Source organism: Dyella soli, from assembly GCF_054482295.1.
This window is the reverse complement of sequence record NZ_JBTFFU010000001.1, coordinates 168149-225819: the sequence shown is the minus strand read 5'-3', so window position 1 is coordinate 225819 and position 57671 is coordinate 168149. Positions and strand designations below refer to the sequence as shown.

General features: G+C 62.8%; 48 protein-coding genes (2 of these 48 running past the window's edge). 30 read left to right on the top strand and 18 right to left on the bottom strand.

The genetic code is table 11. The features are described from left to right. Window positions 1-856: the 3' portion of a DUF1501 domain-containing protein gene (locus ACXU4B_RS01080; protein WP_131406938.1), read on the top strand. 347 nt of this gene lie to the left of the window's left edge; only the last 856 of its 1203 coding nucleotides appear in the window; its start codon lies off the left edge, out of view; it ends in the stop codon at window positions 854-856. Window positions 857-897: 41 nt separating this feature from the next. On the opposite strand, the gene ACXU4B_RS01075 is transcribed toward ACXU4B_RS01080, so the two are convergent. The 6 genes from ACXU4B_RS01075 to ACXU4B_RS01050 form a co-directional block, all read right to left on the bottom strand. Next, window positions 898-1815 (bottom strand): sensor domain-containing protein, encoded by a 918-nt coding sequence (locus ACXU4B_RS01075; protein WP_131406936.1) that lies wholly within the window; start codon window positions 1813-1815, stop codon window positions 898-900. Continuing rightward, window positions 1815-2177, bottom strand: coding sequence for a PadR family transcriptional regulator (locus ACXU4B_RS01070; RefSeq protein WP_131406934.1), 363 nt, complete (start codon window positions 2175-2177; stop codon window positions 1815-1817). Before ACXU4B_RS01070 ends, ACXU4B_RS01075 begins: the two co-directional genes overlap by 1 nt. A gap of 334 nt (window positions 2178-2511) precedes the next feature. After that, window positions 2512-2910 carry an organic hydroperoxide resistance protein gene (locus ACXU4B_RS01065; RefSeq protein ID WP_338069367.1) on the bottom strand — a complete coding sequence of 133 codons (399 nt, stop codon included), beginning with the start codon at window positions 2908-2910 and terminating at the stop codon, window positions 2512-2514. Window positions 2911-3243: 333 nt separating this feature from the next. Next, window positions 3244-3558 (bottom strand): cupin domain-containing protein, encoded by a 315-nt coding sequence (locus ACXU4B_RS01060; protein ID WP_165583116.1) that lies wholly within the window; start codon window positions 3556-3558, stop codon window positions 3244-3246. A 107-nt stretch (window positions 3559-3665) separates the two neighbouring features. Then, the gene (gene wrbA / locus ACXU4B_RS01055) at window positions 3666-4277 is read right to left on the bottom strand and encodes an NAD(P)H:quinone oxidoreductase (protein ID WP_165583115.1); all 612 of its coding nucleotides are present in this window, start codon (window positions 4275-4277) and stop codon (window positions 3666-3668) included. Between the two features lie 1169 nt (window positions 4278-5446). Beyond that, window positions 5447-6409: a GlxA family transcriptional regulator gene (locus ACXU4B_RS01050; protein ID WP_131406926.1), complete on the bottom strand. Its 963-nt coding sequence runs from the start codon at window positions 6407-6409 to the stop codon at window positions 5447-5449. Window positions 6410-6673: 264 nt separating this feature from the next. Between ACXU4B_RS01050 and ACXU4B_RS01045 the strand changes: the two genes are divergently transcribed. From ACXU4B_RS01045 to ACXU4B_RS01035, 3 genes are all read left to right on the top strand, one after another. Then, on the top strand, window positions 6674-7432 hold the full coding sequence (locus ACXU4B_RS01045) for an alpha/beta fold hydrolase (protein WP_131406924.1): 759 nt from the start codon (window positions 6674-6676) through the stop codon (window positions 7430-7432). Between the two features lie 465 nt (window positions 7433-7897). Beyond that, window positions 7898-8458 (top strand): cytochrome P460 family protein, encoded by a 561-nt coding sequence (locus ACXU4B_RS01040; protein WP_131406922.1) that lies wholly within the window; start codon window positions 7898-7900, stop codon window positions 8456-8458. Between the two features lie 583 nt (window positions 8459-9041). Next, entirely contained in the window at window positions 9042-9200 is a 159-nt protein-coding gene (locus tag ACXU4B_RS01035; protein ID WP_165583114.1) for a hypothetical protein, read from the top strand. Window positions 9201-9478: 278 nt separating this feature from the next. Here the strand turns inward: ACXU4B_RS01035 and ACXU4B_RS01030 are convergent, their stop codons facing one another. The 3 genes from ACXU4B_RS01030 to ACXU4B_RS01020 form a co-directional block, all read right to left on the bottom strand. Beyond that, window positions 9479-10885 (bottom strand): aldehyde dehydrogenase family protein, encoded by a 1407-nt coding sequence (locus tag ACXU4B_RS01030; RefSeq protein WP_131406920.1) that lies wholly within the window; start codon window positions 10883-10885, stop codon window positions 9479-9481. Further along, window positions 10882-11913 (bottom strand): alcohol dehydrogenase, encoded by a 1032-nt coding sequence (locus tag ACXU4B_RS01025; protein ID WP_131406916.1) that lies wholly within the window; start codon window positions 11911-11913, stop codon window positions 10882-10884. The genes ACXU4B_RS01030 and ACXU4B_RS01025 overlap by 4 nt, the downstream gene beginning before the upstream one ends. A 77-nt stretch (window positions 11914-11990) precedes the next feature. Beyond that, entirely contained in the window at window positions 11991-12710 is a 720-nt protein-coding gene (locus ACXU4B_RS01020; protein WP_131406914.1) for a hypothetical protein, read from the bottom strand. Between the two features lie 609 nt (window positions 12711-13319). On the opposite strand from ACXU4B_RS01020, the gene ACXU4B_RS01015 reads away from it, so the two are divergent. From ACXU4B_RS01015 to ACXU4B_RS00995, 5 genes are all read left to right on the top strand, one after another. After that, window positions 13320-15317 (top strand): FUSC family protein, encoded by a 1998-nt coding sequence (locus ACXU4B_RS01015; protein ID WP_131406912.1) that lies wholly within the window; start codon window positions 13320-13322, stop codon window positions 15315-15317. Then, on the top strand, window positions 15314-15514 hold the full coding sequence (locus ACXU4B_RS01010) for a DUF1656 domain-containing protein (protein WP_131406909.1): 201 nt from the start codon (window positions 15314-15316) through the stop codon (window positions 15512-15514). Before ACXU4B_RS01015 ends, ACXU4B_RS01010 begins: the two co-directional genes overlap by 4 nt. 27 nt (window positions 15515-15541) lie before the next feature. Further along, on the top strand, window positions 15542-16423 hold the full coding sequence (locus ACXU4B_RS01005) for an efflux RND transporter periplasmic adaptor subunit (RefSeq protein WP_131406906.1): 882 nt from the start codon (window positions 15542-15544) through the stop codon (window positions 16421-16423). Further along, window positions 16420-17832 carry an efflux transporter outer membrane subunit gene (locus tag ACXU4B_RS01000; protein ID WP_131406904.1) on the top strand — a complete coding sequence of 471 codons (1413 nt, stop codon included), beginning with the start codon at window positions 16420-16422 and terminating at the stop codon, window positions 17830-17832. The genes ACXU4B_RS01005 and ACXU4B_RS01000 overlap by 4 nt, the downstream gene beginning before the upstream one ends. Window positions 17833-18180: 348 nt before the next feature. Beyond that, complete coding sequence (locus ACXU4B_RS00995) at window positions 18181-19200, top strand: GlxA family transcriptional regulator (protein WP_131406902.1); 1020 nt, start codon at window positions 18181-18183, stop codon at window positions 19198-19200. Window positions 19201-19484: 284 nt separating this feature from the next. On the opposite strand, the gene ACXU4B_RS00990 is transcribed toward ACXU4B_RS00995, so the two are convergent. After that, window positions 19485-20366: a TetR/AcrR family transcriptional regulator gene (locus ACXU4B_RS00990; RefSeq protein ID WP_205746488.1), complete on the bottom strand. Its 882-nt coding sequence runs from the start codon at window positions 20364-20366 to the stop codon at window positions 19485-19487. A 137-nt stretch (window positions 20367-20503) separates the two neighbouring features. Here ACXU4B_RS00990 and ACXU4B_RS00985 point away from each other — a divergent pair, with 137 nt between their 5' ends. From ACXU4B_RS00985 to ACXU4B_RS00925, 13 genes are all read left to right on the top strand, one after another. Further along, window positions 20504-21685, top strand: a complete 1182-nt coding sequence (locus ACXU4B_RS00985) for an OmpP1/FadL family transporter (RefSeq protein ID WP_131406900.1) — start codon at window positions 20504-20506, stop codon at window positions 21683-21685. A 28-nt stretch (window positions 21686-21713) separates the two neighbouring features. After that, on the top strand, window positions 21714-22838 hold the full coding sequence (locus ACXU4B_RS00980; RefSeq protein WP_458910822.1) for a VOC family protein: 1125 nt from the start codon (window positions 21714-21716) through the stop codon (window positions 22836-22838). A gap of 12 nt (window positions 22839-22850) precedes the next feature. Next, entirely contained in the window at window positions 22851-23816 is a 966-nt protein-coding gene (locus ACXU4B_RS00975; RefSeq protein ID WP_131406896.1) for a fumarylacetoacetate hydrolase family protein, read from the top strand. A gap of 17 nt (window positions 23817-23833) precedes the next feature. Continuing rightward, window positions 23834-25759: an acyl-CoA synthetase gene (locus ACXU4B_RS00970; RefSeq protein WP_131406894.1), complete on the top strand. Its 1926-nt coding sequence runs from the start codon at window positions 23834-23836 to the stop codon at window positions 25757-25759. Next, on the top strand, window positions 25756-27444 hold the full coding sequence (locus ACXU4B_RS00965) for a bifunctional 3-(3-hydroxy-phenyl)propionate/3-hydroxycinnamic acid hydroxylase (protein WP_131406892.1): 1689 nt from the start codon (window positions 25756-25758) through the stop codon (window positions 27442-27444). Before ACXU4B_RS00970 ends, ACXU4B_RS00965 begins: the two co-directional genes overlap by 4 nt. A gap of 52 nt (window positions 27445-27496) precedes the next feature. Next, window positions 27497-28180 carry a nucleotidyltransferase family protein gene (locus ACXU4B_RS00960; RefSeq protein WP_131406890.1) on the top strand — a complete coding sequence of 228 codons (684 nt, stop codon included), beginning with the start codon at window positions 27497-27499 and terminating at the stop codon, window positions 28178-28180. Between the two features lies 1 nt (window position 28181). Next, a complete protein-coding gene (locus tag ACXU4B_RS00955) occupies window positions 28182-28481 on the top strand; it encodes a hypothetical protein (protein WP_131406888.1) in 300 nt (99 codons plus the stop codon). A 285-nt stretch (window positions 28482-28766) separates the two neighbouring features. Beyond that, complete coding sequence (locus tag ACXU4B_RS00950) at window positions 28767-31664, top strand: AAA family ATPase (protein ID WP_131406886.1); 2898 nt, start codon at window positions 28767-28769, stop codon at window positions 31662-31664. Window positions 31665-31846: 182 nt separating this feature from the next. Then, window positions 31847-32062: a hypothetical protein gene (locus tag ACXU4B_RS00945; RefSeq protein ID WP_131406884.1), complete on the top strand. Its 216-nt coding sequence runs from the start codon at window positions 31847-31849 to the stop codon at window positions 32060-32062. Window positions 32063-32161: 99 nt separating this feature from the next. Then, on the top strand, window positions 32162-33679 hold the full coding sequence (locus tag ACXU4B_RS00940; protein ID WP_131406882.1) for an efflux transporter outer membrane subunit: 1518 nt from the start codon (window positions 32162-32164) through the stop codon (window positions 33677-33679). 70 nt (window positions 33680-33749) lie between these two features. Next, window positions 33750-34817, top strand: coding sequence for an efflux RND transporter periplasmic adaptor subunit (locus tag ACXU4B_RS00935; RefSeq protein ID WP_458910870.1), 1068 nt, complete (start codon window positions 33750-33752; stop codon window positions 34815-34817). After that, the gene (locus ACXU4B_RS00930; RefSeq protein WP_131406878.1) at window positions 34814-37909 is read left to right on the top strand and encodes an efflux RND transporter permease subunit; all 3096 of its coding nucleotides are present in this window, start codon (window positions 34814-34816) and stop codon (window positions 37907-37909) included. The genes ACXU4B_RS00935 and ACXU4B_RS00930 overlap by 4 nt, the downstream gene beginning before the upstream one ends. Window positions 37910-38114: 205 nt before the next feature. Next, window positions 38115-39668: a cation:proton antiporter gene (locus ACXU4B_RS00925; protein ID WP_131406876.1), complete on the top strand. Its 1554-nt coding sequence runs from the start codon at window positions 38115-38117 to the stop codon at window positions 39666-39668. A 452-nt stretch (window positions 39669-40120) separates the two neighbouring features. On the opposite strand, the gene ACXU4B_RS00920 is transcribed toward ACXU4B_RS00925, so the two are convergent. After that, on the bottom strand, window positions 40121-40759 hold the full coding sequence (locus tag ACXU4B_RS00920) for a TetR/AcrR family transcriptional regulator (RefSeq protein WP_131406874.1): 639 nt from the start codon (window positions 40757-40759) through the stop codon (window positions 40121-40123). 80 nt (window positions 40760-40839) lie between these two features. On the opposite strand from ACXU4B_RS00920, the gene ACXU4B_RS00915 reads away from it, so the two are divergent. The 3 genes from ACXU4B_RS00915 (at window position 40840) to ACXU4B_RS00905 (ending at window position 42119) form a co-directional block, all read left to right on the top strand. Next, window positions 40840-41214: a Rossmann-fold NAD(P)-binding domain-containing protein gene (locus tag ACXU4B_RS00915; protein ID WP_131406872.1), complete on the top strand. Its 375-nt coding sequence runs from the start codon at window positions 40840-40842 to the stop codon at window positions 41212-41214. A 74-nt stretch (window positions 41215-41288) separates the two neighbouring features. After that, window positions 41289-41762 (top strand): hypothetical protein, encoded by a 474-nt coding sequence (locus ACXU4B_RS00910; protein WP_131406870.1) that lies wholly within the window; start codon window positions 41289-41291, stop codon window positions 41760-41762. Window positions 41763-41831: 69 nt separating this feature from the next. Beyond that, on the top strand, window positions 41832-42119 hold the full coding sequence (locus ACXU4B_RS00905) for a DUF1330 domain-containing protein (protein WP_131406868.1): 288 nt from the start codon (window positions 41832-41834) through the stop codon (window positions 42117-42119). 165 nt (window positions 42120-42284) lie between these two features. On the opposite strand, the gene ACXU4B_RS00900 is transcribed toward ACXU4B_RS00905, so the two are convergent. After that, window positions 42285-43223, bottom strand: a complete 939-nt coding sequence (locus tag ACXU4B_RS00900; RefSeq protein WP_131406866.1) for a LysR family transcriptional regulator — start codon at window positions 43221-43223, stop codon at window positions 42285-42287. A gap of 231 nt (window positions 43224-43454) precedes the next feature. On the opposite strand from ACXU4B_RS00900, the gene ACXU4B_RS00895 reads away from it, so the two are divergent. The 3 genes from ACXU4B_RS00895 to ACXU4B_RS00885 all read left to right on the top strand — a co-directional run bounded on the left by ACXU4B_RS00895 (window position 43455) and on the right by ACXU4B_RS00885 (window position 47593). Further along, entirely contained in the window at window positions 43455-44837 is a 1383-nt protein-coding gene (locus ACXU4B_RS00895; protein WP_131406864.1) for an MATE family efflux transporter, read from the top strand. 278 nt (window positions 44838-45115) lie between these two features. Then, window positions 45116-45982, top strand: a complete 867-nt coding sequence (locus ACXU4B_RS00890; protein ID WP_165583112.1) for an SDR family oxidoreductase — start codon at window positions 45116-45118, stop codon at window positions 45980-45982. 711 nt (window positions 45983-46693) lie between these two features. After that, a complete protein-coding gene (locus tag ACXU4B_RS00885) occupies window positions 46694-47593 on the top strand; it encodes an MBL fold metallo-hydrolase (RefSeq protein ID WP_131406860.1) in 900 nt (299 codons plus the stop codon). Between the two features lie 212 nt (window positions 47594-47805). On the opposite strand, the gene ACXU4B_RS00880 is transcribed toward ACXU4B_RS00885, so the two are convergent. Further along, a complete protein-coding gene (locus tag ACXU4B_RS00880; protein ID WP_131406858.1) occupies window positions 47806-48603 on the bottom strand; it encodes an SDR family NAD(P)-dependent oxidoreductase in 798 nt (265 codons plus the stop codon). Window positions 48604-48647: 44 nt separating this feature from the next. Next, on the bottom strand, window positions 48648-49742 hold the full coding sequence (locus tag ACXU4B_RS00875; protein ID WP_131406856.1) for an alkene reductase: 1095 nt from the start codon (window positions 49740-49742) through the stop codon (window positions 48648-48650). 96 nt (window positions 49743-49838) lie between these two features. Here ACXU4B_RS00875 and ACXU4B_RS00870 point away from each other — a divergent pair, with 96 nt between their 5' ends. Then, the gene (locus ACXU4B_RS00870) at window positions 49839-50735 is read left to right on the top strand and encodes a LysR family transcriptional regulator (protein ID WP_131406854.1); all 897 of its coding nucleotides are present in this window, start codon (window positions 49839-49841) and stop codon (window positions 50733-50735) included. A gap of 88 nt (window positions 50736-50823) precedes the next feature. Here the strand turns inward: ACXU4B_RS00870 and ACXU4B_RS00865 are convergent, their stop codons facing one another. The 3 genes from ACXU4B_RS00865 to ACXU4B_RS00855 are packed head-to-tail and all read right to left on the bottom strand — an operon-like array spanning window position 50824 to window position 56608. Beyond that, on the bottom strand, window positions 50824-52308 hold the full coding sequence (locus tag ACXU4B_RS00865; RefSeq protein ID WP_165583111.1) for an efflux transporter outer membrane subunit: 1485 nt from the start codon (window positions 52306-52308) through the stop codon (window positions 50824-50826). After that, a complete protein-coding gene (locus ACXU4B_RS00860) occupies window positions 52305-55475 on the bottom strand; it encodes an efflux RND transporter permease subunit (protein ID WP_131406850.1) in 3171 nt (1056 codons plus the stop codon). The genes ACXU4B_RS00865 and ACXU4B_RS00860 overlap by 4 nt, the downstream gene beginning before the upstream one ends. Further along, window positions 55472-56608 carry an efflux RND transporter periplasmic adaptor subunit gene (locus ACXU4B_RS00855; RefSeq protein ID WP_240733977.1) on the bottom strand — a complete coding sequence of 379 codons (1137 nt, stop codon included), beginning with the start codon at window positions 56606-56608 and terminating at the stop codon, window positions 55472-55474. The genes ACXU4B_RS00860 and ACXU4B_RS00855 overlap by 4 nt, the downstream gene beginning before the upstream one ends. Before the next feature lie 161 nt (window positions 56609-56769). Between ACXU4B_RS00855 and ACXU4B_RS00850 the strand changes: the two genes are divergently transcribed. After that, window positions 56770-57378 (top strand): TetR/AcrR family transcriptional regulator, encoded by a 609-nt coding sequence (locus ACXU4B_RS00850; RefSeq protein ID WP_131406846.1) that lies wholly within the window; start codon window positions 56770-56772, stop codon window positions 57376-57378. A gap of 22 nt (window positions 57379-57400) precedes the next feature. On the opposite strand, the gene ACXU4B_RS00845 is transcribed toward ACXU4B_RS00850, so the two are convergent. Continuing rightward, a protein-coding gene (locus tag ACXU4B_RS00845) for a LysR family transcriptional regulator (protein ID WP_131406844.1) crosses the window boundary here: on the bottom strand, window positions 57401-57671 show its final stretch. Its footprint extends 635 nt past the window's final position; only the last 271 of its 906 coding nucleotides appear in the window; the start codon falls outside the window, past its right edge — the gene reads right to left on this strand; it ends in the stop codon at window positions 57401-57403.

Genomic DNA, 57671 nt, shown 5'->3' with positions numbered 1-57671 from the left:
GTCGCGCAGCCATTTCGAAACACAGGACAACATCGAATCGGGCGAACCCAGCAGCCAGCGCAGCGACTTCCGCTCCGGCTTCATGGCGCGCCTGTCAGGCCTCATGACCAGCGTGCCGTCCATTGCCTTCACCGATGCCCTGCCCCTCGCCTTCCAGGGCGGCAAGCGCGACATTCCCAATATTTCCTTGCGCGGCAATATCCGGCCGGTGTTCGACGGTCGGCAGGCGGGCATCCTCGCCAGCATGTATCGCGATACCTCGATCGCCTCGGCGGCCGCCGATGGCCTCGAACTGCGGCAGCATGTGTCCACGGAGCTGCAGGACGAAATGAGCAAGGCCAACCGCGGCGCACCCAATGCCAAGAACTTCGCCGACGAAGCCCGGCGCATGGCCACCATGATGCGCGAACAGTACCGGCTCGGTTTCGTGGACGTGGGCGGCTGGGACACCCACGTCAACCAGGGCAGCACGACCGGGCCGCTGGCCGGCAACCTGACCAACCTCGGCAAGGGACTGGCCGCCTACGCCGATGCGCTGGGCGACGAATGGAACAACACGACGGTGGTGGTGATGTCCGAGTTCGGACGCACCTTCCGCGAAAACGGCAACAAGGGGACCGACCACGGCCACGGCACGGTGCACTGGGTGCTGGGCGGCAAGGTCAATGGCGGGCGCATGGCCGGCCCGCAGGTTGCGGTCAACGCCCAAAGCCTGCTGCAGAATCGCGACTACCCGGTGCTCACCAACTACCGCGACATGCTGGGCGGCCTGCTTGGCCGCCTGTGGGGCCTGTCGGGCAGCCAGCTGCAGACCGTGTTTCCCGGCGCCAAACCGGTGGACCTGCAGCTGGTGTGACCGGGTGCGGGGGCGACCACGCGCCGCCCGCACCGTTGCCCTTACACCTGCGGCTGCGCCGAGCGCACCAGCAGGCCCTTGGCGATGGTGCCGTGCATCGTGCCCAGGCCGCGCACCACGTGCAGCGTGGCGAACAGCAGCAGCACGCCCAGCAGGCAAAGCACGGCCACGCCCCACCAGCTGGTCTGCGGGCACAGCCATTCCGGAATCCCGCAGGTCCACAGGATCACGTCGGCGTCGCTGAGGATCTTCAACACCGGCGAACCGATGAAGGACAGCGAAATGCTCACCATCGTCACGGTGATGACGAAGTAGATAATGCCCAGCGGCAGCATCAGCATCATGTAGAGCAGCGTGGTCCAGGTCCGGCCGTCGGTGAAGATGGCTGCCACGCGCTGCCTGAAGGACAGGCCCGCCTGTGCCGGGTACGGCGGCCGACGCGGCATGCGCACGCCCAGCATGGTTTCCACGATGCGACCCTCCAGCAGCGAGAGTGCGCGCACGGTGCCGAGGAACAGCACGACGAACGGAATGCCGATGATCAGCACCGACAGGCCCATCGACAGCGAGATGCCGGTCACAGCCCAGACGAAGTAGAAGATGCCGGTGGCGAGTGCGAGCAGCATGTAGAACATGGCGCCCCAGGTGCGCGAATCGGCGGCCACGCCAAAGAAGCGGCCCAGTGCGGACGGGCGCCTTGGCACCGGCGGCGGGCGCAGCGCCCGCTGGATCTTTATTTCCTGGTCCCGATAGATGTCCGCCACTTCTTCCGGCGCACCGTAGGTGCCCACCACGTGCGCCAGCATGTCGGCCTCGCTGCGTTGTGGCTGCTCGGCCAACTCGGCGCGCAGGTGTTCCTCGGCGTCATACAGTGCATCCTGGACCAGGGCCGGGTCGGCACCACGCAAGGCTGCGCGTAGTTGCTCGAGGTACTCGGCGATCGTGCGTGGCGCATTCATTACACCCCTCCTTGCAAAACGGCATCGACGGAATCGCGCGTGGCGCTCCAGGCATCCACCCAGTCACGCAGTACGTCGCGCCCCGGCCTGGTAATGCGGTAATAGCGGCGCGGCGGACCGCTGACGGACGGCTCCACTTCGCTGGCGAGCAGCCCGGCCGCCTCAAGATTGCGCAGCACGGGATACAGCGCACTCTGCTTGCCGGCCAGCACGCCCTCTCCCACCTCTTCCAGCCGCTTGGCGATCTGGTAGCCGTACATCGGCTGCCGCGACTGCCCGAGCACGGCCAGCAGCACCAGCGACACGGTGCCTGCGGAGAGTTCCTTCTGGAATTTCTTCAGATGGCCAGCGTTGTCTTCCACATCCCACCCGCACTGCTGCTTACCATGGACTACACCATAGTGCGGAGTTAACACTAGTACATGGGCCTGAAGTCATGCCCTGGGCCACCCGTGTGCTGGGCATGACACCAATGTGTGTACCGGTTGTCCAAACATGGGTGTCGGCAGCCCCGGCCGGCCAACAGACGTGCGGCGACTGGGTACTCAGGGGACCCATTGGCGAGCAGCGGGGCGGGAGCCCAGCCTGGCTCCGCCTGCCGGAATGTCGGCCCGCCCGGAAATGACACCTGCCCCAACGCTTTTCGATGATGACCGGCTCGCCGCTCCTGGCACCAACAACGCTTAGTCGGTCGACTCAGACGAGGTTGATCGAGACGTCAATGTTGCCGCGCGTCGCCTTGGAATAGATGCAAGTCTGGTGCGTGTCGTCGACCAAAGCCTGCGCAACCTCGCGTCCGATGCCCGGCAGGCTGACGTTGAGTCGGACCTGGATAAAGTAGGCTCCGTCGGCGTTGCACAAGTCGACTTCGGCATCGACGGCCAGGTCCTCCGGCAAGGCAAGTTTCCTCTTTTTAGCCTCAAGCGCCATCGCACTGATGAAACAGCCCGACCAACCAGCAGCGAAAAGCTGTTCCGGATTAGTACCGTTACCGTGACCACCTGGTCGCGAGAGCTTGACATCTAACCGCCCATCCGAGCTGCGCGATGCACCATCCCGACCGCCCATGGTGTAGGCCTTGGCGGTATACAGCACAGCGAATTCCTTCGGATTTCTCATACACAAACCTCAGCAGAAACTTCAAAAATGGATTCACGCGCACCGCAGCCCTGAGTGGAAAGGAGGCCGCCAGACGCCGGTGGTCCTGGGGGAATGCCGAAATAGACAGTGGCGCCCACCCGCGTCCATGTGGGGCGAAAGTGGGACTAGCGAATTCCTGTGGTCCAGCAGGCACCATTCCACACCGCGGTCGAACCGTTCACCGCACGCTGTACGCGAGCACCGTGGTTCTCTGCGCCCAATCCGCATAACGTTGTTCCACCACCCTATTCTTCGGGAGGAGCATGCCGCGCAGGCGTCCGCTTGCCGCTATGCCTTCAAAATTACGTCGCCGCGATGCGGTGAGAAAAACAGCGAATCTTCGAGTGCATATGCATCGTGTTGTTCGCCGGGTCCCATCTTCAGATAGTCGCCCGCGGATAGCTCGATGTGTCCAAATCGAATGCGACCGGAGAGCACTAGAATCTGCTCAGCCCCTTCGTGGTCGTGAAGCGGAAAGGTTGCGCCGGCCTTGAATTCGAAGAAGTCAGCGCTTTCGCCACCGTCCGCGTAAACAGTGCAGCACCGAATACCGGGAAGTCCCGTTTCGACAAACTCGCGGGATGCCTTGGTGAGGTGGATCATGGGGAGTCTCCTGTGGGTGATTGAGCGCTGACTGCAGCGGCAACGAAGACGAGACTTCGCGGATCTGGCACTGCCGAATCGGTTCGACAGCGCCATCACCTTCACTTCTAGCTCGATTTGCCGCGTACCAGGGCCGCGGTTACTTCCGCGATGTGACGTCCCTGGAAGTGCGCGCCATCCAGTTCGTTCTTACTTGGCTTCCGCGATCCGTCTGGACCAGTGATCGTGGCAGCGCCATAGGGCGCGCCACCGGTAACTTCATCCATGCTGACCAGGCCCGGAAATGCGTAAGGCAAACCGACCGTGATCATCCCGTGGTGCATCATTCCCGTAAGCACGGAGAATAGGGTGGTCTCTGCACCGCCGTGCTGACTAGCCGTTGACGTAAACGCGCCACCCACTTTGCCGACCAGTTTACCCTGAGCCCAAAGTCCACCGGTCTGATCAAGGAAGTTGGCCATCTGCCCGGACATCCGTCCGAAGCGAGTCGGCGTGCCTATGATGATGGCGTCGTACTCGGCAAGCTCGTCTGGTGCGGCGATTTCCGCCGGCTGATCGAGCTTCGCACCAATCTGCCTGGCCACGTCATCGGACATTGATTCCGGAACTCGCTTGATTGTCACTTTGGCACCCGCAGAGCGGGCGCCATTCGCCACGGCGTCGGCCATCGCTTCAATGTGCCCATGGGTTGAATAGTAGAGAACTAGAATCTTTGTCACGGAATGTGTCTTCCTGCGCGGATGAGGAGTGGATGGATCCGGTTGCCCATTCGGGGAGCCGAGCTTGAGCAGCCAATGAAGTAGCCTTCGTTTCATGCCTTTTCTCGTTGCACCATCTGCGTTGCCGATGTTTCAACCCGTCCGGTGCTGTCAATTTCACTACGCGACCAACCAGACTCATGCGGCCAGGAACTTGTCGCTCATACAAGCAAGCCATTTTCCAAAGACCGGCGACGCGCAGCCGATGACAGTCATGTAGCCGTCTTGACGATCAAACCTTTGACCGAGGAGGACAGCTACTGGCCACCGCCACGCTCTGGTTACATCAAGCCTGAAATTTATTCCTGAGCAACATGCCGATAAATGGGACCCGATGTATTTCAGTTGATACATGGCGTAATGAATTAGGCACCGTCAATGCCGCGGCATGCTTCTCGAAAGCCCTGAGCCGCGCTTTCGGAACAAAGAGCCTGCGCAGGCGCAGCCTTGAACTTCCTCTTGCGCCATCCGCAATGCCTTCGCTCCACTCCGACGTATTGGCGATCCAAGTCAGAGCATCCGCCTTCGCCTCACATGATGGGCATCCATTCTTGTGAAAGTACTCATCTCATATCGATGAGTCCTCCCGGCCACCCACGATCCCCGGCGTCCGGACGCTGCCGTGAATGACTCGACCGGCCTATCCACGATGGCCATCGGTTCGCAATTGGCCACATAGCGATATGACGGCAACGAGTTGTCATCCCAGGGGATGGGCCAGGCCCAACGTTCGGCGCCCTACTGCGTGACGCCAGGTCCCTCACGAACGGCAATGCGGAAGGTCAACGATTAGCCCGGCTGTCGCCTGCGGCTTCTCTTCCGTGTTCCAATGCCCGCCGTTCGGAATGATCACGTCTACATAGTTATCGGCTGCGAAACGCATGACAGCGGCGATCATCGGGCCGAATGTGGCTTCGCCACCGATCGCCGATACCGGCATCAGCAGCCGGCCACAAGCGACACGCAGAAGATGCTAAGAACAAGCTGACGTTTCGCGCTGTGGGGGGAGCGCTTCAACTGACTTCAAGTGATCCCGCCCTGCTTGTTTCGCTCTTTCAATCCTGGCCGTCATGAAAAATCTGGTGTTTTTCCCCTGATGCTGTTCCACGCCGTCGAAATCGCGCCGAGGGTCATTCACGGGGCCTGAGTTCGCGTATCCCCTTCCCCAGCCGCCGACGCAGCAGCGTACGCAGGGTTACCCCGTCGCCGTAACCCACTTGCTCGGCAATCTGCTCGACACTGAACTTGCTGGTCATCAGCAAATGGACAGCACGCTCAATCCGCAGATCCTGGATAAATTCGACAGGCGTCTTGCCTAGCACATCACCGAGACGCCGCGACAACGTGCGCTTGCTTGTCCCAAGCGCTTCGGCAACCGAATCCAGGGTGATCGTTTCGTGCAGGCGTTCGCGCACCAGGCGATCGAAACGCTCGACTAGCGGATCGGAGTGCGCGAGGTGATCAGATATGACGTAGCCCGATTGGGACAGCCGGGCGTCAAATACAAGATATTTCGCGACCAGTCCCGCTAGCTCCGGGCTATTTCCACGAATCAGCCATAGCACAAGATCGAGATGACTGAGCGCAGCCCCTGCCGTCACCATGGCGCCACTGGGAACGACGATGCGATGCGCATTCAGTTGTACATCGGGATAGCGCTGCCGGAAGAGCGGGGACAACCACCACGTGGTGGTCGCCTCACTACCCGCGAGCAAACCACTCTCGGCCAACACGAACGTCCCGGTACAAGCTGCAGCCAGTCGTGCACCGGTGCCATGCCACGTACGCAAGGCGCCCAGAGCATCAATCACGTCTGCTCGCCCTAGCGCTGGAAGCAGCGTCTCGGCGGTCATGTCTGCGAGCGCTGGCACGATGACGCAATCGGGGTTGGTCGTATCCGCGATCATTCTTACCGGCACCTGCAACCCAAGCGCGGTATGTACGGGTGACCGGACGCCAACGAGCGTAACTTCAAAACCCGGAGTTGAAATGCCGGTCCACTGCGCGAGACGATTGGCCATCGCCAGAGCGTCGAGCACCGTTGCAAGACCGGTGTCGAACACGCCCTCAAGTACAAGCACCGAGATCTTCATGGCTCGATCGATATCAAAGGTGTCAATCGCAGCAGTATCGGCGTGAGCTTCTTCGTTTGTAAAGTGATACCCACGGTGCAGTCCTCACCGGCTTTGACTCAAATATTCCTTGGAAATTGCTGCACGAACGTACGGCCGCCGTGTAGCACCCCAAGCTTATGCCGGACAAGCCAACTCACAAGTAGCCACTTCGATGCCCGAGTCATATTCAGACGGCGCCATCGGCGACGGTGGTTACACATTCCAATCACTCTGGAGATTCAGATGCACGCACTGCGAAATACGATTGCCGCTGCTGTCACGCTTGCCATGGGTGTGACGATGGCCAACGCCGAGTCGGCGGCGCCGGTAAAAAACATTGTCATTGTTCATGGCGCCCTGGCGGATGGTTCGGGCTGGCGGGCTGTGTACGACATCCTGACCAAAGACGGCTTCCACGTGACGATCGTGCAGGAACCGCTCACGAGTCTTGCCGATGATGTGGCGGCGACCACGCGCATCGTCGACCAGCAGGATGGGCCCGTGGTGCTTGTCGGTCATAGCTACGGCGGCTCCGTCATTACCGAGGCGGGCGTCGATTCGAAGGTCAGTTCGCTTGTCTATGTGGCCGCACTTCAACCCGATGCAGGTGAAGCCAGCGGGCAATTGCTGCAGAAGTTTGCGGCACCTAACGGTGCAATGCGGTCGACGTCAGACAAATACTTCTTCATCCCCGCTGAAAAATTCCGCCAAACATATGCTGCGGACGTTCCGGAGGCAGAGGCTCAGTTCCTTTCAAATTCGGAGCAGCAACTCGCTCAGAAAGCGTTGGGAGCACCGATTTCAGCGGCGGCATGGCGAACCAAGCCAAGCTTCGCGATCCTTACCACCCAGGATCACGTGGTCAGCCCCGAATTACAGCGGTGGATGTATCAGCGTTCGGGCTCCAAGATCACCGAAGTTGGCGCAAGTCACGCTGTCTTTATCTCTCAGCCGGCCAAGGTGGCACATGTCATCGAGGCTGCCGCAAAGCAGGCTGGTTGACTGACGAATTCCGCAATGGGGCGCGCCTGCATTGAATCGGTGGTACGTCGCCTAGAAAGGCGCGCCCCTTGTGGAATACCACAACATGTCGTTTGGTGATCAGCAGTAGGCGACGCACCGAGGCCAGGATAGCAAGGACAGCCCGACTGCGAACGGCACACTGGACGCGCGCCGAGAGCGGTCAAGGCCTATGGGAAGAAAACCTGCATTGAAAGGGCCAAGAACTATCGGCCGCGACCAGGCACATGGCGCTGGCAGGGGTCAAAAATCGCGATGCGTACAAATTCTTATTTTACGCCCGCAACAGGCTCGCCCTTAAACTCTCCAAACGGTCTATTTCGAGCCAGGGCAGTAGCGCATACGCTGCGACTGATGTGGGTGCTTCACCTCCATGGCTAGACGGTCTGGCACTCGCCCAAGTGACGCAGCGGCAGAACGCTCGTCCACAACAGCCGAGGGTCGACCATGAAGAACAACAGCAAACTCTTGATTGCCATCGTCGCCGCAACCCTTGTATCGCTTGGAGGCGCGGCCTTGGCCCTTTCCGGGCAAGACAAGTACGAACTGAAAGTGCCAAACGGACTCGCCTTCTCCGAGTTCAGGGGATATGAGGGCTGGCAACTTATCTCTGTCAGTGAGAACGGAGGAGTTTACGCCGCGATACTAGGCAACCCGACGATCATTGACGCCTTTCGGTCCGGCATTCCAGGCAACGGCAAGCCATTTCCGGATGGATCGAGAATGGCAAAGATTCACTGGATACCGAAGAAGCTTGAGACCTTCCCGGCTGCGACCGTGCCCGCCACACAGCATGACGTGGATTTCATGGTCAAGGACAGCAAGCGGTTCGCTGATAGCGGCGGATGGGGATACGCCGTATTCGAATACGACGCCGCATCCGATAAATTCGCACCCGGTACCGAGGCTAGCAAACCGCCCCAAGCCCATGATGCCAAGTGTGGATTTGCCTGTCACACGATCGTCAAGGACAGAGATTACGTCTTCACCGATTACCGGCATCGGTAGCGTTCGCGCTAGCTTCCGGAAACGTGCGCCAACGCCACCGGTGATGGCCTCTGCTCCGGAAGCCCGGCCAGCTTGGTCACCGTCATTCCAAGGTGGTGTCGGTCGCGGACACCGCCCCATGAAATGCGTACTGCCTGTCGAGTCCGGGCTGTTTGGAGAGTGGGCGCTGCGGCGCTAAGCGATCGCCCGGACGCAGGCGGCCATCCGCGATGGCACGCTGCAGGAATCACAGCACACCAAGAAGCGAGGGCCGGGGCCGCTCAGCGCTTCGCGCCAGTCTGGTGTGCCTGCTGGCTCTTGTATGGACCTTGTCCGAGGCATTTTGACGCCGGTGTATGGCTCTTGTCGGCAACTAGAATGTGCCCGCCCCATCCAAGCAATCCATGCACCGCGCCCCATGCCATCCCCACACGGACCCAGCGCCATCCTCCCCTTGCGGCCTAGATCGGCCATTCAGTCGAGTCGTTGGGGACGCGCGATCGCGTACGCACCGTGCGTCGGTTCGACCAGCTCCCACACACCAGAAATCTCCTACTTCTAGCATCCCTGTGTCGCGCGGGGACCACCTTGACTTCATGTGCGTATGAAAAAGTTCAAACCGATCAAATTCACCGGAACGACGCTCGCGGTGATCCTGTTGTCACTTCTCTGCATCGCCATCTACGGCGCCATGGGGTTCGGATTGGCATCTCAAATTGGCAAACCTCCTGGGGTCGCACAGGGCGTAACTGCGGATGATTGACGACCCGGGCAATCTCAAAGCAGTTCGACTCTGAGTCACTGGTCGGTCGAGGGAAGCCGTGCTCCATCCTGCCCGCGATGACACGGGATGATCGTCGCGCTCCGATTTGCCACGGGGAGCTCAGCATCGAGATCCTCACGAAGTCCATCGACTACACTCTCCTCAAGAGCAGCTGCGGCTGAATTCGCAGATCCGCAGCTGCGAACCCACCCTGCCTACGACAGGCTCAGCTTCGTAGAGCCCTTCGAACCATTGGCCCGCTGGCGAGTTGCAGGGTGTCATGCAGCGGGATAATCAAACCACATGGAAAGAGCCTCGACCTTGGATCTGTCATAGGGCGGGAAGAGGTGATCGATGGCCACGCCATCAGGCGCGATCAGCATCGACTTTGCGTGCGTCAGCGCTTTAAAGCCATATCGGCCGTAATAGTGACCCATGCCCGCCGGCCCGACGCCGCCAAACGGCATGCTTTCGATGAAAAGGTGAATGTTCACCTGGTTCACCGCGCCGCCCCCGTACGAGAGGTTACCGATGAACCGATCAATATGGTCCTGTTGCGCGCTGAAGATGAAGGCCGCCAAAGGTGCTGGCTTGTCGGCGATCCTCGCCAGGGCTTCGTCGAGATTCGTGTAGGTGAGGATCGGCAGGATGGGACCAAAGATTTCGTCATCCATGATCTCATCATCCCAAGTGATGGGGTACAAGATTGTCGGCGCGACATAGCGAGCCTCGGGATCGGCATCGCCGCCGGCCACCACTTTAGATTGATCGATGAGTGCGTGGAGTCGTTGCGCCTCCCGGGTGCCGACGATGCGGGAATAGTCCGGATTGTTCTTGGGGTCCTTCCCGAACATCTCCACGAGGGCGCGCTTAGCTTCGGCCACGAACTCTTTCGCCACCGACTCATGGACATAGGCGTATCCCGGTGACGTGCACCATTGGCCGCCCCACGCCATGGCTCCCCAGACGATCTTTCTTGCGGCGTCGGCGATATTGCCTGTTCCGTCCACGATCGCAGGGTTCTGTCCACCCAGCTCGAGCAGTACCGGCGTCAGATGCTCTGCCGCTGCCTTTGCGACGATCTTGCCTACCTTGGTGCTGCCAGTGAAGAAGATGAAGTCGAATGGCAATTGGAGGAGGCTGGTATTGGCCTCGCGGCCACCGGCAATCACTGCGACAGACTGTTCTTCGAAATAGCGAGGGATTAGCCGGAGCAGGACCTCCGACGTGCGTATGAGGGCGTTGCTCAGTTTCAGGATGCAGGTGTTGCCAGCGGTGAGTGCAGCGATGGCAGGCCGAAGTAGCAGTGTCAGCGGACCGTTGAACGGGCCGATGATGAGGGCGACGCCGTAGGGGTCGCGATATATCACTGCGCGATGCCCGGTCGCAGCCAGTGGTTTCGGAACTGGCGCCTCGACCGGCTTCATCCACTCGTCGAGCTGGCTGCGCTGGATGGCGACTTCACCTATCGCGCTCTGTGTCTCGAGGACGTATTCCTGGGGGGCTGTCTTGAAATCAGACTTCACCGCATCCTGCAGTTCGGCCTCATTCTCCCCGACCATCCGCTCCATGCGCGCGAGCTGGTCAAGCCGCCATTCGCGGGTACGAGTTACCCCAGTCCGGAAAAGCGCTTTTTGGGCCCTGAAAATGGGTTCATATGGATTGGAAGAGAGGGTACTAGTCATGTCCATGCTCCCATCGTGAGGACTATGCGAAAGCGCGCGTCCCCTTTCATCATGCGGTCATAGGCCTCCTGAGCGCGTTCGAGCGGCATGGTCTCGATCATGGGCGCCACGGGAGTGAGGGCGCTGAATTTCAACGTTGCATCGGCGGTCGATGGCAGTCCCGTCAGTGAGCCGCTTACCGTCACGCCCCTGAAGATCAGGTCCGTCGCGGATACCTCGATGTTGTCGTCTCCGACTCCCAAGGCGATGACAGTGCCGCCACGCTTCATTCCGCCAAGGGCCGGTGCTACCGCGCTGGAAATCGACGCCGTGTTGACGATGAGTGTCGCGCCACCAAGTTTCTTCAGGGCCTCGCCCGGATCGGCTGCCTTGCTGTCGATGTAGTGATGGGCGCCGAGCTTCTTGGCGAGGTCGGCCTTGTCGACACCTCGAGCGATCGCCGCCACCTCAAAACCCATGTGGCGCGCATATTGGATGGCGAGATGACCCAGGCCGCCGATGCCTATGATCGCAACCAGATCACCTGCCTTGGCCGCCGCATTGCGCAATGCTCCGAAAGTAGTCACCCCCGCGCACAGCAGGGGAGCGGCCGCCACCGAATCGAGCTCGTCGGGCACGATCACCAGGCCGCTCGCCTTGGCGATCATCACTTCGGCATACCCGCCATCGTGCTGGATGCCCGTATTTTCCTGGTTCTGGCAATGAACGAGGTCGCCGTCGCGGCAAGCCGCGCAATATCCACAAGAGCCGGCCAGGAAGCCAACCCCGACTCGCTGATCTACCGTCCAACCGTGGACCCCTTCACCTAGCGCGTCGATCCGGCCGATCACTTCATGGCCGGGTACACGCGGCCAGGAGATCGGAAATATGCCGGCGACCGTTGCGGCGTCGCTATGACAGACGCCACAAGCCTCGACACGGATGCGGACATGGCCTGGCGGCGGCTCACGCAGCGGCTTTGTCGTGAGTTCGAGCTGTCCAGGCGCGACCGCTTGGACTGCACGGTAGGTGGTAGTGCCATTGCTCATTTTCGGATTCCTCTACTTCTTTCGCACTCGGCCTGATTCATTCGGAGGGCCGGGTCATTGATGATGGAGGGGGGGACTTATGGAAAACGAAAGTTGGCAAGGTCTACGCTAACTGTCATGAGGTCCCGCATCGGCTTGCCATCCGAGTCAGTGGCGTACACCCGGCGCTCGGTCGGAAACTTGATGCCATCGACCGTGACATATTTCCCGACGTAATGAGCCGCGGCCGAGTCGGCGGCAATCTCGACCGCATAGTCGTGTCGCCGCAGCAGACCATCATCACCGGCATAGATGGTCTGGACTTTCGAGTGGGTGGCTATCGCCTCGGAGAATGTCAGCCGAAGCGGACGCCATGCTTCTCCATTCTCCAGCCAGATCGGCAACTCCTCGACCTCCACACCCTCATGGAGCGCCAGGAACGGCAGGTTGAGATAGGTCCACATCGCGTAACCAGCGAAGTACGCCAGCTGGGGCTCGGTCCAGAGCGTGTCGAGCGCGTGCCCGGCGAAGGACCTCCGGGGTGCGGCCAACTCTTCAACGACCTTCCCTTGCGCATCCTCAATGGCGACGCGGTCGGGGCTGAACCTTGTGCGCCGATTGTCGGTACCGAAGGGCTGATGGGACGCCCATTCCTCGCCAAGCCCAACCGTCACATTGGTCCGCTCGAGTTTGCCAGCCTGTCCTTTCAGGCCCCAGAGCACCCCACCGACCACCAGGTCGACGCTTAGCGCCTTGTGCTTGTTCCAACTATCAAGGCCACCATGGGCTTCGATCACACGACGAAGGGTACCTAGCATAGGTATCTCCTGAGATGAGAGGAAAGGAGTTATGGGCGAAAACGGACGTCTGCGGACCAATTCGCGTGGCAGGATTTGCATGTCAAAACGTTGGTCCGTTTGTCGACAGCGCGCGGCACAGCGTTCGTCGCGGAAGAAATGTTTCACCAATCGCGACGTGGTCGCAATGACGAAACACCGATAAAAACTGCCACAACACGGGATGCCAGGCGACCCGCTGACTGGTCAGCAACAGAAGCCGCAGGTCGATGCAGCCACCAATGACCACCACAGAGGGAACACTTCTCTTTGAGTACGGCGCACTGATTGCATCTTGTCTCGTCACTTGCGTGGTCGGCCCATGGCCAATACCACCATGCGCAAAAGCCAATCGTTTCCGGACGAGGCGGCCACGCTTTCAGCCCGCCACCGTTTGGCAGTATTCGCGGCCTCTTTGTCAGATATCGCTCGCGACTCCACCCTAGTCTGGAGACACAGGGCATCACTACTTGTCTTAAGGAGTGAATGATGACCAGCCAGACTTCCAATGTTCATCGTCGACACACCGGTGGCCGCATGCGTGGCGCCGTACGCCACAAGCTCAACGGGCGACCGATTCGGTGAATAGCGATGACCGCGCGAGGCACGATCTTCGGCATCAATAGCTATCTGGCGGGCCTATCGGCTCTCTTCATCGCCTTCTGCTTTCAGCTTCCGAACCCGTGGTGGTCGCTGTTGACTGTTTTTTTTACAAGCCAGCCGGGTCACGAGGGTGGCGTGTGGGCGAAGGCAATCTTCCGCCTGGCTGGCACGGTTTTGGGGTTGGCGGTGGCGCTGGTTGTGCTGCCAAATCTTGTAAATGAACCGGAGGTCCTCATCGCCTGCCTGGCACTTTGGCTAGGCGTATGCCTCTCGGTCTCCCTGCTCGATCGCACGCCCCGCAGCTATATAGCGATGCTCGCGGGTTACACGACTATCCTCATTAGCTTTCCGATCATCGATACGCCGGGGAATATCTTCGACACGGCCATTGCTCGCACCGAGGAAATCCTGGTAGGCGTGATCTGCGCCGCGACAGCTCATGGCGCACTCTTCCCTCGACGGTCGCATGATGTCATCGACGGCAGAATAAGCGCTTGTTTGACTGATGCGTCGTCCTGGAGCCTGAATGCGCTCCGCGGTGGCCCTGGGTCCAAGCTCAAGCGCTCCCACTACGCTGCTGCGGTAGCGGATCTAGCCATCGTATCAAGCACGTTTGGCTACGAAGCACCCTATGGCCGTAATCAAGTGCGTGTCGTCCAGTCTCTCGCAGAGCGGCTCGCGTCGCTGCTTCCTCTTCTTGACGGGATAGAGGACCGTACTCTGCTCCTTACAACACGGGCAACGCTTGATCGCGATCTCCAGGGCCTACTTGCAGGCCTGGAGCGATGCATAGCATCCGGTGAGATTGGTGATAGCGGATGGGAAAGCTTCCGCCAGACTTGCACAACGCTAATTGAAGAAGAGTCGAATGCGGAGTGGAGTCACCTGGCTCGATGCGGCCTACTCGCGCGCCTAAGAGAGCTGGCTCAAGCATGGTACGACTGCCTTGTGCTGGTCGACGCGTTTCGTCAACCGGAGCGGCCTCCTGGCCGAACCGTTAAGCGATTGATGAAGGAGGCGAAAGCATTTCAGCTGCACTTCGATCCACTGTTCGCCTTGTGGTCCGGCGCCACCGCAGCCCTGGCCGTGCTGATTAGCGGCTATCTGGCGATCGCTACCCAATGGAACTCCGGAACGATTGCCATCGGCATCACTGCCGTAGTGAGTTGCCTGTATGCCACATTCGATGATCCCACGCCGCTACTGAGAAAGTCGCTGTTATTGACCTTTGCAGCCATCCCCATAGGCTTCGTCTATGTCTTCGGGATCTTGCCCGCCATCGACGGATTTGTGGAACTCGCATGCGTGCTTTTCCCCCTGCTCTTCATCTGTGGATACTGGATCAGCGCCCCACAGTCGATGGTCACCGGGCTCATCATGCTCATCAACACCACCTCCATCATGAGCCTGCAGGCGTACTACACAGGAAACTTTGAATCGTTCTGGAACCAGTCGATCGCCTCGATCATCGGCATCACTGTCTCTCTCGCAACGATTCAGTCGGTCCGTATCGTCGCGACCTCTACAGCGGTCGACCGGATCGTTCGGCGTGGCTGGCGAGAGCTTGCCGACATGGCCGCGGGAGGGAGCATCAGATATCGCCATTTTGCCATGCGCATGCTGGATCGCGTCGGATTGCTGGCAACTAGGGCATCCCCGCAGTCCTCGGCCGCGCTGAACGGACTGAGGGATCTGCGTTTGGGTGTAAATCTTGGCGAGCTGGCAGTCGCCTCCCGTGAGTTTGCGAGCGCGGATAGGGCCAGGCTTTCAGAGTTTCGAACGAGGCTCGCGCGGTTCGTGAGGCGAAGAATCCGAGGTCATGTGGAGCATCCTAAAACCCTTCTGCTTGAACGCGATCTCGATGACCTTCGCCTTGTAGTGGTGTCGATGAAGGATGCGACAAATCGGGTACGTGCCATTACGGCACTCACTGGCATCAGGAATGGATTGGCCTTGATGGAGCAATCGATCAGGGATGCCGCATGATGCCCGAACTCAACATCGAAGGCGTATTCATCCATGGCGCGATCGAGTGTGCCGTTTTCGCTGGCATGAGCCTGATCGTTGTGCGCAAGGTCTTCGGCTGGATCGGCGTCTACGGTGCTTTCCTTAACCCTGGTTTGATGGACATCTGCTTCTTTCTGCTTCTGTGGGGTGGCTGGACGTGCCTGCTGTCGCGCTGACGAATATTGCAGGGAGTTTCGTGCCCTATGACTTTCTATAAGCAGGTCGTTCGGCGGCTATTTACGCTGCTAGTCATTGCGGCGGCGGCCACGGTTAGTTTTCACCTCTGGCGATACTACACGCGCACCCCTTGGACCCGGGATGCTCGCGTCCGCGCCGATGTGGCAACCATAGCCCCGGATGTATCGGGTTTGGTGGATACCGTTAATGTGCACGATAACCAATTCGTGTCCAAGGGCGACGTACTTTTCACCATCGATCGTCGCCGCTTCGAGATAGCCCGGTCACGTGCGATTGCCGCGATCCAGCAAATTGATGCCGAGATCCTGCTCGCGCGTCGGGAGAACGGACGAAACCAACGACTGGGCAACCTGGTGTCGGACGAAGCCAGAGAGGAGAGTCAAACAAAGCTGGACCAGGAGATGGCGGCCCGCAGTCAGGCGCAGGCCGTACTCGACGAAGCCGAACTCAACCTGGATCGAAGCGTGGTGACGACACCGATCAGCGGCATCGTTACGAACATCGAGCTACAGCCTGGTGACTACGCGACAACCGGTCGCCCAGAGTTCGCGGTGCTGGCGACAGACTCCCTGCGCGTCGAGGGCTACTTCGAGGAAACGAAGCTCCGAGGCATCCATCCGGGCGACCAGGCACGCATTTCGCTGATGGGGGATGACCGCGTTATTTCCGGCCATGTCGAAAGTATCGCGATCGGCGTGGAAGATCGTGATCGCGCCAGTAGCGCGCGATTTCTCGCCAACATAAATCCGACCTTCAATTGGGTCCGACTGGCCCAACGCATCCCAGTGCGCATCAAGTTGGACCAGCTCCCCCGCGACACGGCTCTGATCTCGGGTCGAACAGCCACTGTGGAAGTACTTCCAGACAAGGCGGATTCCCGCCCATGAGGCGCGCCCCCATCATTGCCATCGTTTTGGGTATCGCGACCAGCGGCTGTACCCTCACGCCCGACTACACGCGTCCAGTGAACGCCTTGGCCAATAGTTCGCTCGCTAACGGCCCGTTGGATTCCGATGTACCCCATAGCTCAGAGGAGGCCATCAGTGGCTCGTGGTGGAGGATCTACAACGACCCTCTGCTGAATAATCTGGTGGATGAATCACTGCGTTCCAATACCGATATGCGCGTCGCGCTGGCGAACCTGCGAGGTGCATCAGGCGGTCTCGACGTGGCTTCAGACGCGCAACTCCCCCAAGTCGAAGTTGGGGCAAGCACGAATTACGCGCGCGATTCTGCCGAAGAAGTACTTCGCCCTGGCCCTTTGCCCAACGAAAGGGTCTACGCCGTGCTGGGGGCGGTCTCTTATGAAGTTGACTTGTTTGGGCGAGTGAAGCGGTCCATCGAGTCCGCCGATGCAACCGTAGAAGCAGCCAAGGCCTCCTTGGCCGCTACGCACATTGCCGTGGCGGCGGAAACGGTCGCTGCCTACCTGTCTGTATGCTCAGCCGGGAGGGAGGCCACCGTCACTCAGCGCGCGATCGCCATCCAGGTGGAGGAAACGCAACTCACGAGGAAATTGTTTGCCGGCGGACGAACAGGATCGTTGGATGTGACTCGGTCATTTACGCAAGAACAGTCGCTGCGAGCCTCCCTGCCCCCTCTGGAGGCCGCAAAACGCACCTCCTTGAATCGCTTGGCGGTCTTGACGGGCCAACCAGTCGGGAACCTGCCACCCGCGGTCGTGGCGTGCAACGACGAGCCCAAGCTGGACCGCGTCATACCCGTGGGTGATGGGCAGTCGCTTATCAAACGCCGGCCCGATATCGCCTTGGCGGAGCATCAGTTGCACCGAGCCACCGCGCAATATGGTGTAGCCAAGGCGGACCTCTATCCTTCGATCTCGTTCGGCGCCTCAGGCGGGTCAGTGGGCTTGCTAGGCCACTTCAATGACGACGACACCTATAAGTTCTCGATTGGCCCGCTCATTTCTTGGCACTTCCCCAATCGGCGCCGCGCTCTTGGCCAGCTAACCGAGGCGCAGGCGCAGATTGATGCTGCCTTCGCCCGCTTTGACGCTCAGGTGTTGGTGGCGCTCGACGAAGTGCAGAGCGCGCTGGCGGTGTATGGGCATGACCTGGATAGAATGTCTGATCTTCAAATGGCTCGCAGCTCGGCGGCCAAAGCTTCGAGCGACGCACGCACACTCTATGCGTTCGGGCGAGGGAATTACCTTTCTGTGCTTGATGCGGACAGGCAACTTACGTCCCTGGAACAGCTGATCGCCGCGCAACAGACCAAGATCTCAGGAGACCAAGTGCAGATGTTTCTGGCACTCGGTGGCGGATGGCAGGAATAGCTCCCCCCAGGAAGTGCAGCCCCGACACCATGTCAGGCATGCCCTTGCCGAACGGCGCCGTACCTAATATTAGCAACGCTCCGCCCATCTTCTACAACTCCAACGCAAGGTTTGGACGCTCGGGTCGACGTATCCGTGCGCGCTCAGCTCGCTTGCCAGGCTTACCGTCTCCGCACGTGGGGCGATGGTATTCGTGTGGAATCCGATCTATCGCACAAACTGGAACGCAGGGTGACCAGGCTTGCACCGTTCAAAAATTGCTGCGACGAGGGTGCTATTCGTTGCGCATCGGATCTCTCCAAGTTGGATCAGTGGAGAACATGATGGGGTTGGAGCAAAATATCCAACATGACAAAAACCCAGGAAAATCTGCCGACTGCCACTGGCCCGGCCGATTCGCCGAGGGTGGTCGTTTTCCTCGCGTACCCGGAGATGGGACTATTGGATGTCGCCGGGCCGCAGACTGTGTTTACGTCAGCTAGCCAGTTCCTTCATGAGTGCGGATCGCCCGGGTACGTGAGCCTGACCGTCAGCCTGGACGGCGGCATGGTGATGACGAGAGAGTCCACGGGGATCAATACTCGCCCCGCCCGTGAGGTAGATGACCTTCACATCGACACGATCTTTGTGCCAGGTGCGCGGAACATGCTGCCCGCGCTGGAAGACGAGGCATTGGTGTCATGGCTGCGCATCGCGGGTCGCCGCGCACGGCGTGTCGCGTCGGTGTGTACCGGCGCGTTCCTTCTTGCCGAAGCGGATCTGCTCTGCGGACGTCGAGCGACAACACACTGGAAGTTTGGCGATAGCCTGTCCCATCGTTACCCTGATGTCGCAGTCGAGACCAATGCGATCTATGTACATGATGGGCCTGTCTGGAGTTCGGCCGGGGTGAGTGCTGGTATCGATCTCTCGCTCGCCCTAGTGCAGGAGGACCATGGCCACGCACTTACGATGCGAGTCGCGCATCATCTAGTGCTCTACATGCATCGCCCTGGGGGGCAGGCGCAGTTCAGTGAGCTACTCAGGACGCAAACCAGCGATGCGGGCGTCTTCGCACCACTGCATGCCTGGATCGAAAAACATCTTGGGGATTATCGTCTTAACGTGGACATCCTCGCCGAGCACGCGCATATGAGTCCCCGCAATTTCGCCCGAAGCTACAAGGAAAAGACGGGGCAAACACCGGCGCGAGCTTTGGAACTGTTTCGACTGGAGGCCGCTCGGCGCCTGTTGGAGCAAACGCAGACGAGTACTGCCGAAATAGCGCGCAAGTGCGGCTTCGGCGCCGAAGATCGTATGCGCGTTGCGTTCAAGCGTCACTTGAAAGTGTCACCGAGCGATTATCGCAAGCACTTCTTTTCTCGTTGACAAAATCACCTGCGATAGCGCGCGCTAAACACCCATCGCGAAGTACATCCTGGCCGATCAGGAGCGCGGCTGCGTCTACTTGTGGCCAAAGCCAGACTTCTCACGTGGTGCTTCCAGCACGCACTTTGGCTTCCAGACCTGCACGTCCATTGGTGTCCTGCCCAGTGGGCGTGACACCAATGGACGTGCCGGGCAGGCCTTCTGCGGCGCCCACTGGATAGCCGCGATAACCCGCTCAAGCCCCGCGGCGGCCAGCAGGTGATGCATTTCCCCGTAGAGAAAGATCACCCCGTTCGCGCACGCCTGTCGCTTGGGGGTTTGTTTTGCCCCCTGCCGTTTGGCGGGCCAGCCTTGCCTCGCCTGGCACCACCGGAAGCGGGTGATGTGACCGACAGCAGACCCTGCGGAAACGCATCGATCGACGCCAGCGGCTTGTAGGCGAGAGCATCGGCAGTCTTGCCTGCAACACCCAAGGCTCGAAGCGTGACCGCAGCCGTCATCTCGGCGAAGTCCTGCTCGCATCCCGGCTTCAACATGCAGTGGATCGCACCAATGACAGCCCCCGACACCATATTGAGTGCAAGCGGCAACGGTATCGTCCGGAAGCGACCCCGCTTCATCGCTTCCTCCACGTCGCGGCGCACGAAGTCGAGCAACAGGTTTGGTCCCTGCGTGTCCGGCCACCCCAGGCGCACCAGGAAGGCAGCGGCTGCGGGGTGGTGTAGCGCCAGGCGGCAGACCAGGCGGATACCGCACGACACGCGCTCCGCCGGATCATCGCGCTGCCGCACCACCGGATCTGCGAGGAACACCAGATCCTTGGCCACCTCGAGGGCCAACTCCTGCACCAATGCTTCGGGTGATGGGAAGTATTTGTAGAAGGTGCCGCGCGAGACGCCTGCAGCGGCAATGACGTCATCGATAGAGGTCGACGACGGTCCTTTCTCGGCAACCAGCTGGAGCGTACTGCTCAACAGCAGCGATCGCATGCGCTTACGCCGCTGGGCGGCTACGCGAGGTCGATGGTCTTGGCTTTCCATGGGATCCGATTGTGCCTTGAATTGCGCCGGCGGGCTCAGCGCGACACGCAACAGCCGATGGCTTGATGCGCGGCCTGCCAGTTTGCGCTGAGCATGCTCGGCTGGCTGCCCCATTGGATTGAACATCTCCAGCCCCAGACCCAGCCCCAGCCATTGCTGCGCTGCAGCTCGCCTCGTGCTCTGACCCTCTACTAATGTTGACACATTCGTCATCGTGACAATATCGTCACTATGACTGTGTTGTGATTCAGGGGGAGAACGAGATGAAGACCAGGTTTCAACAAATGTTTCGGGTCGCGTGCGCTGCGGGCCTGTTTGCGTCCTGCGAGCAGGCTGCGGCAGTGAACGGCGCCCAGCCGGGCGGACACGGGGCCGCCAATGCCGCGATGGGCGGCGCGGCGATCGCGTTGCCGCTGGACGCCGAAGCCGCCGCCAATAATCCGGCCGGCCTCGCCTTTGTGCCCACTTCCACGGCCATCGGCCTGCAGGTGTTCCACGGAAATTCGTCTTCGCAGTACGTGATCCCTGGCAACGAGTTACACAACACCACCACCACGGCCGGTCCCGAGGGTGGCGTGAACTGGCATGCGTCCCGGGACTGGACGCTGGGCATGAGCATCGACTTCGGCGGCGCGGGGGCGGATTACCAGCAGCCCGCGCTGCCGGTGCCAGGCGCATCGAACGCGAAGGAATCACTCGCGCTGGTCGAATTCATCCCGACGGTCGCCTGGCGGCCGCGCGAAAACCTTGCGTTCGGCCTGGCGCTCAACCTTGCGCACGAGTGGTTCGAGACGCAGGGCGTCATCGTTCCGGCGCCGGTGCCTGGCGGCCTGATGCCACTACCGGACCATGGCCGACAACAGGCCAACGGGGTTGGCGTGCGCACAGGATTGCTGTGGAAGCCCGTGTCCGAGTTGTCGCTCGGTCTCAACCTCAAGTCCCGCACGCACATGAGCCGCCTCGCTGGCTACGAGCAGGATGTACTGGCATACAGCGACGGCCATCTCGACGTGCCCAGCGAATATGGCGTCGGCGTGGCCTGGCAGGCAATGCCTACGCTCACCTTTGCGGCGGACTGGCTGCAGGTCAACTGGGGCGAGATCAAGGCCATGAAGGACCCCAACGGGTTTCGTTGGCGCAATCAGCCAATCGAACGACTGGGCGTCGCCTGGGCGCTCGACGGCGCCTGGACGCTCAGGGCGGGCTACAGCCACAGCCGGCGCCAGATCAGCAGCGACCGCACCGTGCAGAACCTGTTGGTCCCGTCGATCCACGACCAAGCCTTTACTGCCGGGTTGAGCCGACATCTCGACCGGACCAGCTTGCTCAACCTCGGCTACGAGTTCAATCCCAGGACCACGCTTGAGGGCAGCGGCGCGAGTACAGGCACTTCTCTAACCAGCAAGGTGCAAATGCTGATGCTGAGTTACCAGCACGGCTTCTGAGGTTCACACGATGGCAAAAACTAACGCAGTGTTGCGACAGCCCGAGTCCTGCCGCGAGAGTCGGCTACCGCACGGGGTACAGCCCCTGCTGCGACCGCGCGCCGCCGGGCGCGCCATTGAGCTCGCGTTCCTGCGCTGGGAAAAACAGCAGCTCGCGCCGACCGAGCGCTTCTGGCGCGACTTCGGTTTCCACATCATCAGCTCCACTCCGCAACGCCTCGTTGCGCGGGGGGCCGGCACGGCTCCGTGCATCGCAGTGGCGGAGCAGGGTCCGGCAAACCGCTTCATCGGGCCGGCGTTCCGCATGTCCGACGATACCGATCTGGCGGCGTACGTCGAAGACTTCGGCGCCACCTTGCTTCCGTCCGAGGCGATCCCGGGCGGGGGTCGGGGCGTCACGCTTCGCGACCCCAGCGGCCGCAGCATCTGGCTGCTACAGGGCCAGGCGCGTGTCGAGCCGCTGCCATTGCGAGCGTCAACGGCGGGAACGGTCAACACCGTCCGACACACGCCGCGCATCAATCGCACGGTGCGGACTCCCATCGAGCCGGCCCAGGTGGCCAAGCTCGGGCACATGGTGCTGCAGACACTGGATTTCGCGGGAATGGCCGAGTGGTATTTGCGGGTACTCGGCCTGATCCCGACCGACGTGCAGTACCTGCCGGACGGCAGCCCGAACCTGGCCTTCTGCCGCCTCGACCTGGGCGCCGAGCCAGCCGATCACCATACGCTGGTCCTGGTGGGCGGCCTGGAGGAGAAGTACGAACACAGTGCCTACGAGGTGATCGACCTCGACGCCCTCGGCCAGGGCCAGCAAGTGCTGCGCGCGGCCGGTCACTCGCACTTGTGGGGCATCGGCCGGCACCTGCTGGGCAGCCAGCTGTTCGATTACTGGCGCGACCCTGATGGCTTCGAGCACGAGCACTACACGGATGGCGACGTTTTCACTGCCGACCACGAGACCGAGTACTCGCCCCTCACGTTTGGTGGCATCTGGGCCTGGGGCGCCGACGCCCCGAACTCGATGAAGCCGCGCAAGGATCTGCGCACCCTGCTACGCGTGCTGCGGCTGCTACGCCGCCGCGCTCTCACTCCCGAGCGTCTGAAGCTTCTTGGCTCGGCACTCGACGCACCTGCCCGTCCCTGGCTCTGAGACCCCGTTCTTATGCCCCGCACTATTGTCCGCTTCTTCGAATACGAGACGTCCCTCACGCCCCAATGGGGCGTGCAGTTTGGCTCCCGCATCGCCCCCCTGTCCCTGCAGGCGAACACCACCGGTGAACTGCTTGCACACCACTGGGACACGCTCTGGAGCATCGACGATGCTGATGCAACGCTGCCGATCGCGGTCGTGCGGTTGCTCGCGCCAGTCACCGCGAACCAGCAGTTCATCTGCCAGGGCGTGAACTACCGCAGTCATGTCGTCGAGTCGGGGCTGCGCGTCGAGGACTTTCCATTCAACACGCTTTTTACCAAGGCATCGTCCTGCATCACCGCGGCCGATGCGCCGGTGGTGCGCCCGCCGCATGTGCAGCTGCTCGACTACGAGATCGAACTCGGCCTGGTATTGCGACGCGATCTGCCGCCAGACACCGTGGTGCAGCCGGACGAGCTGGAGCATTGGGTCGCCGGCGTGACCATCGTCAACGACCTGTCGGCCCGCGACATACAGCTGCCGCAGGGCCAGTTCTACAAGGGCAAGAGCTATCGCGGCTTCGGCCCCGTGGGGCCGGGACTGGTGCTGCTCAGCGCAGACGAATGGAAACGCTGGCCGGAGTTGCACATGCGACTGGGGGTGAATGGCCAGCAGCGCCAGGATGCCTATTGCGCGGACATGATTCACGGGCCGGCAGCCACTCTCACTGAACTCAGCGGCTTGCAGGACCTGCACGCCGGCGACCTGATCGCTACAGGGACACCCGCCGGTTGCGCCGCCCGCGCGCCAGGCAAGGCCGCCATGTTCGTGATGCGCCACTTCATGAGTGATGCCACCAAGTGGCAACTGTTCAAGCGCAAGAGCGCGGGCAACCCGGCTTACCTTCAGCCGGGCGACTTCATCCATGCCTCCATCCGCACGGACGACGGCGTGATCGACCTCGGCGTGCAGACCACCGCCATCGTCGCGCCCTGACACCGGAATTCCCCATCATGCCCACCGACCCGATGGCCGATACACCCCAGGCCCAGAACGCTATCGCCACGCTCGCCGACATCGAGCGCTTCGAACGCACCCCCTGGCGGGCACGCGTACCCGCCACCACGACCTATGACCTGCTGCGCGAGGCCTGCGAGCACCATGCCGGGCGAGTGGCCCTGCGTCTGTTGCTCGCTGGCAGTGCAGAAGCGCCTACGCGCGACCTGACCTACCGGGCGCTGCTCCAGGGCGTGCACCAGGCGGCGAACGCGCTGCATGCGTGCGTCACATCCCCGATGGCGGCCGTGACGCTACTGCTGCCAAACCTCATCGAGAGCCACCTGGCGCTCTGGGGGGCCCAGGCGGCCGCCATCGCCAGCCCGATCAACCCGATGCTCGATGCGACTTACATCGCGCGCATCTGCGAGGAGACGAAGGCCGAAGTGCTCGTTGCCCTGGGCCCGGCGCCCGGTTCCGATATCTGGGACAAGGCGGTGCAGGTCGCCGAGCGCGTGGAGACGGTGCACACCGTGCTGCAGGTGGACCTTGGCGTGGCTCTGGGGCAGTCGGTGGCAAGCGCTCCACGCGGCCGCATGCCCGCGCGCGGCGGCGTGCGCGTTCTCGATTTCCATTCGGTGCTCGCCACGGCCGTCGCGGACTGGCTGACCTTCGATCATGCATTCGACGAAGACGCCGCTTGCGCCTACTTCCATACCGGCGGCACGACCGGCTATCCCAAGGTGGCCGTGCACAGTCACCTCAATGAGGCCTTCATGGCCTGCACCATGCAGTGGATCGACGACCGTGAGGACGTGGTGCTCTCCGGGCTGCCGCTGTTCCACGTGAACGGTGCACTGGTCACCGGGCTGGGCGCCTTCCATCGCGGCGCGCAGGTGGTGCTGCTCACTCCTGGCGGCTACCGCGCTCCGGGCGTGCTGGACGAGTTCTGGAAGATCGCACGCCGCTTCGGCGCCACTACTTTCTCGGCCGTACCCACCGTACTGTCCAGCCTGCTGGAAAAGCCTTGGCCTGAAGGTGGCGTGCCAACGCTGCGTCACGTGCTATGCGGCGCCGCGGCGCTGCCGCGCCAGGTGGCGCTGGACTTCGAGCGCATCACCGGCGCGCGCCTGCACGAGGGTTATGGCCTCACCGAGGGCAGCTGCGTTTCCACCGTCAACCCGCCCCAGGGCCAGCGCAAGCTCGGTACCGTGGGCCGACGCCTGCCCTATCAGGAAATCCGACTGTTCGCGCTGGGTGCCGATGGCAAGCCCGGCACGGAGCTGGCGGAGCCCGGAAGTCCAGGCGTGATCGGTCTGCGCGGTCCCAATCTGTTCCCGGGCTATCTTCGCGAGAGCGACAACCAGGGCATCTGGATCAAGGGCGGTTGGTTCAACACCGGCGACCTCGGCCGCTGGGATGACGATGGCTACCTGGTCCTGTGCGGCCGCGCGAAGGATCTGATCATCCGCGGCGGTCACAACATCGACCCGCTGTTGATCGAGGACGCGCTGACCGCGCATCCCGCCGTGGCGCTGGCGGCGGCTATCGGGCAGCCGGATCAGCACGCCGGTGAATTGCCGGTGGCCTATGTGATGCTGCGCGCCGATTCGCAAGTGAGCGTGGCGGAGCTTTTGGGCCATGCCCGGGCTCGCATTCCGGAGCGTGCGGCGGTACCCGTGCGCATCGAGGTACTGCCAGCCCTTCCGCTCACCACCGTGGGCAAGGTGTCCAAGCCACAACTGCGCATGATGGCGGTTGCCCGGGTATTGCGTGAGGCGCTCGACGCTGAGGGACTGGATGAGGTTCAGGCCAACTGCCTGCTTGCTGGCGGCGGGGGAACCAGCGTGGATCTGACCGGACCGGAGGCACTGCGGTCGGCAGCATGCGCGCTGGCCGGCCGCTATCCAGTGTCGGCGCAGTGGCGGAGGAAGACGGCATGAACACCCGGTCCACACTTTCAGACACCCGTCCTGACGTCGACGTCCTGCTGGTAGGGCTCGGGCCGGTCGGCGCCGCACTGGCCAACCTGCTCGGCCGCTACGGCGTGCGGGTGCTGGCGATCGACCGCGCCACCGAGGTGTTCGACAAGCCGCGCGCCATCGCGCTCGACAACGAGGCGTTGCGCATCCTGCAGCTGGTCGGCCTGGGCGAAGACGACTTCGCGACGGTGGCGGTCCCCCAGGTGAAATACCGCTCGCCCCTGTTCGGTTGCTTTGCGCGCATCAACACCGCCAGCATTATCGATGGCCATCCGATGCTGGTGACCTTTCACCAACCGGAGCTGGAAGCCGCACTGCGCCGCAAGCTCGCCGCGCATCCCTGCGTCGAGGTTCGGCTCGGCGTAGTGCTCGAGGGCCTGGTCGACGAAGGTGGTTGCGTGCAAGCCACCCTCAGGGATAGTAGTGGCACGCGGCGCCAGGTCCGGGCCACGTACCTGGTCGGCGCGGACGGTGCCAGCTCGCTGGTGCGTCATGCGCTGGGCCTGGACTTCGAGGGGCGCACCTTCGCCCAGGACTGGTTGATCGTCGACGCGCTGGACGTGCCCAGTCCGATTGACCATGTCGAGTTCATCTGCGACCCGCGCCGACCCACGCCGCGCATGTGTGCACCAGGTGGCCGGCAGCGCTGGGAGTTCATGCTCCATCCGGGCGAGCAGGCCAGCGAGATGGAACGGCCGGAGCGTGTACGTGCATTGCTCGCACCGTGGTGCAAGGCGGACGAGATTCGCATCGAGCGCACCGCGGTCTATCGCTTCCACGCCCGCGAGGCACGGCGCTTCTCCAAGGGCCGCTGCTTCCTCGCAGGAGACGCGGCGCACGTTACCCCGCCCTTCGCCGGCCAGGGCCTCGTCGCCGGATTGCGCGATGCGGCGAACCTGGCATGGAAACTCGCGGGTGTGACGCGCGGTGAGGTCGATGCGCGGGTACTGGAAAGCTACGACCTGGAGCGCCGCCCGCATGCGCGCAAGATCATCAACCTTGCTCGTTTCCTCGGCATGCTGGTCATGCCACGCAACCGGCTTGTAGCCTTCGCCGTCCACGGGCTGATCCGCGCGCTGCGGTTCCTGCCCGCCGGTCGTGCCGCCTTCGACGACATGAAGATCAAGCCGCCGCAGCTCTTCGACGAAGGGCTCTTCTGGCGCGACCGCCACGCGCGCAAGCTCCTGGCCGGATCGATGCTACCGCAAGGCTGGGTGCGCTTCGGCAAAGGGACAGCGCCTCAGCTCAGCGACGATGTCCTCGGGTTGCAATGGTCTCTCATCGGCTTCGGCGTGGACCCGGCTCGACATCTGGCTCCCGTGCTGCTCAGCCGCTGGAGTCGTCTCGGCGGCCGCGTGTGGCAGTGGTGCCACCGCGGCCAGGCGCAGCATCTGGCACCGGCCGATCGGCGCCTGGAGGCTCTGGACGAAAGCGTGCTGCCGCGGCTCGTACCGGTGGGCTGGGTGGCCATCGTCCGTCCCGATCGCTGCGTCATGGCCGAGGGGCCGGTGGCGGCGGTCGAGTCGCTATTGAGACAGGCCTTGCAGATGCTGGAGCCGGCGGACCTGCAGGAGTTGATTCTTCCGGTTCCCGGAAATTGCAAAACCTCCTTACACAACGGCGACGATTTGCTGACCACACGATAATCAGGCCCGCCTATGCTTGCGTCCGGTTTGCTTCGACAAGGCTTTGAGCTACATGCAACAAGAACTGCAGAGGGGCGATTCTCCGAGCCCAGGTACCACGAAGGTCGACCAGCTCGGCGGCCGCTTGCGGGTAGATGACTACTCCGATGAAGACCTGCTTCTGCTCGATCGGTTCAGACGCTCGCATGCGTTCGCTTACGAACACACCGTGAGAGCGATTCGGGAAGACTTGCGCCTGGCACCGACCGGACGCCCGGCCAAATCGACAAACGCGATTCGCGACAAACTCCACCGGTCATCCATTCGACTGAGCCAAATGCAGGACATCGCCGGATGCAGGCTGATCGTGGAAGATCGCCGCCGGCAAGACGCGATCGTGGCGGACCTGATGAGACTGTTTCCCGGAAGCACGGTGGTCGATCGGCGCGACAAACCGAGCCACGGTTACCGTGCTGTACACGTAATCGTTTGCATCGACGACAAGGCCGTGGAAGTGCAAGTCAGGACCGAGCCGCAGCATGTCTGGGCCGAGTATGCGGAAAAGCTCGCCGATACGATCGACCCGGCACTGAAGTACGGCGGAGGTCCGGAGGGCCCGAGAGCCATCCTCCGCGCACTTTCGAACGTCGCCCATTTCGTCGAGCAGATCGAGCTTGATGGCACTGGGCAGCATCAACTGTTTGCAGTCGCCATAGCGGAAGTCGCAAGCAAGCTTGCGGACTTGCATCGAGAATAAAATGCTGTTCCTGATCGAATATGACCGGTTACGTGGCGAGATCGTCAGCATGACCACTTACGCCAATGAGCAGCACGACCATGCGCATGATGCGCGACTGCAATTGGAGCTGCGCTTGCGTCGTGAAGTGGCCAAGCGGGAGGTCGTCATTATGGAGGCCGCCAATGAGGATGCTCTGCGCAAGACGCATGCTCGCTACTTCAAGTCGGCCCAGGCGCTGGTTCCCTCGACGCCCGGGATCGCCCCCGGAACCCACGGCAAGGTAGCGTCGCCTTCTGCCGAGCCTTTTGAGGCTGGGTGACACGCAGCCAGCCGGGCGAGGGTGCCTTTCCCGACTTCCCTCAATGAGATGCCCGTCTTCGCCCCGCAGCCTACGAAAGCGGGGGCGGAGATTGGTGGCGTTTGCCACTCCGTCATGGGAACCGTCATCAGCCTCACCTCATGTTGTCGGCGCGGACGCGAACGGATTCGATCTCCGAATGCCGGCAGGACCAGGAAGCCTCGCGCGTCACTGTTTGGCAACGGCCACGCTGATCAGATGTCGCAGCGCAAAGCTATAATTGTTACCAGAGCGTAGGAGATAAGCGTGACGCGTCCACACACTTATCCGAACCCGACCCGGATCCGGTTCGCCGAGTTCGAGCTCGACGAAGCCAATGCCAGCCTGTCGCGCAATGGCGAGTCGGTAGCGCTGGCGCCCACGCCCTTCACACTGTTGTGTGCACTCGCAAGTCAGCCGGGGGCGCTGCTGACGAAGGATGCCCTGCTTGATACGGTGTGGGGGCACCGCTTCGTCAGCGACTCGGTACTGAAGACGGCCATCAGCGACCTGCGCACGGCGCTGGGTGACAGTGCTCAGCAACCCCGCTACATCGAAACCGTGCCGCGACGCGGCTATCGCTTCATTGCCACGCTGCATCCCGCGACGGCGACGTTGCCCGCACCCGTCATGATATCGGCGGCGGGCGCGCGACCGTCGGCACCGTTCATCGGTCGCGCCGGCGCACTGGCAAGGTTGCAACGGGCGTGGGCGCTGGCGGGCGACGGCCGGCGCGCCCTGGTCTGGATCGCCGGCGAACCCGGAATCGGCAAGACGACGCTGATCGAGCAGTTCGTGGCCAGCGTTGACGGCGTGGCCTGCGCGCGTGGCCATTGCGTAGAGCATTACGGCACGGGCGAGCCGTACCTGCCGGTACTGGAGGCCCTGGCCGATCTGTGCCGCGGTGACGCCGCGCTGCCGTCGCTGCTGCGCGCCGTGGCACCGACCTGGCTGCTGCAGCTGCCATGGCTGAGCACCTCGGAGGAACGCGACGCGTTGCGGCGCGAACTCGTTGGCGTCGGCCCGGACCGCATGCTGCGGGAGATGGGCGAGCTGCTGGATCGCTATACGGAACAGCGGCCGCTGCTGCTGGTCACGGAAGACCTGCACTGGAGCGATCGGGCGACCATCCAGCTCATCGACTACATCGCCCGGCGACGCGGCCATGCGCGGCTGATGTGGCTGGCCAGCTTCCGCGTGACCGAGGTGGTGGCGCTCGATCACCCGCTCAATTCGTTACGGCACGAACTGCGCCTGCACCGCCTGTGCGAGGAAGTGGTGCTCGACCCCTTCTCGGAGACCGAGGTCGCCGATTATGTTGCGCAGCGTTCGGGCTTGCTCGCGCGCGACGAAGCCTTCGTGCGCGCCCTGCACGAGCGCACCGACGGCGTGCCCCTGTTCGTGTCCTCGGTCATCAGCGAAGTGATGGACCGCACCAGCGACGAGGCCACGATCGAGGCGCGGTTGACCGAAGTGGCGGTCCCCGAGAACCTGGCTGCCATCATCGACCACTACATTGCCAGGCTCGGGCAGGAGCAGCGCGCCCTGCTCTCGGCGGCAGCCGTATGCGGCGTCGAGTTCCGCATCGAGACTGTTTCGCTGACCCTTGAGCGCGACATGACTTCGGTGGCCCACGCTTGCGAGGAGCTGGTGCGCGAACAGATGTGGCTCAAGCAGTCGCTTACTGTAGGCAGTGACGAGGCGGCCGATCTGCCCTACGCGTTCCGGCATGCCCTCTTCCGCCAGGTGCTGTACGAGCGTACGCCGTCCTCGGTGCGCACCCGCCTGCACCGCCAGGTCGGCGTTGCCCTCGAGCACGAACGCTCGACGGGTGTGCCGGTCGCCGCGACGGAGCTGGCAATGCACTTCGACCGCGGGCGGCAGCCGATGACCGCCCTGTCCTATTACGCCGAAGCGGCGGAAGCTGCACTCCTGCACTTCAGTCCGGCCGCCTGCATAGGGCTCACGGAGCGCGCGTTGGCCGTGTTGCAACAGGCGCCGGAGGGGCCGCAGCGGGACGCGCTCGAGATCACCCTGGAAACCCTGCAGGGCGTGGCGGCCTTCCACTCGCTTGGCGTCGGCACCAAGGCCAGGAACGCGTTCGAACGTGCGTACACGCTGCTGGCGAATGCCCCCGAGCACCCGATGCGTGGACGCCTGCTGCACGGATTCGGCTATCTGCTGAGCCTCCACGGCGACTATGCACGGGCGCTGGCGGTGGCGGAGCGTGCCGAAACACTCTCGTCCGGGGCCGACGATCCGACGCTCATGCTGGCCGCCTGCATCGTGCACAGCGAAGTGCATCATCTGCAGGGCCAGTCGCATGCGGCGCGCTCGTGGATCGAGCGTGGACTCGCCTACGCCGAGTCATTGGACTTCGCGGCGAAGGAGATCTTCGTTGCCGATCCCCAGGTCACCCTGTTGGGGACGCTGGCTATCGAGCTGGTGCGTTGCGGCCTGGTCCGGCAGGCACGCACGCAAGTGCAGAGGGCGCAGGCGCGCGCAGTCGAGCTGCGGCAGCCGATGACGCGTTTGGTAGCCAACTGGCTGGAAGCACTGCTCGAGGTTCGCCTGGGCGATGCCGGGCGCGTCGCAACGCTGGCCGACGAAATGCAGGCACTGGTCGACGAGTTCTCCCTTGGGCAGGGCCGAACGGCGTGCCAGTGGTTCCGCGGCTGGGCGGACGCCTGGCAGCGAGATCCGCGCGGAGGTTATCGCCGGATCCGGGAGGCCTACGAAGAGAACGCCCGGTCCGGAATGTGCTCTGGCGCCAGCGAGGTGCTTGGGTATGCGGCGCAAGCCCTGCTGCTGGCCGGTGACATCGATGCTGCACAGGCCGAGCTCACCGCAGCCCTGCAGGTCGCGCAGGAGCTGGCCGAGCGCGTGTACCTGCCCCAGTTGTTGTTGCTCGAGGCGGCGATTGCATGGGCACATGGCCAGGCCGATGCCGGCGCTGTTTCCGCACGGCGCGCCATCGAGGAGGCGCGCTTACAGGAGGCGTCCTGGTTTGAATTGCTTGCCCTGGTCGAGTTGTGCGAACACCACGCAGCGACGGCCGAGGAGCGCGGCGCCATGCGCACGCTGGTCGGCAGGCTGCCCGAGGCTGCCGATACGGCCCTGGTGGGCAGGGCGCGTTCGCTGATAGAAAGGGCGAAGCCCGCCTGACAGTGTCACGCGGAGCCGAGCGCTCGCCTCTTGCCCTCACGCTCGGATCGTAAGCAACCGGTCGCCATTCGGCCCGGGTTGTTTTCGGGCGCACTCGCGACCGAATCACGACGGTTCGCTGACGACCTGGACGCCGTGCCGACCTAGGCTTTAACGCAGGTCATTTCATCTACAGGTCTGCGATGGTTCTCAACCCCGAATCCAAGTACCCGAACCGCCGTGCGTACGTGCTGAAGCTGCGTGGCGACGCCACGCCCGGGGCCCTCGTCGGCCGCCTGGAAAACCTCGTCACTGGATGCCAGCGCGAATTCTCGTCCGCCGAAGACCTGCTGGAGTCGATTGTCTTCGATCTCACCTCGGCGGTCGGCGAGGGCGCAGCGGACGCCACGGACCCGTGAGGGTCACAGCGCCGACCGAACGGCGACACAACGCTTACGACTTCGCCTGGGCCGCGCCCTACGCTGGTCGCACCCTCGATTTCACACAAGTCCATCCCCATGCCGCGACTTCCATCCGACTCTTCCCCGTCCGGCCGTGCCGGACAGAAAACCTCGCACCGTGCCGGTCGGTTGGCCGGCAAGGTCGTCGCGGCAACGCTGGCCGCGTCGATCGCACTGGTTCTTTCCGGCTGCACTGCACCGGTCTATCACCCAAAGGTAGACGTGCCTTCCTCGTTCGCTGCGGCCGATGCTTCCGGCATCGAGCCCGAATCCACCTGGTGGGAGACCTTCCACGATCCGGTGTTGTCCGACCTGGTTCGCCGCGCCGCGCAGGAGAACCGCGACATCAAGATCGCCGCCGAGCGCCTGAATGCCGCGCACGCCGGACAAACGGTCAGCCGGTCTTTCCTGTACCCCAGCGTCAACGCCGTCGGCGGGGGTCTCAAGCATGAAACCGGCTACAGCGATGCCATCAAGCAGGCCCTGCCGGATGCCAAGGGCTCCGGCGCGGGGCTGGACGTCTCGTGGGAGGTCGATCTCAGCGGCCGCTTGCGTGCGGGCGCGGCGGCGTCCGATGCCGATGCCATGGCTGCTGGCGACAACGTGCGCGGCGTGCGCCTGATGGTGATGTCCGACGTCGCCAGCAACTACTTCACCCTGGTCGGCGCGCTTCGACAGCTCGATACCTTGAGGGCGATTTCGGCCGCCTATGACGGGACGCTGCGCCTGGTCGAGGCGCGTTACCGCGTGGGTCTGGCGACGCAGTTCGACGTGGAACGCGCACGCACCGACGCCGAATCGGCGCGCGCCCAGATTCCGCCACTGGAAACGGTGGCGGCGGTATCGCGGCACCGCATCGCGGTGCTGATCGGCGACCAGGCGTTCAACGCCGATCGCATCGAGCCCTGGCAGGGCGACGTGATCGTGCCGGACATACAGCCCGGACAGCCCGCCGAGCTGCTGGAGCGCCGCCCTGACGTACTCGCGCTGATGGCCCAGCTCGACGCGGCGAATGCGCGCCGCCAACAGGCCAGGGCCGAATGGTTCCCGCGGCTCTTTCTCGGCGCGTCGTTCGGTCAGCAGAATCTGACCATGAACGGCGTCGGTCTCGGCGCCGCCCGCTTCACCAACGTGGCGGGCCTGCTCGCCATGCCTATATTCAACGCGGGACGCACCCAGGCAATCAACGACATCGCCAAGGCTGGCCAGAGCGAGGCGCTGCTTCGCGCCGAAGACGGCATCGTGCGCGCGCTTGAAGACGTGGAGAACTCGCTGGTCGCGCTTTCGGCTGAAAAGCAGCGTGCAGAGTCCCTGAATACCGCCGCCACTTCTGCCGAAGCGGCGCTGAGTCGTGCGCAATCGCTCTATGACCGCGGACAGATCGACCTGCTGCCTCTGCTGGATGCGCAGCGCGCCCGCCTCGCGGTGCGCCTGAGTGCCAACAACAGTCACACCCAACTGCTGCTCGACAGCGTGCAGCTCTACAAGGCGCTGGGTGGAGGCTGGCAGGTTTTCGAACCCTCCGTCGCCGGCTCCGCCACCACCGGCGCCAACCGTCCGCCGCATTCCCGATAACCCTTCGCCCCCAGAGGGAACCACCTTGAAGAACCCACTTACCGCGGCCGGCGCGCTGGCCATCACCGTGATGCTCTCCGCCTGCAGTTCGCACAAACCGCCGGCGCAGGCGCCCCGTCCCGTTCGCACCGTCGAGCTCCGCTACGACAACGCCCGCCAGGCCCACCGTTACGTCGGCACCGTGCAGTCACGCTACGAGGTGAACCAGGCCTTCCGGGTCGCCGGCAAGGTCGCCCAGCGCAAGGTGGATGTCGGCCAGTTCGTGCACGAGGGCGACGAGCTCGCCGTGCTCGACGACAACGACTACCGGCTGGCAGAAGAGGCGGCACGACAGGCCTTGGCCGCCGCGACGACGCAGGCTCGCCTGGCTGATTCGGACCAGCAGCGCTTGACTGCGCTGAAGACGGACGGCTCGGTCAGCAGCTCGGACGATGAGCGTGCGCAAAGCAGCGCGCGGCAGGCGCGGGCAAACGCCGAGGCCGCCCGGAAGAACCTGGAGCTTGCGCAAAACCGGTCCAGGTACACCGTGTTGCGCGCGTCCCGCAGCGGCCTGGTGACCTCCGTGGCATTCGAAGTCGGGCAGGTCGTCCCCGAGGGGCAACCGGTGGTCTCGATCGCCGACCCCGAGGCGGCCGAGATCGTCGCCGATGTGCCTGAAGATCAGTTCGCGACCTTCAAGGCGGCGCATTTCAAGGCGTCGCTGGCCAGCGCACCCAATGAGATCTTCGACGTCACGCTGAGGGAACTGGCGCCGCAGGCGGCAGCGCAGACGCGCACGTACCGTGCCCGACTGAAGCCGCTTGAAGCCCGGGGCCTGCCACTGGGCGCAACCGCCACGCTGCTGGCCGATCGCGTGATGTCGGGGACGCTCACGGCGACCATCCCTGCGACGGCGCTCACGCAGGACGGCGGCAAGCCTGCGGTGTGGGTGGTCAAGCCCAACGGCAAGCAGCCGTTGGGCACCGTTGCGCTCGTGCGCGTGACCGTGCAGGGCTATCAAAACGACGACGTGCTGGTTTCCGGACCGCCGGCCGGCGACCTGGTCGTTACCGCGGGAGTGCAGAAGATGGCGCCCGGCTTGCAGGTCGCACTGTCCGCCGCTCCTGCAGCTGAACCGAACACGGTGGCTGCGCGATGAAAAACTTCAACCTCACCGACTGGGCGCTGAGTCATCGCGCAGTCGTACTCTTCCTGATCCTCGTCCTGGCAGTGGCTGGTGTCATCAGCTTCACCAGGCTGGGCCAGCTCGAGGATCCGAACTTCTCCGTGCCCTCGATGACGGCGATGGTCATGTGGCCAGGCGCCACGGCCGAGCAGATGCAAAACGAAGTGCTCAACCCGATGGAGAAGAAATTCGAGCAGCTCGACCACTTCGAAAAGGTGGTGACCTTCGCCCGCCAGGGCTATGGCGGCATGACGATCACGGTGAAAGGTGGTACCTCCAAGGCGGATCAGCGTGAGGCCTGGTATCAGGCCCGCAAGAAGCTCCAGGATATCAGCCTGGACCTGCCCAAAGGCGTCATCGGGCCGGTCGTCAACGACGAGTACGGCGACGTCTATGGCCTGATGTACGCCATCAAGGGCGACGGCATCGGCCAGGACGAGCTGTCGGACACGGCCGAGACGATCAAGCGCCAGATGCTGCAGGTGCCGATGGTCAAGAAGGTGGACGTCATCGGCAAGCAGGCCAAGCGCGTGTACATCGAGTTTTCGCACGAGCGCCTGGCCGCGCTCGGCATCACGCCGGCGGCGATTGCCGAAGCCGTGCACAGCCAGAATGAGCTTCTGCCGGCCGGCTCGATCGATACCCGCAGCGACCGTGTCGTGGTGCGGATGAGCGGTCAGTTCAATAACCTGGACGACATCCGCAACGTGCCCATCTCGGCCGGTGGCCGGCAGATCAAGCTCGGCGACATCGCGACGGTCAAGCGCGGCCTGGAGGACCCATCCACCTACACCGTCCGCTACGACGGCCACCCGGTGCTGATGCTCGGGATCTCGATGACCAGCGACGGCAATGTCGTCCAGCTCGGCAAGGCGATGGAACAGGCCGTCGACAAGATCCAGTCCGAGCTGCCGTACGGTGTAGAGCTGCAGCAAGTGGTTGACCAGCCTACCGTGGTGAAAGACGCGGTGTGGGACTTCGAACGCTCGCTGATGGAGGCACTGGCCATCGTGATCGCGGTGAGCCTGGTAAGCCTGGGCTGGCGCACGGGCCTGGTCGTTGCGGCATCGGTGCCACTGGTGCTCGGCGGCGTCGCCATCGTGATGCTGGCGATGGGCTGGAACCTCGAGCGCATCTCGCTTGGCTCGCTGATCATCGCACTGGGCCTGTTGGTCGATGATGCGATCATCGCCATCGAGATGATGGTGGTGAAGATGGAGAGCGGATGGGACCGCGTGAAGGCCGCCGGCTACTCCTACTCGACCACCGCGATGCCCCGCCTGACCGGCGCGCTGATCACCACGGCCGGCTTCCTGCCCATTGGCATGTCCAAGTCCACCTCCGGCGAATACGCGGGCGGCATCTTCTGGATCGTCGGCACCGCGGTGCTGCTGTCGTGGGTTTGTTCCGGCCTGTTCACGCCGTACCTCGCGGTCAAGTTGCTGCCCAAGGACCTGGGCCAGCACGCTCACCACAGCGACCCGTACGACAGCAGGTTCTATCGCAAGCTGCGCGGCCTGATCGATCGGGCCATCGAGCGACGCTGGGTGGTGATCGGCGCGACGGCGATCGGGCTGGCGTTGGCGCTGGTGTGCGTGAAGCTGGTGCCGCAGCAGTTCTTCCCCAACAGCGATCGACCGGAGCTGGTCATCGACCTGCGCATGAAGGAAGGCGCCTCGTTCGAGGCAACCACCGCGCAAGTGAAGAAAATGGAAGCGGTGTTGGCGAAAGACAAGGATGTCGAGTTCTATACCTCGTACATCGGTGCCGGTGCGCCCCGCTTCTATCTGGCGCTCAATCCCGAGCTACCCAACCCCGGTTATGCCCAGTTCGTGGTGATGACCAGGAACCTGGAAACGCGCGAAAAGGTGCGCTTGCGGCTCATGGCCGCGGCAGACCCGCAGTTCCCGCAAGCCTGGGTGCGGGTGACCAGGCTGGAGCTTGGCCCGCCGGTCGGCTTCCCGGTGCAGTTCCGCGTCGTCGGCCCCGATACGCAGGTCGTGCGCCGGATCGCCCGCGAAGTGGAGCACGTGGTGGCCTCCAGCCCCAAGGTGCGCGACGTCCAGTTCGACTGGAATGACCCGGTACGCGCACTGAAGGTGGACCTGGATGAGGACAAGGCACGCGCGCTCGGCCTGTCGCCGGCCGACGTATCGCTGGTCACGCAAACCGTGATGAACGGCGCGACCCTTTCGCAGCTGCGCGAACACGAGGACCTGATTGACATCGTGGCCCGTGCGGTGCCCGAGGAGCGGTTGAATCTCGACACGCTGCAGGACATCAATCTCTATACCCGCCAGGGTACCGTGCTGCCGCTGTCGCAGGTCGCAAAGGTCAGCTACAAGCTGGAGGAACCGGTGCTGTGGCGTCGCAACCGTGACATGGCGATCACCGTGCGGGCCGATGTGCTGGACGGCGAGCAGGCCGTCTCGGTGACGCAGCAGATCGTGCCAATGCTGAAGGACATCGAGGCGAAGCTTCCTTCGGGCTATCGCATCGACGTCGGTGGCGCAGTCGAAGAGAGCAACAAGGCCAACGGTGCACTGATGGCAGTGGCGCCCCTGATGGGCTTGAGCATCATGCTGCTGCTGATGCTGCAGCTGCAGAACTTCTCCCGCATGGGGATGGTGATGCTCACGGCGCCGCTCGGAATGATTGGTGTGGTGCCTGCACTGCTGGTATTCCAGGCGCCCCTCGGCTTCGTTGCTATCCTTGGCATCATCGCGCTTGGCGGCATGATCATGCGCAACTCGGTAATCCTGATCGACCAGGTGCAGACCGAGATCGCCGAGGGCCGGGATCCCTGGAACGCGGTGCTGGATGCCGCCATCCACCGAACCCGCCCGGTCGTGCTGACGGCGCTGGCCACCGTGCTCGCGATGATCCCGCTCACGCGCAGCGTGTTCTGGGGCCCGATGGCGATCGCCATCATGGGTGGCCTCACCGTGGCGACGCTGCTGACGATCTTCTTCGTCCCGGCGCTGTACGCAGCATGGTTCAAGGTTCGCCGCCAGACCGAAGACGCGCCTGCACCGCTCCCGGCCTTGGTCGCGACCACACCCTGACCCATACCGAAGGGTTCTGGTCATGAACAAACGGTCGGTCAGCCGGAAGTCTGGATGGAGATGTTTCCAACTTTGATGAGGCCGCGGAAGTTGGCTTCGGCGTTACCAACGAAGGATCGGTTAGGGCGCGCGTACGTGCGCCCTAACCGCACTTGCCACCCCGCCTTCACATCACCGCATAGCTCGTCGGAAAATTCGCGATCCCATGCAAGTATTTGAAACTGTCCTTGCCCTGCTGCTTGGCGCAGCATTGGTCTCGTCACTGGCCAGGCGCCTGCACATCCCTTACCCCACCGTCCTCGCCGTGGGAGGCGCGCTGGTAGCCCTGCTCCCCCACGGGCCAAGCCTGGACTTTCCGCCCAGTCTCATCCTGGCCATCTTTGTTGCACCGGTGCTGATGGAAGCTGCCTTCAGCACCTCCCTTCGCGATCTTTGGGAGAGCTGGGATCACGTCCTGGCGCTGGTCGTGGTTGCCGTCGCCCTGACCACCGCGGCGGTAGCCGTCGTTGCCCGGTACCTCTTGCCCGGTATGCCGTGGCCGGTAGCCATCGCGCTTGGCGCCCTGCTTGCGCCACCCGATGCGGTGGCGGCAACGGCGGTATTGCGCCAGATTTCGCTGCCGCTTCGCATTCGCACGGTTCTGGAAGGAGAAAGCCTGCTCAATGACGCATCGGCGCTGCTGATTTACAAAGTGTCGGTTTCGGCCGTCGTTGCGGGAAGCTTTGGTTTTGCGCAGGTCATGCCCACGTTTGCTCTAGTCGTGCTCGGCAGCGTCGTGATTGGGCTGGTGCTTGCATGGCCTGCCAGCTGGCTCATGGAGCGATTCGAGGATGCGCCAAGTGCGGTGATCTTCCAGTTTGGACTGACATTCGGGCTATGGCTCGCGAGCGAGCACCTTGGCCTCTCCCCCGTCGTCGTCGTGGTCGCCTTTGCACTGACCCTCGCGCGCAAGGTCACCCATGTGGGGCCCGCCCATGTGCGATTGGCGTCATTCGCCATTTGGGACTCGGCCACGGTAATCCTGAATGTGCTTGGGTTCACCCTGATTGGGCTGCAGCTACGCCCCATTCTCGAGGCGCTGTCCCGACAGCAACGTGTCCACTCGTTGGCGATGGCACTCATCCTGCTGGCCGTCGTGATCGGTGTGCGCCTTGCGTTGGTGCTGGTGCATCACGTGATCAGCCGACTGCGGAACCCCAGCGACGTACGGACGTCGAGCTACACATCGAGCGCAGGGGGCGCACTCGCGGTCGGATGGTCCGGCATGCGTGGCATCGTGACACTCGCGGCCGCCATGGCGCTGCCCACCGGCTTCCCCTATCGCGATTTCATCCAGCTGACTGCGTTCGTGGTGGTGCTGGGGACGTTGTTGATACACGGGCTCACGTTGCGTCCCCTGCTCGGCCTTGTTCGCCTGCCACCCGATGACACCGTCCAGCAAGAGCTCGCTCGGGCACGGAAAACCGCACTACGGGCTGCGCTAGCCGAACTCAGGCACCATGACACAACAGCTGCCGAACGACTCAGGCAGGAGATTACCGAGGCGCTGCGTGGTACCCAGCCTGGCCTGGGGCCGGCGGGCCAACCTGAGGCCAGGTTACGACGTCAACTGGTGACCACGGCTCGCCTGACCATCGATGACCTGCGCAACACCGGCATCATCGGCGACGATGCGTACCGCCAGGTTGAAACGGAACTCGACTGGATGGAGCTGAGCGCCAGCGCTCCGATCGACCAGGGCCCCACGCCGTCGCCTTAGGATGACTGCGCCGCCGCATTCGGGTGACGCCAGCTCACCCGTTACGCCCACACCGGCCGCAATGCCACGTCCGGCTATCAAGCCAGCGAAAAGCCGGACGCAGAATCTTTGCCCTGAGCGGCCGAGTCGCATTGAGGGCAGACTCTCCCCTACCCCCGATAACGCCCCCTAATGACATTGTCCAGGCGCATTCCTACGGGCAAGTGTCTCCCGTTAGCTTCATGAGAAAACACACACCATGCGATCACATCGGCTCGTTTATCCATCAGGCGCGAAACGTACCTCGTTGACGCGATGAGGAATGCACAAACCATGGTTCTCTACAGACGCCATAGTCTTTGTAGGCGCACGGCCAGAATCACAAACCATGGGACGCTGAGGCGCTGCGACTATGGGGTTCTGTCCACGCTGCCACGTGGGATTGTGGGCATAGCACCCAAGTATGTACCCGATCAAGCATCAGGTGCCGCCTTGGCTGCGCGCTTTTTTGGACTTCTTGATGTAGCGCCCTTAGGAGGAGAGCTGGGCCAAACCGCCATGGCGACATCGATCATGCGATCGAGCATGATCGGGTCAGCGCCGGCTTGCGGGGAGTTCAATACGGCCTGCAGCACGCCGAGATAGTGCCACGACATGGCGTCGATATCGGCATCTTCGGCCAACTCACCCGCCACCACGCCTTCGCGCAGAAGGCCTGCAAAAATCTCACGCTGACGTGTCGCGGCATGCAGCGCGGCAGCCTGCCCATCACTGGAGAGCGCCGAGATTTCGGCACAACTGCGCCCGATCAGGCAGCCACCAGGTCGGCCGGATCGGTCCGGCAAGAACGCGCGGAGAATCGCCTGCAAGCGCCCGCGCGCAGTAGCCGCCTTGGCCGAGTTCATGCGCCGCAGGACGCGCTGCGTGTACGCCGCGAGAGCCTCCTGAAACAACCCATCTTTATCGCGGAATCGCTGGTAAAGGCTGGAGCGGGATAAGCCCGTGGCCTCCGTGAGGTCGCTGATCGCGGCGGCAGAATAGCCGTGACGCCAGAAGACCTCGATGGCCGCAGCGATTACGGCAGCTTCCTCGAATTGTGGCTTGCCGCTCATGACGCCTCCCTTGACATTCTGGACCGATCGTTCCACATTATGATGGAACGATCGTTCCACGATACACGGAGAACGTCAACATGTCGAACAGGATTCCATTGATAACGCGCAGGCCGCGCATTGCCATGGCGGGTGCGACGGGGCGCGTCGGCTCGGCCCTGACCGGGCCGCGCGCCTGGACCATGCGGCAAATTGCAGAACACCTGTCGATCCTGCTCGGCCGCACGGTTACCTATGGCCATCAATCGCGGGAGCAACAGCGCGCCGCGTTGTCAGCCGACGGCCTCGCGCCGCTGGTCGCCGATTTGTTGGTCGGACTGGACCAGATGTTTCGCGAATCCGCTCTTGAAGAGACTACCTCGACCGTCGAGGCGTTGACCGGCAAGCCTCCAAGAACGCTTCAACAATGGCTGGTCGAAAATATCGAGATCTTTCGCAACGATGCCCGGCCATAAGCGGGGCTGCGCTGGAAACACGCTGGGCGACGAATTTCTGATCTTCAACCATTGGCGGGAAATACGGAGTAGACATGTCCACGATTCACCTTCATCAGAGAACCACTTTGACGCCCGAGCAATACGTTCGCGCTCTCACCGATTTCGGGCCGGGTCGATCCAGGCTTTTTGGCAATAGCGCTGATGAGTACCTCAAGGTGCATCACCGCGGTCACACGGAAGCGGACGTGACGGAGGGTTCGAGCGGAATCTGGGAACGCCTGCACTACGACTGGTCAAATCTCAGCCGCGTCGTCCTGGTGACGACTGATTCCAACGTCTGGGACGGGACATCGAGGCACACCTACACCTTCGTGCGTCAGCCAAATGGCACCACCGATATTGACGTGGTCGTCATTCGGAACGGCAAGAACTTCAAGGGACGAATACTTGGTCTCATCCTCGGAACGGTCGGGAGGCAGGTTCTTGAGAGGGCCTTCAAAAACTCAGTGATCGCCATCGAAGCGCGCAATGCCACGGGTCCAGCTGCTCAGAGCACAGCCTGGTGATGCGGCCAGTGGCCGCGCCGCACGCTGAGCGTCTGCACAGCGCTAATTGACCAATAAGAGGAATTTCAAATGAAAGCCTACATGGTGGCAACGCTGACTGTTCACGATGAAGCGATGTTCACAGCGTATCGATCGCAAGTTGGGGACGCTGCCAAGCCGTTTGGCGGTCAGTTTCTCGCCGCTGGTGGCATGGTGACAGTGCGCGATGGCCAGTGGCAGCATCCCGTCACCGTGATCGCTGAATTCCCGTCACGGGAATCTGCGGAACGCTGCTATGAATCGGCCGCCTACCAGAAAATAATTGGCCTCAGGCTCGCGAGTACGAGCGGCAGCCTGGTTATCGTGGACGGAGTCTGACAAAACACCTGCGCGTGATCGACGACGCCACCATACTCGGCCCATCTTGCATGTATAGGCCAAGTTTGCGCCGCGGGCGCATGAACGGCCTAAACGATCACCATCCAGAATTTCCCAGACCTCTATCTCCGCGTTAGTCGGCGTGCACCGCCCCCGCGGCTGGGATCAGGTCGAGGACGTTGGAACTCTCCGATAGCTTACTGGGGCACGCGGCGCGGCAATCGCGGCCAGTACTTGTTTCCGCAGCCAGGCGTGCGCCGGGTCGGCTGCCTGGCGCGGATGCCATGCCATGACTACCGTCTCGCCGCGCGGCAGGAACAGCAGCGGCACCACCACGAGGCCGAGGCCGGGCGCCATGGCCTGCGCCAAGCGCTCGCTGAGGGTGGCGACGAAGTCGCCCTGTGCGGCAACGACGGGCGCCGCGCTCGCGTGCGCCACCGTGAGCACGACGCGACGCGCCAGGCCGAGCGCGGCCAGCGCGTCATCGACTACCGACGACACCCCTGGGCGTCGCAGCACATCCACGTGCGCCTGTGCTGCGTAGCGGCGCGCGGTCGCCGGGCGTGCGGCGAACGGATGCCCGGCGCGCACGACCGCGACCTGCGCCTGGCGAAATAGATCGACGACTTCAATCTCCGGGTCGCGCGGCCTGAACGTACCGATATCGAGGTCGACGCGACCGTCGCGCAAGGCACCGGCATCGTCTTGTGCCTCGGTCACGAAGCGCAACTGGGCGCGCGGCATGTCTGCCGCCAGCACGGCGCCGAGGGCGCCACCGAAGGCGATCGCGAAGCCATCCGGCGCGCGCACGATGAAGCTCCGTTCAGTGGCCGCCAAATCTTCGCCGCGCGGCGCCTGCACCAGCGCACCGGCCTGCGCGATCCATCGCGCCACCGGCTCGCGCAGCTCCATCGCACGCGGCGTGGGCACCAGGCGCCGACCAGCGCGCACCAGGAGCGGGTCGCCCGTGAGCTCGCGCAGGCGCGCCAGCGCGTGGCTGGTCGCCGGCACGCTCAGGTGAAGACGCTCGGCGGCGCCGGTGACGCTACCGGCGGTCAATAGCGCGTCCAGCGTGCGCAGCAGGTTCAGGTCGTATGTTTTCATCTCATGCAACATTTACTTCGGAATATTGCACTGGTCAAGCGGTTCGGGTGGGCACAGGATAGCCCCATCGCTACTTCTGCCCCGCCTTTCCAGTTATCCCACGAAACCATCCTCATCAGCGACCGCCGGCAGCGTCGGCTCGACGGCGCGCGGCCGATTTCGGCCACCGAATTCGCTCGCCGCCACGCGGCCGCGCACGCGCCTCCCTGCCCCCCTTCATAGACAAAAATCATGTCCGCTACTCTTGCTAGTGAGGTCAAGAAGATCTCTCCGCCTCCTGGCAATTTGCCGGCCAACACACTGCTCCATGGCCCGCTGTTGCCACAGTTGATCCGCCTTGCCTTGCCGACGGTCGCCGTGCTGTTCATGACGACCTTGCTCAGTGTCGCCGAGACGTATTTCGTCAGCTCGCTGGGACTGAAAGCAATCGCCGCAGCATCGCTGGTGGTTCCGGTCATGTTGCTGATGACCACGGTAGCGAGTGCCGGCATCGGCGGCGGCGTATCGTCTGCCATCGCCCGCGCCATCGGCGCACGCCGCCAGGACGAGGCGGAAAGCCTCGCCTGGCATGCCGTGGTCATCGGCGCCGTCGGAGGTGGACTGTTCTCCCTGGCGGTGCTGTTGGCCGGCCCCGCGTTGTACCGCAGTCTTGGCGGCAGCGGATCATCGCTGGACCAGGCGGTTCTCTACTCCAACATACTGTTCGGGGGCGCGATCTCGTTCTGGATGCTGCTGTTGCTGCAGGCGGCGCTGCGCGGGGCCGGCAACGTCAAGGTGCCGGCGATGACCATCATGGGCAGTGCGATCGCCGGCCTGATTCTGTCACCCGTGTTGATTAATGGCTGGTTGGGCGCGCCGCGCATGGGTGTGGCGGGCGCCGGCGTAGCCCAGGTGTTGTGCAGCTTCGTCGCGCTGGCTGTGGTGGTCGCCTACGTGCGTTCGTCCTCCTCGACGCTGCGCCTACGCCGCCATCCGCTTCAGCGCCAGCATTTCAGGGCAATCCTCGGCGTCGGCTTGTTGTCGTCGATCAACGTTGTCATGTTGGCCATATCAGTCACCGCCCTGACCGCCGCCGCCGGTGCAGTGAGCCTCGCCGCCATCGCCGGCTACGGCATTGCCTCCCGCCTCGAGATGCTGCTGTCGCCGGTGATGTTCGGCTGCGGAACCGCCGCGATCACGCTGGTGGCCACGAACCTGGGTGCAGGCAACGTGGTGCGTGCCCGGCGCATTGCGATCGTGAACGTCTTGTTTGTTGCCGGCGTGGTTGGCCTGGTCGGATTGTTCGTGTCGCTCTTCCCGCAAGCCTGGCTGGGTCTGTTTACCCACGATAGCGCCGTGATGGCGGTCGGCGCGCAATACCTGCATGTGGTAGGACCTCTCTATGCAGTCCTGGGCGTGATCTTCGAACTCTACTTCGCAGGGCAAGGGGCGCGACGCATCCTCTGGCCGATGACCGCGAGCGTGGTGCGCTGCATATTTGCGTTGGCCGCGATGGCGCTGGTCCTGCATGGTTATACGAGTCTGCATACTGCCTTCGTGCTGGTAGCCGTCGGCGTCGCCGTGGCAGCGACCATCAGCCTGCTCGGATTCCTGCGGACTCGTTGGGATCGCTAGGCGCCAAAACTTCACATGGCAGCAACAAGCGAAGCCCCGTTGACGGTTCGGGTGCTCAGGACTTGCCGCCACCACAAGACAACGGCCGACTCGCCTGATGGTGACGGACGCTCGAACCGACCATGCAGGGGCGCGACCCAACAGGTGGGCCACGTCATCCCGGCGATGCCGGTGGGACAGTCAGTGGAGCACAGCACAGCGACTACAAACGACCACCGCCCTTTTTTCTTGTGGGGCTCAATCAAGTGAATGGAACCAATGATAGGAGTTATTTGAGTATGAGCGCAGCTACTTTGGTGATTGGAGCTACCGGAACAACGGGCAAGGAATTGGTAAAGCTTCTGGCGACAGGCGGCCATGAAGTGCGTGCGACCGTTCGTCCGACAAGCAACAAGAGCGAACTTCAAGCATTGGGGGTCGAGCTGGTTCAAGCCGATCTAAACGATGTCGCCTCACTGGAAAAAGCCATGACCGGCATCCGGAAAGCATATTTTGCAGTGCCGCTCGTTCCGAACATGGTGGCGCTATCTTCATCGATTATTCGTGCGGCCAGAACCGCCGGCGTGAAACATCTGGTGAAGTTATCGGGCGGCGGGGCCGACATCGCCCTGGACACACTGGCCAAGTGGCACAGGGCGGTAGAGACGGAAATGGAGCAGTCCGGCATTGCTTATACGTTCTTGCGGGCAAATGCTTTCATGCAGAACTTTAGCAACTTCAGCTCACATACCATTCGTGATCACGGTGCCTTCTATGCGCCGCATGGCGAGGGCAAATCGGCTTACATCGATGCCCGTGATATAGCCCAGGTTGCTTACCGGGTCTTGACGGAAGAAGGCCATCAGAACAAGGCGTATTACCTGTCGGGGCCAGCAGCACTTTCTGGCGCCGAAATTGCGAAGATTCTTTCTTCGGTAACCGGGAAAGCAATCAGGTACGTCGATGTTCCGAGTGAAGCTGCCCGCGCCTCCATGCAAGGAGCGGGCATGCCCGCTGAAATCGTCGAAGCCCTGTTGGAGCACTACCACGTTATGCAATTGGGATACATCGCACAGGTTTCCAGTGCGGTGGAAGAAATAACCGGACAAAAGGCAACCCACTTCGAGGCTTTTGCTCAAGCAAGGAAGCAAGCGTTTGTTGGTTGAAGTACCGGCCTGAGCGAACAGCGAATCCAAGCCGAGAGCGAGACAACGCAACGAGTCGCGCCCTGTCGGGCTTGGACCAGGCGGCGCTGACGCGGCGACCGCGCTGCTTGCGCTAGCGGCGACACGAGCGGTGCCGACGGCCACGGCGGTGCCCGGCGAGGTCGGCACCACTCTCCGTTGCCGACCGTATCAGGTCCGCTTCGGGTCGAAAGCGGACATCTCCAGAATTTCCACTGTTTCGCCACGATGAGCACGTTATGCAATGCCCGGGGGATCCCCGGCATTGCCAAACGCGCCCGAGCCGGCAGTTGCCAACGTCTACATCCCTTTGCCATTGACCGGGCGCAGGTGACGCATAAGCCGCGTCGGTGAGGCCCGAAAACATCGGCAACCGACGGCGCCTTTCGGGCGGTCTTCGCACAGTCGAGTTCAACGAGAGTTTCCGGCGCCTACACGGCCGACTTCAATCCGTGCAGAGACTGCAGGGCGATGATCCAGTGTGCGGACCTTGGATGCTGGTACTGCGGCGTTGGCGTTCTGGCCATCCGTGATTATTCACCGGGGCGCACCACAGTAATTCCATTCGCATGTCTACCGGACGGTGGTCCGGCTCCGTAAGTTACTTCTCACCAAAACGAGTGGCCCGGCGAGCTTGAATCTGCGCCATGAAGATCGTCGGCCGTGAAATGACGTCGGAAACAGGAGTGAAGCATGTGCATATGCCACGAATCACACCACCATGATCACGAGTTGGTTCCGTCGCGTTACGCGACGCGCATCGGCGAGATCGACGTACTGGTGATCAGCGATGGGGCGATACCGATACCAGCCAACATCTTGGGCACCAACGTCGATGCGGCTGTCCGGAACGCCGCGCTGCGTGACAGATTCCTGCCGGACGTCATCGATTGGGGACTGAACGTCATCGTGGTCCGTAGTGGCGGCCGAACCATTCTCGTCGACGCCGGGGTCGGGTCGGAGATGGCGGACGCCACGCGGGCCGGGCGATTGACGCGACGACTGGAGGGCGCCGGCATCGATCCCGGGGAGGTGACCGATGTGGTGGCGACCCACATTCACATGGACCATATTGGCGGGCTGCTCGATCAGCGATTGAGGAGTCGGATGCGTTCGGACCTGCGAATCCACGTGTCGCACACCGACGTCGAGTACTTTGAGTCGCCCGATTTCTCCCAGAACACGTTTGGCGGAATCCAGGACATCATCCGGTCGAGCGCCCGGAAGTTCCTTGACGCGTACCGCAGCGAGTTGCGGCCGTTCGACAAGGAGTACGAGGTAGCGCCGGGAGTCGTCGTCACACTCACCGGCGGCCACACCCCCGGACACAGCGTGGTTCGTGTGGCGTCCGGCGGCGAGCGGCTGACGTTCGCTGGCGACGCCCTGGTCCCGGTCGGTGTCGAGTGCCCCGAATGGCAGAACGCCTTCGATCACGAGCCCGAGGAAGCGACTCGCGTCCGGATTCGCCTTTTGAAGGAGGCCGCGGCGACCGGCGAGTTGTTCATGGCCAGCCACTTGTCGTTCCCGACCCTCGGCCGAGTCGCGGTCGACGGCAAAGCCTTTCGTTATGTGCCGGCCAACTGGACATATTGAACGCCTGCTGTGGCCATGGCACCCATGGGCGCCATGGGTCGCCCCTTGAAACGCCCGGCCTGTGCGGTGCTCGCGTGGAAAGCCCGTTCGCTCAAGGGCGTCGGCGAGCAGTGCGCTGCCTTTGCGCCGACTGGCCATGTTCGGGCGACAGCTATCGGAGTGATGAAGACTCGATTGCCGGGCATGACACCCATGGACGCACCGGCCAAGCCCTATGCTTCGGCGATCCCCATGCCACGTGTCGCCGCACCCGACAGCCGGACCACGGTCTTTCGCGGAAAGAATCGCGGGAGAATCGTGGCAACTCGTACGCTGAAGCGTCCCGGATAAGTGACCGCCTCGCCTTTGTCGAAGGCGACCAAGGTGCGTTCGACCACCGACTCGGCCGTATCAAAGTCCTTGTCCTTCATGCCGGTCTTGGTGCCCTCGAAGAAACTCGTGGCGGTCGGTCCCGGGCAAGCTGCCATGACTTGCACGCCGTCCCCGGCGAGTTCGTAGCGCAGTGCCTCGCTGAAGGACAGCACAAAGGCCTTGGTCGCCGCGTAGACGGCCATGTACGGTACCGGCTGGAACGAGGCGTTGGAGGCGATATTGATGATGCCGCCCCGTTTGGCCGCAGCCATGCGTGTCCCAAACGCGTGCGACAGGCCGACCAGTGCCTGGATGTTCAACTGCACGCTGGCCTGCTCGGCGACGACGTCGTGGGAAAGGAATGCCCCTGAGTGGCCCAGTCCCGCGTTGTTGATCAGCAGGTCCACCACCAGGCCCCGTGCATCGAGCTCCTGTTCCACCAGCTGTGCCGCATTCGACGCGGTCAGGTCAATCGACAGCGCAATGCACTTCACCCCGTATTGTGATGCCAGGGACTGCGCAAGGGTCTCGAGTTTCTGGGTCGAACGCGCGACCAGGATGACATTGGCCCCGCGAGCGGCCAGTGCTTTGGCAAAGGCCGTACCAAGCCCTTTGGACGCGCCGGTGATCAGCGCGGTCTTACCCTTGTAGACAAACATTGACGTGTTCCTCAGCAACAAGCATTGAATGGGATTCGGACGATTCAACCGGCGCGCTGGTAGTCGATGTAGCCACGTTCGTCGCCACCGAACAGGGACGCGCCATCAAACGAGGCCAGCGGGATGTTTTCGGCCAGCCGGCGAGGAAGATCGGGGTTGGCGATGAACGGGCGACCAAAGGCCACGAAGTCCGCATAGCCGTGCGCCAGCACCCAATTGGCCTTCTCGAGGTCGTAGTGGCCGGCGACGATGATCGGCCGACGGAACCGGCCACGGATCTCCTGGCGAAACGCCTCGGTGAACTGAGGGGCATCGTCCCAATCAGCTTCCACGAGGTGCAGATAGGCGATGCCTGCCGCCTGCAGGAAATCGGCAGCCTCCAACATGGTCGGCAGGATGTCAGGACATGCCATGCCACGTGCCGTCAGGAACGGAGCCAGTCGGAGCGCGGTCCGGTCCGCCCCCACTTCGTCCGCGACGGCATTGACGACATCGCGAAGGAAGCGCAAGCGGTTCTGGCGCGTGCCGCCGTATTCGTCCGTGCGCGTATTGGACGTTGTGCGCAGGAACTGATCGACCAGGTACCCGTTGGCGCCGTGAATCTCGACACCGTCAAAGCCGGCCTCCATGGCATTGCGCGCGGCTGTTCGGAAGTCCTCGACGATCGCCTGGATTTCGCGGCGGCTCAGCGCCCGCGGAGTCGGTGAATCCACCATTTCGCCCAGGCCCGTCGACGGGTTCACCTTCCAGATCTGCCCCTGGAAGGGCACCGCGGAGGGCGCAACGGGCAGCTCGCCGTGGTGGAAGTCCGGATGCGACATCCTGCCGACATGCCAGAGCTGGACGAAGATCTTGCCACCCTCGGCATGCACGGCATCAGTCACCAGACGCCAGCCGGCCACCTGCGCGGGGCTATAAATGCCGGGGGTGAAGGAATACCCCTTGCCCTGCGGCGAGATCTGCGAGGCTTCGGTAATGATCAGGGCCGCGGACGCGCGTTGCGCGTAATACCGGGCATTCAATGCCGTCGGCACATCACCGGGCTGCGAACTGCGCGCCCGTGTCATGGGGGCCATGACGACCCGGTGGGAGACCGCATGGCCGGCAATCGTGGAAGGGGTAAAGAGAGGGGATTTCATGATGTGCCTCCTAAGGACAGGCACACTCTAGACCCTCTATAATTTGTGGAGTATCCATCACTAGGCGGATGGATACTCCACTTTTCGGAGATAGTCATGCTGAACGACATCACTGAACTGCGCACCTTCGTTCGCATCGCTCTGTCGGGCAGCCTTTCGGCGGCGGGCCGCGACATGGACCTCGCGCTCAGCGTGGTCAGCAAGCGCCTGGCCACGCTCGAACGCAAAACGAATACCCGGCTGATCACGCGCAATACCCGACAGCTTTCGCTCACCGAGGAAGGCGCAAGTTTCTTTGAACGCGCACAACGCATCCTGGCCGAAGTGGATGAAGCGGAGGCCTCGCTGACGCACGGGAGCGTCGAACCTCAAGGAACGCTGCGCGTGAGTGCACCCGTTGCATTGGGACGCGCGCATGTGGGTCCCGTCTGTCGCGACCTGGCGCGGGCCTATCCGGCACTGGCTGTCGAGTTGTCGTTGTCGGACCGGATGGTGGGGCTGATCGATGAAAATATCGACGTGGTCGTGCGCATCGGCATGCCACGCGACTCGGCCCTGGTGATGCGCAAACTCGCCGACAACCATCGTGTCATCGTGGCGGCACGAGCGTACCTGGAGGCCAACGGCACGCCATTGACTCCCGCCGATTTGCCGCAACACCAATGCCTTCACCATGGTGCATTGCGCGTCGCCTGGCGGCTCGTGGGCGCGCATGGCGAGACGCAGGAGATCAGCATCGATTCCCGGCTGCGCAGCGACAACGGCGAGGTATCGCTGGATTGGGCTCTCGCTGGCTGCGGGCTGATCCTCAAATCATGGATCGATGTCGAAGCCGACCTGCGCAGTGGTCGTCTGGTCCGCGTGCTGCCCGAGTGGCGCAGCGAGGACGCACCCGTGTGCGCCCTCTTCCCGTCCAAGCGCCTCGTGCCTACGCGGGTGCGACTATTCCTCGATGCCATGGCTGCGCGCCTGGAAAGCGTGCGTATCGCCTGACCGCTTCAGCACCGTCTCCACCATGCCTTCGCGTCTCCATTCGGCGACAAACGACGGTCAGGCCGTCCCTAGACCACACGCATCTCGCTCAACGCGACGCCTGGTATGGCTTGTCGCTCTGCTCAGCGCCCGGCGGCGTGCCCATGGCCTGGAAGAGCGCCGCCGTATCCACGAGTCGCGAGGCCGCCGCCTGGGTCACTGCCAGTCTTGCGTTCTGCATCCGCTGCTCGCTGTCGACCGTGACCGGATAGGCCACGGCACCGAGCTGATAACGCGCATGCGTGTCGGCGAACGATTGTTCGGCCGCAGTCGATGCGGTCTGTGAAGCCCTCAAGGTCGACGCATCCTGGTTCAAGGCCACCATGGAATCGGCGACGTTCTGAAACGCGTTGAGCACGGTTTGCCTGTACTGGGCGACAGCCGCGTCATAGTTCGCCATCGCCTCCTTGCGCTGTGCCTTGAGTGCACCGCCATGAAAGAGCGGCTGAGCCAGTGAGACGCCAGCGCCCCATATCGCCCCGGCGCCCGTAAACAACGATGCAGTGTTGAAGGCCGCCGAACCCAGCGATGCGGAAAGCGAAATGTGCGGAAACATATTTGCCGTCGCGACGCCTACTTGTGCCGACGCCGCCTGCACGGCGGCCTCGGCGGCCAGAACGTCCGGCCGCTGCTGCAGCAGGTCAGACGGGATACTCACCGGTACGTCGCTCGGCAAATGAAACTGGGACAGCGGCAAGGCGGTGGGAGCCTGGTCCGGCGTTCGACCCATAAGTGTCGCCAGCGTATGCCGTGCGCGTTGCGCCTGGATTTCCAATGGCGGCAGGAGCGCGTCCACTGAGGCGGCATTCTGCTGTGCCGCGAGCACGTCGTCGTGGGAAGCCGCGCCCGCCTGATAGGCCTTCTCGGTCAAGCTGGCCTGCTCATGCGCGAGCACGGTCAGACGCTCAGTCGTGCGCACCTGCTCGGCCAGCGCCGACGCGTTGATGGCGGTGACGACGATATTGGCAGCCAACGTCCGGCGAGCTGTTTCAAGCTCGTACCGCTGCAAGTCTACCTGCGCCGCTGCCCGCTTCACTCCAAATCGTGCCGCGCCGAAGAAGTCGAAGGTGTAGCTCAGGCTCAACTGACCGGCGTAGACGTTATAGAGGGTAGTCGTCGGGCCGACATTGGGAAGGCCAAGCGTGCGCTGTCGGCTGGCCAATCCATTGGCATCGATCGACGGAAGCATGGTGCTTCCCACCTGTGCACGGTATTGCTGGCGCACGGCTTCCAGCGTATGGCGCGCCGACTCCAGCGAAGGGCTGTTGCTCAGCCCTTCGGCTACCCAGGCATCGAGCGTGTCCGATCCGTACAGCCGCCACCAATCCGGCACCGCGGCAGCACCCTGGTCAAAATGTTGCGCAACGCCATCCGCCTCCTTGCTGCTGGCTGGCATCGGCTCAGCCGTGTAGCTGCCCGGCGACGGCGAGGCGGGCGACCTGGCCGGCGGAGCAAAGGCGCAACCGGCCAGCGTGACGACAGCAAAGGCCGCCGCGGTCATTCGCGTGAAGCGAACCCCAGTAAGGATTTTCATGACGCGATCTCCTGGGAGGGCTCGTTGGCGCGCACGCGGAACCAGGCCGCATACAACGCCGGTAGATAGAACAACGTCAGCACGGTAGCCACGGTGATGCCGCCCATCAGCGAGGTAGCCATCGGCCCGAAGAAGTTGCTGCGTAGCAGGGGAATCAATGCGAGCACAGCCGCTGCCGCCGTCAACGTGATGGGACGGAAGCGTCGGACGGTCGCACCGATGATCGCTTCCCAGCGCGATTGGCCGGAAGCGATGTCCTGCTCGATCTGGTCTACCAGGATCACGGAGTTGCGCATGATGATGCCGAACATGGCGATCGTGCCCAGGGTGGCGACGAAGCCAAAGGGCTGCCTGAACAGCAACAGCGAACCGATGACGCCGATCAGGCCGAGCGGTGCCGTCAGTACCACCATGAACGTGCGACCGACACTTTGCAGCTGGATCATCAGCAACGTCAGCACGGCGATGAGCATCAACGGCATCTGCACGTTGATCGCACCCTGCGCCTTCTGGTTCTGCTCCACCGATCCGCCCACTTCGATGCGGTAGCCCACGGGCAGATGCCCACGGAGTTCATCGAGCTTCTTGTCGAGGGTATTGGTGACGTCCAGGCCCTGGGCGCCGTTACGCGTATCGGCCTGCACCGTAATCGACGGCTGGCGATCCCGCTCCCAGATCACGCCATATTCGAGACCGTAGGTGACCTTGCCAAGCTGCCGCAGCGGAATGGCCGCGCCAGCAGGAGTGGGAATCGCCAGCCGCTCGATCTGATCGGGGTGGATGCGATCATTTTTCGGGGCGCGCAGATCGACCGCAATCAACTTGTCGCGTTCGCGATACTGGCTCACCGTGGTTCCCGAGAGTGACATGGCAAGGAAATTGGCCACGTCCTGTGACGAGATGCCGAGTTGGCGAGCCTTGACCTGATCAATGTCAAAACGCACGGAGCGCTCACCGGGCTCATCCCAGTCGAACTGCACGTTCTTCGTCCGCGCATCGGCCCGTACGACGGATGCCATTTGCTCGGCGATGCCACGCACTGTCGCGATGTCGTCGCCAGTGACCCGAAACTGCACGGGGAAACCGACCGGTGGCCCGTTCTCCAACCGGCTCACGCGACTGCGGACCGCAGTGAAGTCGCGCTGCAGGAGGCTTTCCAGATCATGCGCAAGGATCTCGCGCTGCTTGATGTCCCTGGCCGTAATGATGAACTGCGCAAAATTGGGCTGGGTCAGCTGCTGATCGAGGGGCAAGTAGAAGCGAGGTGCACCGCTGCCTACGAAACTGACATAGTTGTTCACTTCCTTGCGGTCCTTGATGGCTGCTTCAAAGCGCTTCACCTGGGTCAGCGTGGCGTCAAACGAAGCACCTTCCGGCAGGCGCAGGTCAACCATCAGTTCCGGCCGGTCAGAACTCGGGAAAAACTGCTTGGGCACCAGGCCGAAGCCGGCCAGCGAGATGACAAACAGCAAGACCGTGAACCCCAGCACCCAGAAGCGATGCTGCAGGCAGAAATCCAGCCAACCGCGAAAGCGTCGATAAAACGCCGTGTCGTAGATTTCGATATCGCCACCGGTATGCACGAAGGCTTCAGCCTTCGCGCGACGCGCATCGCGCCAGCGCTGCGGGAGAACGCGAGCCCACCATTCCTGGCCAGCCCTGGGGCGCGCGTGGTGCTCGGGCAACAGGTGATAGCCCAGCAAGGGGATGACAATGACGGCCGCCAGCCAGGAAACGATGAGCGCAATGGCGGAGACTTCAAAGATCGAGCGGGTGTATTCACCCGTGCCGGACCTGGCCAGCGCGATGGGCAAGAAGCCTGAGACGGTCACCAGGGTACCGGTGAGCATGGGGAACGCCGTGCTTGTATAGGCGTATGCCGCGGCGCGCATCCGGCTCCAGCCCTGCTCCAGCTTCACCGACATCATCTCGACCGCGATGATGGCGTCGTCCACCAGGAGACCCAACGCCAGGATCAGGGTACCGAGCGAAACCTTGTGCAGACCAATGCCCATCAGTTCCATGCAGAGCGCGGTCGCGGCGAGCACAAAAGGAATGGAGATCACGACGACCATGCCGGTGCGAAAGCCCAGGCTGAGCAGGCTCACCAGCAGCACGATGCCGATCGCTTCGGCGACGGATTCCAGGAAGTCGTCGACCGAATGCGAAACCGCGTGCGGCATGCTGGTGACTTCCGCCAGCTTCAGGCCCGCCGGCAGGCGCTTCTGCAGGGCCCCCGTCGTGCTGTCCAGCGCCTTGCCTAGCTGGATGACGTCGCCGCCAGGCTGCATCGTGACGCCAATGCCAAGCACGGGTTGCGCCATGAAGCGCATCTGTTGGCTGGCCGGATCGTCGTAGCCACGTTTGATGGTGGCGATATCCCCCAGCCGGAACGATTGACTATTGATGCGCAGCAAGGTGTTCTTGAGGGCGTCAAGGTCCTCGAACTGGCCGCTTGGACGCACGAAGACCCGATCGTCGGCCGTGGTTATCACGCCCGCCGAAGCCACCGCGTTTTGTTCGTTGATGGCCTGTGCGATCTGCTGCGGACTGATTCCCAGCTTGGAGAGCTTGGCGTTCGGGATCTCGATGAAGATGCGCTGATTCTGGTCACCGAGGAAATCGACTTTTCCCACACCGGGCACGCGAAGCAGCTCCGTACGCAGCTGGTCGGCGTAGTCGTGCAGTTGCGCCTGCGTGAATCCGTCTCCCTCGAGGGCGTAGATGTTGGTGTAGACGTCACCGAATTCATCGTTGAAGAACGGTCCCTGCACCCCGGGCGGAAGCTGGGAGCGGATGTCGCTCACCTTCTTGCGCACCTGGTACCAGGTATCAGGCACCGCCGACGCGGGTGCGGAATCCTTGATATTGAAGAAAATCAACGATTCACCCGGGCGCGAATAGCTGCGAAGGAAATCGATGGATGGCGTTTCCTGGAGTTTGCGCGAGATGCGGTCAGTCACCTGCTCCTGCACCTGTTTCGCGTCGGCGCCTGGCCAGAAGCTCTGGATAACCATCACTTTGAAGGTGAACGGAGGGTCCTCCGACTGCGACAACCGGCTGTACGACAGCATGCCGAACAGCGCGACGATCACCATGAAAAAGAAGATCAGCGACTGGTGGCGCAAGGTCCAGGCTGAAAGATTGAAACGTCCCTCCTCGCTCATAGCGGCACGTCCTCGGCGTGAGGCGGTGCTATAGGCGTGACTTTTTCATCGGCAGACACGGCATGGACGCCCTGCATCACGACGCGCTCTCCGGCGTGCAGGCCATTCCCGACCAGCACGTCGTGCTCCCCGTAGCGGCTGACCGTGACGGCGCGCAATTCAAGTTTGGAATCGCTCGGGCGCACGACCCAGACCGCCGGGCGGTCTCCCTGATGAAAGAGTGCTGTCGCGGGGATGCGTACGGCGAGGGCTTCGTCCGAAGCGGTAGACAGGGATACCTCGGCCGTCATCCCGAGGCGCAGCTGCGGGCTGGGCACGTCTACCGCAAGTTTGACGCGATAGGTGCGCGCCTGCGGATCTGCGGCTGGCGAGATGTCGCGAACATGGCCGGCAAAGCTGGCTCCCGGCAGCGCCTGCACGGTCACTTTCGCGGCCTGTCCCACCAGCATGCCGGCCACCCGGTCTTCGGGGACGTCGATGAAAACATCGCGGTCGCCGGACCAGGCAAAACCGAATACCGGCTGGCCGGCCGCGACTACCTGTCCTGCTTCGGCCTGTTCGCTGGTGATGCTGCCATCGCGGTCGGCGACCAAGGTGGTGTAGTTCGATTGATTCTGCGTCAGTGCCAATTGCTGCTTCGCCTGGTCACGGCCTGCGACGGCCGACGCATAGGCATCGCGCGTCTGGTCAAGCTGCAGCTGGCTGATCAGGTTCTGCTTGGCCTGTGCCTCGTCTCGATCACGCTGCTGGGTCGCGAAGATCAAACGATGCTCCGCCGCATCCAGGGACGCCTGGGCCGAAGCCTGTGTCTTCCTGGCATCGGCATCGTCGAGCTGCGCCAAGGGCTGCCCCTTCTTTACGGTGTCGCCAAGGCGCGCATAGCGGGCCGTCAGTTGCCCGCCTACGCGGAACGACAAGGGCATTTCATAGCGAGCGTGGATCTCACCTGGAAACTGGGACGTCGGAGCACCATCGACGGCTTTGACGGGCATGGCTATCACCGCCCGGCCCGGCTCGATCTCGGGTTCGTGCCTGGCACACCCCGACACCGTGGCAAGCGCTGCCACCGTGGCGAGGAGCCAAAGCGATCGGGGCAACAGGCCGGCCGATCGGGGGGATTTACGGCGTGTCACGGGCCACTCCTGCGTGGGTATTGCAACGGGTGTGCACGCGTCTCGCTCGGCAAGACGGGCCATGCATCATGAAATTCATATTTGCACTCTAATACACTTCTGTATCTGAATGCAAATGAGAATTCAGATGGTGCGTTGGCCGACCGTGCTAGGATGAATCCATGCCACGCAAACGACTGACCCGTGAAGAAAGCCGCGACCAGACGCGCGAGCGCCTGCTCGATGCCGCAGCGGTGACCATTGCCAAGAAGGGATTGGCTGCCAGCAGTGTCGAAGACATTGCGGCGCACGCCGGCTATACCCGGGGCGCCTTCTACTCCAACTTCGACAGCAAGACGGACCTGTTCATCGAACTCCTCAAGCGCGATCACGAGGATATTCAACAGGGCTTGCAGCAGATCCTGGACGCGGGGCTGTCGAAGGAAGACATGCAGAAGCAACTGGCGCTCTTCTATGTCCAGGTCTACTGCGGCGACACCAGTTTTGTCTTGTGGGCCGAGGCAAGATTGCAGGCCTTGCGCGACGCCAAGTTCCGCGCACGCTTGAGCGCCCTGTTGCTGGAAAAGCGCGAGGTCATCGCCTACTTCATCACGCAGTTCTGCGCGGTGATGAAAACGACCCCGCCCGCACCCGCAGACGACCTGGCGTTCGGCATGATGGCGCTGATCGACGGCGTGCGCTTCTTCAATGCATGCATGCCCAAGGAACTACCCGATGCCAACGCGGAAGCAGTGCTAGGCAGCATATTCCGGGCGACATTCTTCGACTAAGGCAGACTTCCTGCCCTGACCGCTACGGGTCTCTATAGCCAAGGCATTCGCGCAGGCGCGGTGTTGCGAAGTCGAGAAACGCGCGAAGCTTCAGCGGAACCTGGCGATGGCCTGGATACACCAGACTGGCGGGCATGGGGAGCGGTTCGAAGGCTTGCAGAAGTCGAACCAATGCCCCGGACTTCAACTGACCTTCGACCTGATCAGACAGCACCCGGATGATGCCCGCATGGGCGACGGCGGCGGTCACGGCAGCCTCAGCCAGGTTCACGGTCAAGCGCGAAGACACTTGC

What these genes read in the sequence shown, in the direction of transcription:
- ACXU4B_RS01075 (WP_131406936.1), bottom strand. Translation starts at nt 1,815, where the DNA reads ATGAATGCGCCACGCACGATCGCCGAGTACCTCGAGCAACTACGCGCA.
- ACXU4B_RS01060 (WP_165583116.1), bottom strand. Translation starts at nt 3,558, where the DNA reads ATGATCCACCTCACCAAGGCATCCCGCGAGTTTGTCGAAACGGGACTT.
- ACXU4B_RS01050 (WP_131406926.1), bottom strand. Translation starts at nt 6,409, where the DNA reads ATGAAGATCTCGGTGCTTGTACTTGAGGGCGTGTTCGACACCGGTCTT.
- ACXU4B_RS01045 (WP_131406924.1), top strand. Translation starts at nt 6,674, where the DNA reads ATGCACGCACTGCGAAATACGATTGCCGCTGCTGTCACGCTTGCCATG.
- ACXU4B_RS01040 (WP_131406922.1), top strand. Translation starts at nt 7,898, where the DNA reads ATGAAGAACAACAGCAAACTCTTGATTGCCATCGTCGCCGCAACCCTT.
- ACXU4B_RS01035 (WP_165583114.1), top strand. Translation starts at nt 9,042, where the DNA reads ATGAAAAAGTTCAAACCGATCAAATTCACCGGAACGACGCTCGCGGTG.
- ACXU4B_RS01030 (WP_131406920.1), bottom strand. Translation starts at nt 10,885, where the DNA reads ATGACTAGTACCCTCTCTTCCAATCCATATGAACCCATTTTCAGGGCC.
- ACXU4B_RS01025 (WP_131406916.1), bottom strand. Translation starts at nt 11,913, where the DNA reads ATGAGCAATGGCACTACCACCTACCGTGCAGTCCAAGCGGTCGCGCCT.
- ACXU4B_RS01020 (WP_131406914.1), bottom strand. Translation starts at nt 12,710, where the DNA reads ATGCTAGGTACCCTTCGTCGTGTGATCGAAGCCCATGGTGGCCTTGAT.
- ACXU4B_RS01015 (WP_131406912.1), top strand. Translation starts at nt 13,320, where the DNA reads ATGACCGCGCGAGGCACGATCTTCGGCATCAATAGCTATCTGGCGGGC.
- ACXU4B_RS01010 (WP_131406909.1), top strand. Translation starts at nt 15,314, where the DNA reads ATGATGCCCGAACTCAACATCGAAGGCGTATTCATCCATGGCGCGATC.
- ACXU4B_RS01005 (WP_131406906.1), top strand. Translation starts at nt 15,542, where the DNA reads ATGACTTTCTATAAGCAGGTCGTTCGGCGGCTATTTACGCTGCTAGTC.
- ACXU4B_RS01000 (WP_131406904.1), top strand. Translation starts at nt 16,420, where the DNA reads ATGAGGCGCGCCCCCATCATTGCCATCGTTTTGGGTATCGCGACCAGC.
- ACXU4B_RS00995 (WP_131406902.1), top strand. Translation starts at nt 18,181, where the DNA reads ATGACAAAAACCCAGGAAAATCTGCCGACTGCCACTGGCCCGGCCGAT.
- ACXU4B_RS00990 (WP_205746488.1), bottom strand. Translation starts at nt 20,366, where the DNA reads ATGTTCAATCCAATGGGGCAGCCAGCCGAGCATGCTCAGCGCAAACTG.
- ACXU4B_RS00985 (WP_131406900.1), top strand. Translation starts at nt 20,504, where the DNA reads ATGAAGACCAGGTTTCAACAAATGTTTCGGGTCGCGTGCGCTGCGGGC.
- ACXU4B_RS00975 (WP_131406896.1), top strand. Translation starts at nt 22,851, where the DNA reads ATGCCCCGCACTATTGTCCGCTTCTTCGAATACGAGACGTCCCTCACG.
- ACXU4B_RS00970 (WP_131406894.1), top strand. Translation starts at nt 23,834, where the DNA reads ATGCCCACCGACCCGATGGCCGATACACCCCAGGCCCAGAACGCTATC.
- ACXU4B_RS00965 (WP_131406892.1), top strand. Translation starts at nt 25,756, where the DNA reads ATGAACACCCGGTCCACACTTTCAGACACCCGTCCTGACGTCGACGTC.
- ACXU4B_RS00960 (WP_131406890.1), top strand. Translation starts at nt 27,497, where the DNA reads ATGCAACAAGAACTGCAGAGGGGCGATTCTCCGAGCCCAGGTACCACG.
- ACXU4B_RS00955 (WP_131406888.1), top strand. Translation starts at nt 28,182, where the DNA reads ATGCTGTTCCTGATCGAATATGACCGGTTACGTGGCGAGATCGTCAGC.
- ACXU4B_RS00945 (WP_131406884.1), top strand. Translation starts at nt 31,847, where the DNA reads ATGGTTCTCAACCCCGAATCCAAGTACCCGAACCGCCGTGCGTACGTG.
- ACXU4B_RS00940 (WP_131406882.1), top strand. Translation starts at nt 32,162, where the DNA reads ATGCCGCGACTTCCATCCGACTCTTCCCCGTCCGGCCGTGCCGGACAG.
- ACXU4B_RS00935 (WP_458910870.1), top strand. Translation starts at nt 33,750, where the DNA reads ATGCTCTCCGCCTGCAGTTCGCACAAACCGCCGGCGCAGGCGCCCCGT.
- ACXU4B_RS00930 (WP_131406878.1), top strand. Translation starts at nt 34,814, where the DNA reads ATGAAAAACTTCAACCTCACCGACTGGGCGCTGAGTCATCGCGCAGTC.
- ACXU4B_RS00925 (WP_131406876.1), top strand. Translation starts at nt 38,115, where the DNA reads ATGCAAGTATTTGAAACTGTCCTTGCCCTGCTGCTTGGCGCAGCATTG.
- ACXU4B_RS00920 (WP_131406874.1), bottom strand. Translation starts at nt 40,759, where the DNA reads ATGAGCGGCAAGCCACAATTCGAGGAAGCTGCCGTAATCGCTGCGGCC.
- ACXU4B_RS00915 (WP_131406872.1), top strand. Translation starts at nt 40,840, where the DNA reads ATGTCGAACAGGATTCCATTGATAACGCGCAGGCCGCGCATTGCCATG.
- ACXU4B_RS00910 (WP_131406870.1), top strand. Translation starts at nt 41,289, where the DNA reads ATGTCCACGATTCACCTTCATCAGAGAACCACTTTGACGCCCGAGCAA.
- ACXU4B_RS00905 (WP_131406868.1), top strand. Translation starts at nt 41,832, where the DNA reads ATGAAAGCCTACATGGTGGCAACGCTGACTGTTCACGATGAAGCGATG.
- ACXU4B_RS00900 (WP_131406866.1), bottom strand. Translation starts at nt 43,223, where the DNA reads ATGAAAACATACGACCTGAACCTGCTGCGCACGCTGGACGCGCTATTG.
- ACXU4B_RS00895 (WP_131406864.1), top strand. Translation starts at nt 43,455, where the DNA reads ATGTCCGCTACTCTTGCTAGTGAGGTCAAGAAGATCTCTCCGCCTCCT.
- ACXU4B_RS00890 (WP_165583112.1), top strand. Translation starts at nt 45,116, where the DNA reads ATGAGCGCAGCTACTTTGGTGATTGGAGCTACCGGAACAACGGGCAAG.
- ACXU4B_RS00885 (WP_131406860.1), top strand. Translation starts at nt 46,694, where the DNA reads ATGTGCATATGCCACGAATCACACCACCATGATCACGAGTTGGTTCCG.
- ACXU4B_RS00880 (WP_131406858.1), bottom strand. Translation starts at nt 48,603, where the DNA reads ATGTTTGTCTACAAGGGTAAGACCGCGCTGATCACCGGCGCGTCCAAA.
- ACXU4B_RS00875 (WP_131406856.1), bottom strand. Translation starts at nt 49,742, where the DNA reads ATGAAATCCCCTCTCTTTACCCCTTCCACGATTGCCGGCCATGCGGTC.
- ACXU4B_RS00870 (WP_131406854.1), top strand. Translation starts at nt 49,839, where the DNA reads ATGCTGAACGACATCACTGAACTGCGCACCTTCGTTCGCATCGCTCTG.
- ACXU4B_RS00865 (WP_165583111.1), bottom strand. Translation starts at nt 52,308, where the DNA reads ATGAAAATCCTTACTGGGGTTCGCTTCACGCGAATGACCGCGGCGGCC.
- ACXU4B_RS00860 (WP_131406850.1), bottom strand. Translation starts at nt 55,475, where the DNA reads ATGAGCGAGGAGGGACGTTTCAATCTTTCAGCCTGGACCTTGCGCCAC.
- ACXU4B_RS00850 (WP_131406846.1), top strand. Translation starts at nt 56,770, where the DNA reads ATGCCACGCAAACGACTGACCCGTGAAGAAAGCCGCGACCAGACGCGC.